The organism is Variovorax sp. YR266 (genome assembly GCF_900107295.1).
GTDB lineage: Bacteria > Pseudomonadota > Gammaproteobacteria > Burkholderiales > Burkholderiaceae_C > Variovorax.
The window spans coordinates 331,464-388,617 of sequence record NZ_FNPM01000003.1 but is presented as its reverse complement, the minus strand read 5'-3'; the positions used below and the strand labels follow the sequence as shown (position 1 = coordinate 388,617).

Genomic DNA, 57,154 nt, shown 5'->3' with positions numbered 1-57,154 from the left:
GCCACCAGAAAAGTCGGCAGCAGCGCAAGCAGGTCGATCACGCCGTAGAAGCTCAGCGCATAGCGCAGCGGCTTGTTCACGCAGCACAGCCGAGCGATGTACTCCAGCGTGAAGAGAATGGTGAACACCCATTCGAGCGCATTGAACAGCGGCCGCCACTGCTCGCGGATCGACTGCACGCTGTCGAGGATCACCACCAGCACGCTGGTCACGATCACCGCGATCAGCGCCAGGTCGAACATCAGGCCCGCGCGCGTGTCGGCCTCGAAGATCACCGTGAACAGCGTACGCCGCCAGCCGTGCGCGGGCTTGTCGAAGCGCGAGTCGGTGGCCGACGAAATGGCGCGCGAGGGGTGCGTGGCCTGCGCTGTGGAAGGAGTTTCGGAGTTCGGAAGGCTCATGACGCCGCATTGTCATGTCCACAGTCGATTTATTCAGTTACGCTTCTTGCGCAATGAAGTGCCGCAGGCCATGAGTGCGTTCTTACGATAGTCCCTTTCTTGAGGAGCTCCCCTTTGGCTACACAGTCCCCCTTCTTCGGCAAGCGTGATCGTGACACCGACTCGTTGACATCCCGCCCCGCGCCGCTCGTCGGTTCGGGCACCAATCTCTCCGGAACCCCCGTCAATCCCTCGTCGCTGACCGCACAGCAAGGCGGACTGAACGCCGCTGCTGCTACAGCATCTGCCGCCGCCAAGGAAGGCGGCAGCAAGCTCACCGTCGGCCCGAACATCAAGCTCAAGGGCGTGGAGATCACCGACTGCGACACGCTCGTGGTCGAAGGCCTCGTCGAGGCCACCATGGACTCGCGCCTGATGCAGATCGCCGAACAGGGCGAGTTCAAGGGCTCGGCCGAAATCGACATCGCCGAAATCCGCGGCGTATTCGACGGCAGCCTCACGGTGCGCGAAAAGCTCGTGATCCACTCGACCGGCAAGGTCACCGGCAAGATCCGCTACGGCAAGATCGTGATCGAGGAAGGCGGCCAGCTTTCCGGCGAAATCAGCTTCGGCGCCAAGCCGTCGCTGCACTCCGCAGCCTGAAGCCCGTCAAGCTTTCGGCGGGGTCCACCCAAAGCGCTCCAGCAAGGCACCGGCCGCGGCCGGTGCCTTTTCTTTGGCGCCATTGATGAAGTAGACAAACACGTCGCGCTTCTTCGGCGACACGGCCCAGCCCTGCGCGCGCTCGGCCCAGGTGTCCAGCGCCTTCGGCGCGTAGCCGGTCTTGAGCTTTGCGTCGGCCATCATGAGCCGCGCATAGGCGAAATCGCCTTCGGGCTCCTCGAAGGACGGAAACTTGTCGGCGTCGGTGAACACCGTCGACACCTTGTGCTTCTTCGCGAGTGCCTTGTAGGCGGGCACCATGAAGCTCTCGTGCCGCACGTCCATCACGTGCCGCAGCGCGCGGCTGCCCTCCTTCTTCGGCAGCAGCGCGAGAAAAGCCTCGAAGTCTTCCGCATCGAACTGCTTGGTCGGCATGAACTGCCACACGATCGGCCCGAGCTTGTCGCCGAGCTCGGCCACGCCGCTGTCGATGAAGCGCTTGATCGAATCGCCCGCGCCTGACAGCAGCTTGCGGTTGGTCGCGAAGCGCGAGGCCTTGAGCGAGAACATGAAGTCGGCCGGCGTGTCGTCGTGCCACTTCCTGAAGGTCTCGGGCTTGAAGGTGCTGTAGTAGGTGCCGTTGATCTCGATGGCGCTGACCTTGCGGCTCGCGTAGTTCAACTCCTTCGCGTGCGCGAGCCCCTTGGGATAGAAGTTGTCGCGCCAGGGTTCGTAGGTCCAGCCGCCTATGCCCACCTTGATGTTTGCCTTGCTCACATGGCCCTCCGGGTTGAGATCGCCCGCACTCTACGCGCGGTCGCCTCAAGGCGCAAAATGCGCCTTTTCGTCACCCGCGGAGAACCCACCGATGAACGCCCCCCTGCACCGCGAAATGCCCGCCGGCACGCTCGACGCCGAGCGCGCCCTGTCCGACGTCACCGCCCAATGGGACGGCGACATCCTCAAGCAACTCACCAACTACATCGGCATCCCGGCCAAGTCGCCCGGCTTCGACAAGGACTGGTCGGCCAACGGCTACCTCGAGACCGTGCTGCGCAACGCCGCCGCCTGGGTCGAGGCACAGAAGGTCGAGGGCCTGAAGCTGGAGATCGTGCGCCTCGAAGGCCGCACGCCGGTGCTGTTCTTCGAAGTGCCGGCCACCGGCACCGACATGGGCGAGACCGTGCTGATGTACGGCCACCTCGACAAGCAGCCCGAGTTCACCGGCTGGCGCAACGACCTCGGCCCGTGGACGCCCAAGTACGAGAACGGCCTGCTCTACGGCCGCGGCGGTGCCGACGACGGCTACGCGGTGTACGCCAGCATCGCCGCGCTGCAGGCGCTCAAGAGCCAGGGCGCGGCGCACCCGCGCATCGTCGGCCTGATCGAGACCTGCGAGGAAAGCGGCTCCTACGACCTGCTGCCCTACGTCGACGCGCTGCGTCCGCGCCTGGGCAATGTCGAACTGGTGATCTGCCTCGACTCCGGCGCCGGCAACTACGACCAGCTGTGGCTCACCACCTCGCTGCGCGGCATGGCCAGCGGCACGCTCAAGGTGGAAGTGCTGACCGAAGGCATCCACTCCGGCGATGCATCGGGCCTCGTGCCCTCGAGCTTCCGCATCATGCGGCAGGTGCTCGACCGCCTCGAAGACAGCGCCACCGGCCGCTTGCTGCCCGCGAGCTTCCACTGCGAAGTGCCGGCCGACCGGCTGACGCAGGCCAGGGCCACCGCCGCGATCCTCGGCGAAGAGGTCTACAAGCGCTTTCCGTGGGCGCACTACGATTGCGGCGGCTCGACCATGTTCGCGCTGCCGACCACCACCGATCCGGTCGAGGCCCTGCTCAACCGCACCTGGAAGCCCACGCTGTCGGTGACCGGCGCCGAAGGCTTTCCGGCACTGAAGGACGCGGGCAACGTGCTGCGCCCGTACACCGCCTTCAAGCTGTCTCTGCGCCTGCCTCCACTGGTCGATGCGGCCGAGGCGGTGCAGAACCTCAAGACGCTGCTCGAAGACAACGCGCCCTACCAGGCCCGCGTGACCTTCGAGAGCAACGGCGGCGCCACCGGCTGGAACGCACCCACCATCACGCCGTGGTTCGAGGACGCGCTCAACAAGGCCTCGCAGGCGCACTTCGGTGCGTCGTGCGGCTACATCGGCCAGGGCGGCACCATTCCGCTGATGAACATGCTCAGCGCCGGTTTCCCGAAGGCGCAGATGATGGTCTGCGGCGTGCTCGGCCCGAAGAGCAACGCGCACGGCCCCAATGAGTTCCTGCACGTGCCCTACGCCAAGAAGCTCACCGCGGCCGTGGCCGAAGTGATCGCCGCATTGCCGGCAGCGCATCGCGCGGCCACATCGGAGCCGGTGGCCGCTTGAGCGAGGCGCTGCCTTTGCCGCAGCGCGTTTCGCTGTCGACCCCGGACGGCGAGACGCTCGCCCTGCGCCGGCTGCCGGCGCCCGGCCCGGCGCGCGCCGTGATCGTGGTGGTCCATGGGCTCGGCGAGCATGCGGGCCGCTATCACGCACTCGCGGAATGCCTGCACGAATGGAACTTCGCCGTGTGGGCGCACGACCACTTCGGGCACGGCGAATCGACCGGTGCGCGCGGCGGCCTGCCGAGCGAACTGCGGTTGGTCGACGACCTCGCGCTGGTCATCGACGATGCGCGCCGCGAGAACCCCGGCCTGCCGCTGGTGCTGCTGGGGCACAGCCTCGGCGGACTGGTCGCCGCGAGCCTGGTGGCGCGTGGCGTGCGGCAGGTCGATGGGCTGGTGCTTTCCTCGCCGGGGCTCGATCCGGGCCTGAGCGGTTTCCAGAAGGCGCTGCTCGCGGTGCTGCCGCGCATTGCGCCGAACCTGCGCGTGGGCAACGGCCTCGACGACAACTACCTCTCGCATGACCCAGCAGTGGTGCAGGCCTACCGCGACGATCCGCTCACGCACGACCGCATCGGCGGCCGGCTCGCGCGCTTCCTGGCGTACGAGGGCGTGACGGTGCAGCAGCGGGCTGCGAACTGGCCCGTGCCGACGCTGCTTCTCTACGCGGGCGACGATCGCCTCGTGGTGCCCGCTGCCAGCCGCGCATTCGCTGCGGCGACGGCATCAAGCGGCAAGGTCGAGGCGCACTGCTTCGACACGCTGTACCACGAGATCTTCAACGAACTCGAAGCCGACGCGGTCTTCGCGGCCCTGCAAAGCTGGCTCAACCGGCGCTTTCCGCCGCTGGCCTGACGGCGCGCACGCGCGCCAGCCAGATCAGCGCCGCGCCAGTCAGCACCACCGGCACCAGCGAACCGAAGTTCAGCAGCCGCCAGCCCTGCGTGGTCACCAGCACGCCCGAGGCGAACGAGGTCAGCGCCAGCGTCGCGAACACGCAGAAGTTGAGCGCGCCCTGCGCGCGGTCGCGCTCCTCGGCGGTGTAGGCCGTGAGCGAGAGCGTGGTGCTGCCGGTGAACAGGAAATTCCAGCCCACGCCCAGCAGGAACAACGCGACGATGAAGTGATGCAGCTCCACGCCCGAGAGCGCGATGGCGATGCAGCCGAGGTTGAGCACCAGCCCCACGCCCATCACTGGCAGCGCCCCGAAGCGGCGGATCAGGTGCCCGGTGAAGAAGCCCGGCGCGAACATGCCGATCACGTGCCATTCGAGCACCAGCGCGGCATCGGAAAACGGCAGGCTGCAGATCTGCATCGCGATGGGCGTCGCGGCCATCAGCAGGTTCATAACGCCGTAGCCAAGCGCGCCCGCGGCGGCGGCCACGATGAACACCGGCTGCCGCATGATCTCGGCCAGCGGGCGCCCGCCTGCGGCCTCCTTGCGCGTGGGCGCGGCCGGGAATTCGATGAAGCGCATCACTGCCATCGACAGCAGCGCCACCAGGGCCAGCGCAACGTAGGCGCCCGCAAACGGCACCGCAAAGGCTTCGCGTGTGGCGGTGGCGAGGTTCGGCCCGGCGACCGCGCCAATCAGCCCGCCCGCCATCACCATCGACACCGCCTTCTCGCGCCAGGCCGGCGCCGCCAGCTCGGCAGCGGCGAAGCGGTAGAGCCCCGCGTTGGCGTTGTAGTAGCCCGCGACCACCGTGGCGAAGCACAGCAGCCAGAAGTTCTTCGTGACCGCCGCGAAGCAGCACAGCAGCGACGATGCCACCGCCACCGCCAGCCCGATCTGGAACGAGCCGCGCCGGCCGAAGCGCTGCTGCGTGCGCGCCACCAGCCCGGTGCTGAGCGCGCCGCCCACCACGTAGCTCATCACCGGCAGCGTCGCCATCCAGCCGTGCGGCGCGATGGCCAGCCCCACCAGCCCGTTGATGGCGATGAAGGTCACGTTGTTCGTCAGGAGCAGGCCCTGGCAGATGGCGAGCAGCCAGAGGTTGCGGTTCATGGCGCCGTCTCCCGGATCGCGCGCTGCAGGTCGCGCTCGATTTCGCTGAAGACGATCGGCGGCAGCTCGCCCAGCGTGCCTTCGGTGCCGTCGAGTGCCACCGCGCGCACGGTCTGCAGCTCCTTGCCGTCGGGGCTGTCCTGCACGAACCAGCCTTCCTCCAGCTGCAGGCAGATGCGGCGTCCGCCGGGCACGGCCTTGTTGAAGCTGTTGACCATGCCGCCGTCACCCACCTCGCGCTGCCAGCCGCGCGTTTCCAGGCCCATGAGGGCGGCGTTCGACACGGCGCGGCCGCTCCAGTGCGGGAGTTCGCGGCGGGTGCGCAGCGCCTCGTCGAGCACGAAGGCCGGGCGCATCAGCTGCTCGAAGGGCTGCACGATTTCGTAGTCGGCCAGCACGGCGGCCCATGCGGTCGCCAGCGACGGGTCGAGTGCCGTGATTTCCAGCGGATGCGGCAGGCCGATGCGCGCGGACTCGGGCAGCTTCACCGCGTCGTCCTGCAGGTTGGCCAGTTCGCCTTCGGCGCTGACGCGGAAGGTGCCTTCGAGCTTGTCCGATGCGTCGAACAAGCCCCAGACCAGCGGCCGGCTGAAGACCCGCAGCACGGGGTGGTTGGCGAAGAAGGGCATGAACTCGTCGGGGCCCCATCGGCGCTGCGTGCACATCGCGGCTTCCAGTCGCTTGATCTGCGTGGTGGCGACGGTCTTTGCCAGCTTGCGCAGCTCCTTCAGCTGCGTGGTCGAGGCGGCGGCCTTGCCGGCGTCGTCGTTCGCGCCCGGCTTGGGCAGCGTCTTGAGGGCCTTGCCCCTGGCGTCGTGCACCACGGGCTGGAAGTTGTCGTCCATGCGCACCTCGAAGCTGCGCGGGCCGAAGTCGAGCGTCAGGCGCGCGCGGGTGTCGAGGCCGAGGTCAGGCACGGTGCGGTCGGCCAGCTGGTCGAGGCTGAGGCCGCGCTGCTCGGCCACTTCGCCGAGCATGCGGTCGGCGCGGGTGCGCAGGTCGTCGTGGCGGGTCTGGCGCGCGAGTTCGGCCAGGTGCATCAGGGCGGCGTCGCTGCCGATCTCGCCGAGCATCACCATCGCGTCGTAGGCCCGCACGCGGTCGAGCGCGGCGCGCCACTGGCGCAGCAGGCCGTAGAGCTGGCGCGCGGTTTCGCCGTCGCCGAGACGGCCCTGCAAAGCGAACATCCAGCGCTCCTTGGCCGGGCGGCCGTTGCCGATCCACCAGGCCAGCAGCGCGCGGCCGAAGCGCGCGAGGGAATCGGGAGTGAGCGCGTCCAGCAGCGGGGCGAGCCCCGGATAGGGCGCGTCGGGCTTGCCGAGCATCATCGCCATCAGCACGTCGGGCACCACGTCTTGCGGCAGCGCGAGCCCGCCTTGCTTGAGGAGCAGGCGGGGCAGTGACGCCAGCGGCAGGGTCTTCGGCACCACGGGCAGGCTGTCGGGCAGCAACTCTTCGGGGGCGATGGCCAGAAGCTGCGCCACCGCATCGGCGGCTTCGGCGCCATAGGCGAGCGCCTGCCGGCGTACCGCATCGGCGTGGCCGGCATCGTGCAGCCAGCGCAGCGCGGCTTGCGCCGCCTCGTGCGCCGGGCCGGGTTCGCCCAGCGCGATGGGAACGAGGCCGCGCGCAGCCGCATCCGGGTAACGCGCAAGCCACTCGCCCGCTTCGCGCCGGACCCAGCGATTAGTGTGGAAGCCCTTGGCGATCCAGCCGGCGAGCGGGTCCCATTCGATGACCGATGCCAGCTCGAACATCGCGCGCGAGCCCTGCTTGAGGAAGCGCGGCAGTCCCGGCAGCGCGGCCGCGCCGAATGCATGGAGGATGGGGCGCATGCGCGAGACATCGCCCATGTAGAGCTCGGGCGCGGGCCCGAGCGTGAACACTGCGATGGCCAGCGGCTCGGGCAGGTGCCAGATGTATTCGGCGACGCTCCAGTGGGTGGCCGGAGGTTCGCCGAAGTCTTCCGGCCCGATCTCACGGCCGTTTGCCGCGACAGCCTCGATGAGCTCGGGGCGCAGGCCCAGCATCCACAGGGCCTTGTGCACCTTGCCGCCCTCGCGGATCTCTGCGGGTGCGTTGGGCTGGTTGCGCGCGAATTCGTCCATCCACTGGTCGGCGCGTTCGCGCGAGACGCGGAGCTCGCGGGTCAGCCAGTCGGACGATTCGCCCGTGGCCTGCAGGTACTGCGGCGGCGGCAGATTGCTCCAGTGCAGCAGCGCCGTTGGCGTCAGTGGCTGCAGCGCCAGCGTCGGGATGACGGGCAGCGCCTGCCGGTTCTTCCAGGGCGGGCGCCGCAGCAGCGCGGGCCAGGCGTCGGGGGTGGCATCGGTCACGCCGGCGGAGCTGTCTTCCTGCAGGCGCGCGAGCGTCTTGCGCTGGCTGTCGTCGCAGGAGGCCTCCAGCGGTTGCTGCCACTCGGGGTTCGCGGCCAGCAACTCCAGGATCAACGCGGCGCCGGCCTGGTGTCGCGCCGGGTTCGCCGACAGCAGCTCGCGCAGCACGAACAGCGGCCAGCGGGCAGCCTGCTTGACGAGGGCGTTCTTGCAGTCGATCTGCTTGACCTGGGCCACGAAGAAGCGCACCACGGCCGGGTCATGGATGGCCAGCAGGTCGGTGACGGCTTCCTTGTGCGGGGACGGCTCGAAGAACAGCTCGGCTGCCGCGGCGCCGTGCATGTCGAGCATGCGCAGCCGTGCGACGCGCGGCGGATAGAAGCTGGAACGGTGGCGGCGAAAGAAGTCGAGGCTGTCGGCCAGGCTGCGTTCGTCCAACAGCGAGCCGCCGCACTGGCCGCAGGGCCGGTCGTTGAACTGTGCGAGCGCTTCGCGCATGCCCTTGGACCACCGCACGGTGCCATCGGGCTGCGCGTCCAGACCTTCTTCTTTCGACTTGCGACTGCCCGCCATGCCATTGCTCTCCATTGATGCCAGCGGGATTGTCGGCCAACACGCACGGACCAAAAAAAAGCGCCCTCGCGGGCGCCGGAATCCTGGAGAACGCAGTCCGTCAGTTCAGGACTGCTTGCCTTGCAGCAGACCGCTGAGCGAACCCAGCAGGTCGTCGTGGTTGCCCAGCCCCTGGTCGGGGACCTTGCCGTGCGGCGTGAGCTGGTCGATGAGCGCCGGCAGCATGGTGGCGAGCATCGGCAGCAGCGTTTGCGCATTGATGCCGAGCTTGGACGCGATGCTGGCGATGGTGTCGCTGCCCAGCGCGTTCTGCAGCTGGTCGCCCGAGACCGGCTGGTTTTCTCCCTTGCCGATCCACGAGCCGATGACGTCGCCCATGCCGGCCTGCTCGAACTTCGAGACCAGACCGCCCAGGCCGCCCTGCCCGCCGTTGTTGGCGAGCAGGCCGCCCAGCGCGCCGGCCAGGCCTCCCAGATCGCCCAATCCGCCGCCTTGCGGTTGCTGCTGTTGCGCAGCGCCTCCGAGCACTTGACCGAGTACCGAATCGAGCAATCCCATGGCTGTTTCCTTGGTGTGTGACAGAACCGTCTGCATTGTTAAATGCCGCGGACCGTAAGCAGAAAGTGGCACGTCCACTTTCGAACTGGCAACGTGACAAATTACTTGGTACGCGCTGTCCGTTTGGGGAGCAATGCGGGGCTGACCCCCTGCACGCCCACCAGGCCCAGCACGGTAACCAGCGAATTCTGCGCGCCTTTCCATGCATCTGTCACGTCAATGGACTCGCTCAACGAATGGAATCCGGAGGCCTTGCCGCCACCGCCGACGATGATCGCGGGAATGCCCAGCGCGATCGGCACGTTGGCGTCGGTGCTGCCGCCGCGCAGCAGCGTCTTGTTGCCGAAGGCGGCGTTCGAACGGATCGCGGCCTCGACGATCACCGAATCGGGCGGCGTGCGGCCGCCGGGGCGGTCGCCGATGAGCCTGGTGCTCACGCTCAGCGTGCTCACGTTCCAGCGCCTGTTTTCCTCGACCACTGCTTCGTCGATGGCTGCGAGGATCTTCTTCTCCGTTTCGAGAAGCGAGGCCATGTCGTCGGAGCGGATGTCGATGGCCATGCGCGCATCTGGCGCGATGGTGTTGACCGAAGTGCCGCCGCCCACGGTGCCGACGGTGAAGGTGGTCTTCGGGAAACTCGGCGTGCGCACGTCGGCGATCTTCGCGATGGCGCGGCCCATGCCGTGGATGGCGCTGGGCACCTGGCCGAACGCGCCGAAGCTGTGGCCGCCCGGGCCCTGGAACGTGACTTCGTAGCGGTGGCTCGCGGTGCCGAGCACCAGCACCGCGCCCGGCGACGACGGCTCCAGTCCCACCATGCCGTCGATGTCGAGGTTGTCGCGAAAGATGGCCTTCATGCCGCGCAGGTTGCCGAGTTCTTCCTCGCCGACGTTGGCGACGATCATCAGGTCGCCCACGGTCTGGATCTTGTTTTCGTTCAGCACCTTGAGCCACGACAGAAGCACCGACAGGCCGCGCGTGTCGTCCGCGATGCCGGGTGCGTGCAGCCGGCCGTCGTGCTCCTTCACCTTCACGTCGGTGCCGGCGGGGAACACGGTGTCGAGGTGGGCCGAGATCAGCAGCTTCGGGCCGCCGCCGATGCCCTTGCGCAGGCCGACCACGTTGCCTTCGGCGTCGATCTTCGCGTGCGTCAGTCCCAGCGCCTTCATGCGCGCGAGAAACGCCTCGGCGCGCTTGTGCTCCTTGAAGGGCGGCGCCTCGATCTCGGTCAGCATCTTCAGGTCATCGACCGAGTGTTCATGGTCGGCCTTGACCGCGTCGAGCAGCTTCTGGATGGCGGGCGAGGCCATCAACTGGGTGTAGGCCTTGTCGACCTCGGGGCTGACTTGCGCGGGCGTGGGGGCGACGGCCTGGCTCTGGGCGAGCGCGCCCTGTGTGGCGCACAGCAGCGCGGCAAGAACGAGAGGTGCAAGGCGCAGAACGCTTGGCAGGCGGGACATCGGCAAAAGTCCTTCTTTTGTCTTAATGAAGTAACGATTGTTTCCCAAGCTTTCCGCGCGCGCGTCGCGGAAAACACCCACCTCGCGGCCCTGCCTAGAGTCCGGCCAGGGACACCAGCGCGGCCAGCGCCGCCGTTTCAGCGCGCAGCACGCGCGCGCCGAGGGTGATGGGAGCGAAGCCGCGGGCGATGGCCTGCTGTTCTTCGGTGCTGCTCAGGCCGCCTTCGGGGCCGCTCAATACAGTCACGCCTTGGTCGTTCGGGGCTTGAAGTGTGTCGGCGAGGCTGCGTGTGCCCTCGGCAAGGCTCAGCACAAGGCGCACGGCCGAGGCTTCATTGGTTTCGAGCCAGCCCGTGAAGGACTGCACCGGATGGATCACCGGCACGCGGTTGCGCCCGCACTGCTCGCAGGCCGCGACCGCGATCGCCTCCCAGTGCGCCCGCTTCTTCTCGGCGCGCTCGCCCGACAGGCGCAGTACGCCATGGGCAGTGGCCAGCGGCTGGATGCTCGCAACGCCGAGCTCGGTGGCTTTCTCGACCAGCCAGTCCATGCGCTCGTTGGCCGGCATGCCGACCGCAAGGTGCACGGCGCGGGGCGCTTCGCGCTCCACCGGCAGGTGGGAGCCGACGGCCACGGCGACGTCGCTGCGGCCCATGCGCTCGACCGTGGCTGCATATTCGCCGCCCGCGCCGTCGAACAGCGTGAGCGCATCGCCGGGCTGCATCCGCAGCACCTGCACGTGGCGCGCGGCACCCGCCGGCAGCGCCAGGCTGACGCCGGCGCTCAGCGGCACGGAACAGTGAAAACGCGGCATGCTATGAAATCGATAGCTGCGAGCGACCGTTGTACGGCCGTCACAGGGTGGTGCTTTTTCAGTTTTCCTTCAGACACGGCCGTAGGCGAAGCCCGTGATGGCCGAAGTGCCCTCGATTTCGTCGATCACGCGCAGCAGCGGCGTCAGCTCCATGTAGCGGCTGGCGGTGGCGCGGATGTAGGCAATGAAGCGCGGCGTGTCGGCCAGGTACTTGGGCTTGCCGTCGCGCAGCGTGAGGCGCGCGAAGATGCCGGCCACCTTCAGGTGGCGCTGCAGGCCCATCCACTCGACCGCGCGGTAGAAGGCGCCGAAGTCTTCGTCGACAGGCAGGCCGGCCTTGCGCGCAGCCGTCCAGTAGCGGATGGTGATGTCGAGCACGAACTCCTCGTCCCAGCTCAGGAAGGCGTCGCGCATCAGGCTGGCGATGTCGTAGGTGACGGGGCCGTACACGGCGTCCTGGAAGTCGAGCACGCCGAGCGCTGCTCCGTTGCCGATCATCAGGTTGCGCGGCATGAAGTCGCGGTGCACGTAGACGGCGGGCGACGCCAGGTTGCTGTCGACGATCAGCTTGAAGCTGCGCTCGAGCCGCTCCTTCAGCTTTCCTTCGACGGCGATGCCGCGGTGGCGGCCGATGTACCACTCGGGGAACAGCGCCAGTTCGCGTTCGAGTAGCGCCCGGTCGTAGGGGGGCAGCACGCCGGGCTTGGAGGCCAGTTGCCAGCGGATCAGCGCGTCGATGGCCTGGTCGTAGAGCGGGCGGCTCGCGTCGGGCTTCGCCGGATCGATCACGTCCAGCATGGTCTGGCGGCCCAGGTCGTCGAGCAGGAGAAAGCCGTTCGGCTTGTCCCATTCGAGCACCGTGGGGGCGAGCACGCCGGCGCCGGCCATCAGCTGCGCCACCTGGACGAAGGGGGCGCTGTTTTCCTTGTCCGGCGGCGCGTCCATCACGATGCGCGTGGGGGCGGCGGGGTCGGCGGTGTCGAGGCGGAAGTAGCGGCGGAAGCTCGCGTCGACCGAGGCGAGCCGCACGGTGTCGGGCAACAACCGGTGGGCAGGCGCGATGGCGGCCAGCCAGCCCCGGAACACTTCGGCCCGCTGCGGATCAGTCCAGAGGATGGTCTCGGCGGGGCTTGGGGCTAATGAGGCCGGAGGCGGGGATGCTGTCATGGATAATCGATTCTACAAATCCGCCTGGCGCGGCAATCCCCCTTGGCCGGCTTCCGGCCGATGCGGGTTGCTGCCGGCCCCTGCAACCCGCCGGCCTGCCGCGCCGTCCCCCGACGATCTTTCGTTCCGAACCGATGCCTACGACCCAAAGCCCTCACGCTTGGCACCTTGTGCGCTCGCTGCCCTTCCCGGGCGAGTCGACCGCTTTCCTCGGAACGGCTGGGCGGGAGGCCTGATGAACCGACGTCGTGTCGCCCCGCGGCGCTCGCGCCCGCCGCTACCGCTGGCTGTTTTGTCGTTGGCCCTGATGCACGCACATGGCGCCTCCGCGCAGACGGCCGGCAACTTCGACGCCCCGCTCACGCTGAAGCGCACGCCGCTGCTGACCGAAACCCTGACACCCGCGGACCGCGGCCAGATGCCCAGCATCGTCACCGGCGACCGCATCTCCGGCCGGCCCGACCTGGAAACCGTGGTCGAGGGCAACGCCACGCTGCGGCGCGGCGCCGTGTCCATCACCGCCGACCGGCTCGAGTACTACCAGCCCGACGACCGCGCCAAGGCCACCGGCAACGTGCGCGTCAACCAGGCCGGCAACGTGTACGAAGGCCCCGAGCTGCAGCTCAAGCTGGAGACCTTCGAGGGCTTCTTCAACAACGTGCGCTACCAGTTCCTAGTGAACGAAGCGCACGGCGAGGCCAAGCGCATCGACTTCGTCGACGCCAACGTGTCGATCGCCCGCGAAGCCACCTACACCACCTGCCGCCGCGAAGACTTCCCGGGCTGGATGCCGGCCTGGTTGCTGACCGCGACCACGATGACCACGGACACCGAGGAAAACGAGGGCGTGGCCAAGAATGCGCGGCTGAGCTTCATGGGCATCACCACACCGCCTATTCCGAGCGTGAGCTTCCCGCTGTCGAACGAGCGCAAGAGCGGCCTGCTGCCGCCCACCATCGGCATCGACAACACCAACGGCATCGAGATCGCGCAGCCGTACTACTGGAACATCGCGCCCAACCGCGACGCCACGATCACGCCGACGATCATGAGCAAGCGCGGCATCAATTTCAGCAACGAGTTCCGCTACCTCGAGAAGGGGTACAACGGAATGATCCGCTTCGACCTGATGGGCAGCGACCGCCTGATGGGCCAGCGTTACCCCGATCTCGGCAGCACCAAGCGCTGGGGCGTGTGGGGCACGCATCACCAGGACTTCGATGCCAAGGCGCTGGGCCTCGACTCGCTGTCGGCCAACATCAGCATCAACCGGGTCAGCGACAACGACTACTGGCGCGACTTCACGCGCACGCCGTCGCTCGCGCAGCGCCAGCTGCCCAACGATGCATCGCTCAACTGGAGCAAGGGCGACTGGAGCGGCATCGTCCGCACGCTGAAGTACCAGAACCTGCAGTACGACTTGTCGCCGATCGTGCCGGCGTACGACAAGATGCCGCAGATCACGGCCAACTACAACAAGTACGACTGGCACGGCTTCGACGTTTCGCTGAACCTGGACTACACGCACTTCCGCGTGAACACGATCCTGCCGTCGCAGCTCGGCTACGACGCCACCCAGCAATCGCAGCCCGACGGCGACCGTGCCATGGCCGTCGCCTCGATCAGCCGCCCGTTCATCACGCCGAGCTCGTTCGTCATCCCCAAGCTGATGCTGAATGCGGCCTCGTACAACTACTACCTGCCGCAGTCGTCCATTCCGACGGTCACGGTCAACGGTACCCAGTACGTCAACGGCCAGGTCTACAACCCGAGTTCGCTGTATTTCTTCCCGACCTCCAGCAACCGGGCGGTGCCGACCTTCAGCCTCGACAGCGGCCTGACTTTCGAGCGCGACGCCAACTACTTCGGACGCGCCTTCCGCCAGACGCTGGAGCCGCGTGCCTACTACGTCTACACGCCGTATCGCAACCAGAGCATGCTGCCGAACTACGATTCGGCGGCCAACGACTTCAGCTTCGCGACCATCTATACCGAGAACGCGTTCTCGGGTGGCGACCGCGTCTCGGACACCAATGCCCTCACGCTCGGCGTGACCTCGCGCCTGATCGATCCGGCCACCGGCGTCGAGGCCGCGCGCTTCGGCATCGCGCAGCGGCTGCGCTTCAGCGACCAGAAGGTCACGCTGCCCGGCGGCACGCCGGTGACCGACCGCGCGAGCGACCTGCTCGTGGGCGCCCAGATCAACTGGACGCCCAAGTGGAGCCTGGACACCCTCGTGCAGTACAACCCCGACACGCGCAAGTCGGAGCGCTCGGCCATCAGCGCGCGCTACAACCCCGAGCCGTATCACAACCTGAGCGCGGCCTTCCGCTACCAGGCGCCCAGCACCCCGACCGCGACCGACGGCAGCAAGTCGATCGACGTGGGCTGGCAATGGCCCATCAACGACCTGTGGGGCGACAAGGGCAAGAACCTCGGCCCCGGCAAGGGCCAGGGCGGCGGACGCTGGTATGCGGTCGGCCGGCTCAACTACAGCCTGCAGGACAAGAAACTCACGGACGGCGTGCTCGGCTTCGAGTACGACGGCTGCTGCTGGATCGGGCGCGTGGTGCTGCAGCGCATCACCACGGGCCAGGTGACGGCGAACACCCGCATCATGTTCCAGCTCGAATTCGTCGGCTTCTCCAGCATCGGCTCCAGCCCCATGCAGGCCCTGCGGCAGAACATCCAGCGCTACGAACCCCTGCGCCAACCGGGCGAAGCGCCGAGCCGCTTCACCAATTACGACTGAGACGACTGACTGAGCGACGCCATGAAATACATCCGTTCCATCATCACCCTGGGCTGCCTCGCGGCAGCGGCTGCAACGTCGGGTGCGCAGGGCTTCCGCTCCGGCACCGGCATCACGGACATCATGCGCGCCGGGCCGCGCCTGGGCCCGCCGGCCGCGCGGCCGTCGACGGCGCCTGCCGCGGCGCCCGTGCAGCGCTCGGCTGAATTCATCGTCGCGCTGGTCAACTCGGAGCCCATCACCAACACCGACGTGCAGACGCGCGTGTCGCGGCTGATCAAGGAGAACCCGGACGCAGAGCGCGTTCCCCGCGGCGAGCTCACCCGGCTCGTGCTGGAGCGGCTGATCACGGAGCGTGCCCAGCTTCAGCTCGCGAAGGAAAACGGCATCAAGGTCGACGACGTAGCCATCGACCAGGCCGAGCAGACCGTGGCGCGTCAGAACGAGATCAGCCTGGTCGAGCTGCGCCGCCGCGTGGCCGCCGAAGGCATCGCGCAGCAGGACTTCCGCAACGACCTGCGCGACCAGCTGCTGCTCACGCGCCTGCGTGACCGCGAGGTCGAGTCGAAGGTCAAGATCAGCGACGCCGAGGCCGACGAATACCTGCGCGACCAGCGCAATCAATCCGTCAAGAACGCGGCGCTGGAAAACCTCAACCTCGCGCAGGTGCTGGTGGCCGTTCCCGAGAACGCCACCGACGCCCAGGTGGCCGCGGCACAGAAGAAGGCACAGGACCTCGCCCAGCGCGCCCGCGCCGGCGAAGACTTCGCCAAGCTCGTGCGCGAGAACTCCGATTCGCCCGACCGCGCCAACGGCGGCGCCATCGGCATGCGCAGCGCCGACCGCTATCCGTCGCTGTTCGTCGAGGCCACACAATCGACCGCGGTGAACGGCATCGCCGGGCCCGTGCGTTCCAGCGCCGGCTTCCACGTGCTCAAGGTCATCGCCAAGGCCCAGATCGGGTCGGGCGACGCCACGGTCACGCAGACCCAAGTGCGCCACATCCTGCTGCTCAACGACCCCAAGCGCACCACGGCGCAGGCGGTTGCGCAACTGGCCGAATTCAAGCGCCGCGTGCAGGCCGGCACTGCCGACTTCGCCGGCCTTGCCCGCGACAACTCGCAGGACGGCAGCGCCAAGGACGGCGGCGACCTCGGCTGGTCGCGTCCGGGCCAGTTCGTGCCCGAATTCGAGGAAGCCATGGACCGGCTCGCACCGGGCCAGATCAGCGACCCCGTGGTGTCGCGCTTCGGCGTGCACCTGATCCAGGTGGTCGGCCGCCGCGATTCCAAGCTCAGCCAGTCGGAGCAGCGCGAAGCTGCGCGCACCGCGCTGCGCGAACAGCGCGTAGAGGAGGCCTTCACCACCTGGGTGCAGGAAGTGCGCGCACGCGCCTACGTCGAATACCGCGACCCACCGCAATCCTGATTCGATGGCACACATCGCCAGGAAGCGGTTCGGGCAGCACTTTCTGTCCGACGGGGGGATCATCGATGCGATCGTGCGCGAGATCGCACCGCAGCCTGGCGACGCCATGGTCGAGATCGGGCCGGGGCTCGCGGCGCTGACGCAGCCGCTGGTCGAGCGGCTGGGCCGCCTCACCGTGATCGAGCTCGACCGCGACCTCGCCAAGCGCCTGCGCGAGCATGCGCAGCTCGACGTGATCGAGTCCGATGTGCTGAAGGTCGACTTCGCGGAACTGGCCGCCAGGTTCCCGGCCAAGCCGCTGCGCGTGGTGGGCAACCTGCCCTACAACATCTCCACGCCTATCCTGTTCCACCTGCTGGGTAGTGCCCATCTGGTCGCCGACCAGCACTTCATGCTGCAGAAAGAAGTGATCGACCGCATGGTGGCCAGGCCCGCCACCTCGGACTACAGCCGCCTGAGCGTGATGCTGCAGTGGCGCTACGAGATGCAGAACGTGCTGTTCGTGCCGCCCGAGAGCTTCGACCCGCCGCCGCGCGTGGACAGCGCCGTGGTGCGGATGGTGCCGCTGGCGACGCCGCCGGCGGTCGATGCGGCCCGTCTGGGGGAGATCGTGCAGGTCGCCTTCAGCCAGCGCCGCAAGCTGCTGCGCCACACGCTGGGCAAGTGGCTGCAGGAGCACGGCTTTGCCGGTGAATTCGATGTCCAGCGACGGGCCGAGGAAGTGCCCGTCGACGAATACGTCGCTCTGGCCCAGGCCATCATCCCGTGAAACCCATGAAAAAAGCCCGTCTGCGACGGGCTTTTTAACGGAGGCTGCAAACGCCTAAGCCTGCTTGCTTACGCGGCGGCGAGCCAATAACCCGCATTGAAGGGGCTGCTCATGCGCAGCGCCAGGGGCGACACGTCGACCAGTTTGTCGGTCGGCATTTTTTCGCCGGCCGGTTCGGTGGAGGCTGCCGCTGCGGTTGCGGTGGTGTTCACTTCGATGCCATCGAGGGTTTCAGCGTTCGGCTGAGCCTCGTTCGCCCGTTCTGCTTGGCTGGTAGATGCAGAACGGGCTACAGAAAAGAATAGAAGCACCGGAACGGGACCTTGCGGTCGCCCCAGTAGTCCGAGGCGTCGCGGAAGATGTCGAGCAGCTGCTCGCGCGCTTCCTTGTCGAACTTGGCGTTGGCCGGGATCTGCTCCAGCACGATGACGAAACCTGGCTGCGGGCCCGATTTATGCAACGGGTCGGTCATGCAGTCGTACAGCGCGTCGAAGTTCTTCCCGAAGTGGGCCGGGAACGTGAACTGCTGCGCGATCAGGTCGAGCACGTCCTGCTTGGTCTGGGCGTTGCCCAGGTTGGCGTACAGGAAGTGCTGGCCGGCCGCGTTGGCCGCGTCCTGCAGGTCGTTCACGCGGAACGCGCGGATCGATTGCACGATGTTCGGGCGTACGGCACGAAGGGATAAGGTCATCTCCGCTGGTCTTTCCATAGTCATCATCATTTCTTCGGGGCGCTTCGGGGCGCCGCTCAGGTCGTTTTCATCGCTCATGGCGCAATCCGTCTGAAACTCGCATAGTGGTCTGCGGTGTACCAACAGGCCTCGGGCGTCGTGCGTTGTTCACCGCCGCAGACGATTCGTTGTGCACCACGGTTGCGCGAACCGGGCGTCGTAACCGTGTACTCGCGGTAGTGGCCGCGGCGTGCGGGTGGCAAAAGACGCTCGCGATTGCCGAACACCGTGCCGTCCTTGTCATACCGGAAGGGACCGCCACTCAGGATGGCCTGGTAGGTTCGTTGGCCCTGTGCCGGCAATTCGGACAGAGCGATCGTTTCCTCGGTGGACGTTTTTCCGGCGCCGAACCATCCGCGGGCCTCGGCCCCCGTCGTCAACGCCACCAGCATCAGACTGGTGAGCGCAAACTTTGTGACAGAGGACGTGATCGAGGCGTAAGCCGCCATGGGGCACCACAAGAAAAGAGCGGGGGGTTCGAATCGGCGATCAACGTCGGGTTAACCCGCAAATTCAAGCCCGCGAGTGTGCACCACGCTGGCGAAAATAGCAAGCGACTGCTCAAAGTTTGAGCAGTCGCGAAGGGATCGAGTGGCGCTTTAAGTTGGCGGCCACTCTCGCCAAATGGCTTATCTCTCGGCGTTTGCGTCAGCCACTGTCAAGGCTGTCATGTTCACGATGCGCCGAACAGTCGCACTCGCCGTGAGAATGTGCACAGGTTTGGCCGCGCCAAGCAGAACCGGGCCGATCGCGATATTGCCGCCTGCCGCCGTCTTGAGCAGGTTGTAGGAAATATTGGCCGCGTCGATGTTCGGGAAAACCAACAGGTTGGCGTCACCCGCCAGCGCGCTGTGCGGCATGACCACCGCGCGCTGCTTGCTGTCCAGCGCCACGTCGCCGTGCATTTCGCCATCCACTTCCAGCCAGGGCGCCTGCACGCGCAGCAGGTCGAGCGTCTTGCGCATCTTGATGGCACTGGGCTCGTTGCTGGTGCCGAAGTTGGAATGCGACAGCAGCGCCGCCTTCGGCTTCAGGCCGAAGCGCATCATTTCCTCGGCCGCCATGGTCGTGATTTCGGCCAGTTCCTCGGGCGAGGGGTCGTAGTTGACGTGCGTGTCCACCAGGAACACCTGGCGGTCGGGCAGCAGCAGGCCGTTCATGCAGGCGTACACCGGCACGTCCTGCGGCGTGCTCTCGCAGCCGCCGGGGCGCTTGCCGATCACCTGGTCGATGTAGTGCAGGTGGATCAGCGTGGTGCCCCAGGTGCCGCAGATCATGCCGTCCACCTCGTCCTTGTGCAGCAGCATCGCGCCGATCAGCGTGAGGCGGCGGCGCATCTCGATCTTGGCGACCTGGGCGGTGATGCCCTTGCGCTCGGTCATGCGGTGGTAGGTTTGCCAGAAGTCGCGGTAGCGGCGGTCCTGCTCGACGTTGACGATGTCGTAGTCGAGCTCTTCCTTCAGCCGCAGGCCGAACTTCTCGATGCGCTGGGCGATGATGGCCGGTCGGCCGATCAGCGTCGGGCGGGCCAGGCCTTCGTCGACCACGATCTGGGCGGCGCGCAGCACGCGTTCTTCCTCGCCTTCGCAGTACGCCACGCGCTTCTTCGCCGCGCGACGGGCGGTTTCGAAGATCGGCTTCATCGTGGTGCCCGAGGCATAGACGAAGCTTTGCAGCTTGTCGCGGTAGGCATCCATGTCCTTGATCGGACGGGTCGCAACGCCGCTTTCCTCTGCCGCCTTGGCCACGGCCGGCGCGATCTTCATCATCAGGCGCGGGTCGAAGGGCTTCGGAATCAGGTATTCGGGGCCGAATGACAGCTTTTCACCGACGTAGGCAGCAGCAACGCGCTCGCTCTGCTCGGCCTGCGCCAGATCGGCAATTGCGTGCACCGCGGCGATTTCCATCTCGTCGGTGATCGTGGTCGCGCCCGAATCGAGCGCGCCGCGGAAGATGTACGGGAAGCACAGGACGTTGTTGACCTGGTTCGGGTAGTCGGTGCGGCCGGTAGCCATGATCACGTCGTCGCGCACCGCATGGGCGTCTTCGGGCGAGATCTCGGGGTTCGGGTTGGCCAGCGCGAAGATCACCGGGCGCTTGGCCATCTTGGCCACCATTGCCGGCTTCAGCACGCCGCCGGCCGACAGGCCCAGGAACACGTCGGCGCCCTCGATGACCTCGGCGAGCGTGCGCGCGTCGGTCTTCTGCATGTATTGGCGCTTGTCGTCGTCCATCAGTTCGGTGCGGCCTTCGTAGACCACGCCGGCCAGGTCGGTCACGAACACGTTCTCGCGCTTCAGGCCGACCTTGAGCAGCAGGTTCAGGCAGGCCAGCGCCGCGGCACCGGCGCCCGAGGCCACCAGCTTGACTTCGGTGATGTCCTTGCCCGCCACCTTCAGGCCGTTGACCATGGCCGCCGCCACAGTGATGGCCGTGCCGTGCTGGTCGTCGTGGAACACCGGGATCTTCATGCGCTTGCGCAGCTCGCGCTCGACATAGAAGCAGTCAGGGGCCTTGATGTCTTCCAGATTGATGGCGCCGAAGGTCGGCTCCAGCGACGCGATGATGTCGACCAGCTTGGCCGGGTCTTTCTCGTCGATTTCGATGTCGAACACGTCGACGCCGGCAAATTTCTTGAAGAGAACGCCCTTGCCTTCCATCACCGGCTTGGACGCCAGCGGGCCGATGTCGCCCAGTCCCAGCACCGCGGTGCCGTTGCTGATGACGGCCACGAGGTTGCCGCGCGAGGTGTACTTGAAGGCGTTGGCCGGGTCCTTGACGATTTCCTCGCAGGGCGCGGCCACGCCGGGCGAGTAGGCCAGCGACAGGTCGCGCTGGTTGACCATCTGCTTGGTCGCCGCGATGGCGATCTTGCCGGGAACGGGAAACTCGTGGTACTCGAGGGCGGCACGTCGCAACTCGGCGCGTTTGTCTTCGGGCGTGGGAGTCGATGAGGTCGAGGGGGTCGAATCTGACATGTGCCGTAGCTCCTGGTGGCGCTTCTTCTGGGGGCGCCGATTGTAGACCTCGGTTCGTAAAGCCATACACCGCATGGCCGGTGCCAACCATGACCAAAAGCACGGGTGCGCTGTCAAGTCGCTGTGGCAATATGCACAGTTCGGATAAAACCTGAAAAAACCTGAAGAGGAGCAACCATGGCCCTGATGGATTTCATCAAGAAACAGTTCATCGACATCATCCAGTGGACCGAGACCGGCGATGGCACGCTGGCCTGGCGCTTCCCGATGGCGGAGATGGAAATCCAGAACGGCGCCTCGCTCACCGTTCGCGAGTCGCAGGTTGCCGTCTTCGTCAACGAAGGCAAGGTGGCCGACGTGTTCGGCCCCGGCATGTACAAGCTCACGACGCAGACGCTGCCCGTGCTCACGTACCTGAAGAACTGGGACAAGCTCTTCGAGTCCCCCTTCAAGAGCGACGTCTATTTCTTCAGCACCCGCCAGCAGGTCGACCAGAAGTGGGGCACGCCCCAGCCGATCACCATCCGCGACAAGGACTTCGGTGCCGTGCGCCTGCGCGCCTTCGGCAACTACTCCTTCCGCATCGGTGACGCCAAGGCCTTCCACACCGAAATCTCCGGCACGCGCGACATCTATTCCGTGGCCGACCTCGACGGCCAGCTGCGCGGCTTGGTGCTGCAGAACATCAGCAACGCCATCGCCTCCAGCGGCGTGCCCTTCCTCGACCTTGCGGCCAACCAGATCCAGTTCGCGCAGGCGCTTGCCGCGCAGCTCGTGCCCGAGTTCGAGAAGATCGGCATCAAGCTCGAAAACATCACGGTCCAGAACGTCTCGCTGCCCGAAGAGCTGCAGAAGATCCTCGACCAGAAGATCGGCATGGGCATGGTCGGCAACGACATGGGCAAGTTCATGCAGTACCAGACGGCGCAGGCCATCCCCAAATTCGCCGAGGGCGCTGCCAATGGCGGCGGCATTGCCGGCGACGCGATGGGCCTGGGCGCTGGCGTGGCGCTCGGCCAGGTGCTCGCGCAGAACCTCGCGCAGGGCCTGAGCCCCAATGCGGCCGCGCAGGCCGCGGCAACGCAGCAGCAACCCGCCGTGGCCGTGGTGAGCCCCACCGACGTGATGACCACGCTCGAGAAGCTCGGCGAACTCAAGACCAAGGGCATCCTCACCCAGGAAGAGTTCGACGCCAAAAAGGCCGAACTGCTGAAAAAGCTCGTCTGACCCGGCGCTATGTTCCCGATAGCGCCTGACGCCCGTTCGACGGGCGTCGGAAGCCTCATTGGCTTGAAAAACTCGTGGCCGTCCACGCCATGGCTGATGTGCCATGGCTGAGGAAACCGGCAACCAACGCTACTACCGCGCGCCCTGCCCCGGCTGCGGCGCGCCGGTCGAATTCCGCTCGGCGCAATCGACGCACGCGGTCTGCCCCTACTGCCAGAGCACCGTCGTGCGCCAGGGCGACACGCTCGCGCGCACCGGCAAGATGGCCGAGCTGTTCGACGACTTCAGCCCGCTGCAGCTGTTCGCCGCCGGCCGCATCCAGGACAAGCCCTTCACGCTGATCGGCCGGCTGCAGTACACCTACCCCGGCGGCCGCTGGACCGAATGGATCGCCGCGCTCGACGGCGACCGCACCGCGATCCTCAGCGAGGACAACGGGGCCTACGTCTTTGCGTTGCCCTTCGACCTGCAGCGCGCCGCGCCGCCATGGAACGAACTGCGCGTGGGCGCCACCACCGCCTTCGCCGGCCAGAGCTACACCGTCACCTCGAACGAGCAGGTGGCGCTGACCTCTGCACAGGGCGAACTGCCGCACCTGCCCGAGCTCGGCCGGCCGTTCGCGATGGTCGAGCTGCGCAACGACAAGGGGCTGGTGCTCAGCATCGACTACGGCACCGCGACGCCCAGCGCCTACCTCGGCCGCTCGGTGCAGCTCGAAGACCTGCAGCTCACCGGCCTGCGCGAGGAATCCGCCAAGGACGAGAAGGGCCGCAGCTTCAACTGCCCCAACTGCGGCTCGCCCGTCACCGTCAACCTGGCCGACAGCAAGAGCATCACCTGCCGTTCGTGCAGCAGCATCATCGACCTGTCGCAGGGCATCGGCGGAGAGCTCAGGCACGCCACGCAGGACGAGCCCGTGCGCCCGCTCATCGCGCTCGGCAGCATGGGCCAGCTGCAGGGCGCGCAATGGCAGGTGGTCGGCTTCCAGCACCGCATGGGCAGCGAGCCCGGCGACGACGAGCAGTTCGGCTGGGACGAATACCTGCTCTACAACAAGAAGCGCGGCTTCAGCTTCCTGGTCGATGCGGAAGACGGCTGGAGCATGGTCAAGCCGACCACCGGCGCGCCGGTGATGGCCGAGAACGGCAGCACCGCCACCTACCTCAGCAAGCGCTACCAGCAGCAGTACGCCTACAACGCCGAGACCACCTACGTGGCGGGCGAGTTCTACTGGCAGGTCGAGCGCGGGCAGAAAACCTTCAACCGCGACTTCGCCAACGGCGGCGCGCTGCTGTCGATGGAGCGCTCTGCCAACGAGCTGACGTGGTCGTCGGGCAGCAAGATCGACAGCGGCGCGGTGGCCACCGCCTTCAAGCTCGACACCAAGAAGGACATGTTCAAGCGCGCCGACGCGCTGCCCGTGAGCGCCGCCTCCGGGCTGGGCTGCGGCACCATCATCCTCATCATCGTCGTGATCATCATCCTGCTGATCATCCTGAGCACCTGCAGCAGCTCGTCGGGAGGCTATCGCAGCTCGGGCGGCTCGTATGGCGGCTATTCGAGTGGCGGCGGCCACAAATGACGGCGAAGATGCACGCGATGTCTGACTCTCACCTCACTACTACGACTGGAGGTCCCCATGGGATTTGAATGGCTGAAACCGGGCGTGGTCCTCGGATCGCTCGTGTACGCGCTGATCGGCGTCGTGATCTTCTGGCTCTGCTTTTTGATCATCGACAAGATCACGCCCTATGACCTGTGGGGCGAGATTGTCGAGAAGCAGAACGTGGCGCTGGGGCTGGTGGTTGCCGCGATGAGCCTGGGCATCTGCATCATCGTCGCCGCAGCAATCCATTGAACGACGCGGCCCTGCCCGCGCGCACCCCGGATGCGCGGGGGCCGCAACCCATAGAGATCGCGCTGCTCGCCAGCGTGTTCGTGGTCGCTGCCTGCGGCCTGGTCTACGAACTGAGCGCGGCCGCGCTCAGCTCTTATCTGCTCGGCGACTCGGTGCTGCAGTTCAGCACCATCATCGGCACCTATCTGTTTGCCATGGGCGTGGGCTCCTGGCTCTCGCGCTATTTCGACCGGCAACTGCCGGCGCATTTCCTTCGCATCGAGTTGATGGTGGCGCTGATCGGCGGCGCGCTGCCGGCGATCCTGTTTCTTGCCAACGCCTACGTGCCGAGCGCCTTCCGGCTGCTGCTGTACGGCCTGGTGATGGTCGTCGGCACGCTGGTGGGGCTCGAGATTCCGCTGGTGATGCGCATCCTGAAGCGCAACATCGTGCTCAAGAACCTGGTGTCGCAGGTTCTCACCTTCGACTACCTCGGCGCGCTGGCCGTGTCGGTGGCGTTTCCGCTCATCCTCGTGCCGCAGCTCGGAATGATCCGCACCGGCCTGCTGTTCGGCTTCATGAACGCGGCCGTGGCGGTGTGGGCGCTGTGGCTGTTCCGTCATGAGTTGCGCCGCGTCGGCGCGCATGCGCTGGCCTGCTTTCTCGCACTGGCCGCGCTGGTGGCGGCCTTCGTCTGGGCCGACCACATCACCACGCTGGCAGAAGACAAGTTCTACCAGGACCGTATCGTCTTCAGCGCCACCTCGCCCTACCAGCGCATCGTGGTCACGCGCGGGCTGCTCGGGCACCGCCTGTTCCTCAACGGCAACCTGCAGTTTGCAGAGCGCGACGAGTACCGCTATCACGAAGCGCTGGTGCACCCGGTCATGGCCGCGCAGGGCGCGCCGAAGAAGGTCGCCGTGCTAGGCGGTGGCGACGGCATGGCGGTGCGCGAGATCCTGAAGTACCCCTCGGTCGAGTCGGTCACGCTCGTGGAACTCGATCCGAACATGACGAAACTCTTCACCGATCACGAGACGCTGGCTGCGCTCAACGGCCATTCGCTTTCGTCGCCCAAGGTGAAGATCGTCAACACCGACGCCTTCCAGTGGCTGCAGCAGCCGGGCGACATGTTCGACGTGATCGTGGTCGACTTTCCGGATCCGACCAACTTCGCCATCGGCAAGCTCTACACCAACAGCTTCTACGCGCTGCTCGAAAAGCGCCTGTCGGCCAGCGGTTACGCGGTGATCCAGACGACTTCGCCGCTGGTGGCGCGCAAGAGCTACTGGACCGTGGCGACCACCATCGAGTCGGTCGGCCTGCGCGCCACGCCGTACCACGCGCACGTGCCGAGCTTCGGCGAATGGGGCTACATCATCGCGAGCCGCCGGCCGTACCGCATGCCCGATGCGCTGCCTTCGGGCCTGCGCTTTCTGTCGCCTTCCACGCTGCCGCTGATGTTCGACTTTCCGCTCGACATGGCGCGCGTGCCGGCCGAAGTGAACCGGCTGTCGAATCAAATCTTGGTCACCACTTACGAGCAGGAGTGGGGCAAGGTGATGGCGCACTAGCCAACCATGCAACGGCGCGAATTCCTCGGCGTGGCGGCAGGTGCGGCGGGCGCCCTCGCGCTCGCGGGCTGCGAGTCGCCGACACCGCCCATCGAAGGCGGCTTCAACGGCATCGATGTCACGCGTGGCCATGCGATGCGCGATGGCGCACTGCACAGCGCGTCGCCCGCCGTCGTGAAGCGCACCCGCGTGGTGATCGCTGGCGGCGGCGTTGCGGGCCTCGCTGCCGCACGCGCCCTGCGGCTCTCGGGCATCGACGACTTCGCGCTGCTCGAACTCGAAGACACCGCCGGCGGCAACGCACGCGGCGGCATCGTCAACGGCATCGCCTGCCCGCTCGGCGCGCACTACCTGCCCGTGCCCGGCGACGACGCGCGCGAGGTGCAGGACCTGCTCGAAGAACTCGGTCTGCGCCGCCGCGTGGCGGGCCGATGGGAATACGACGAGGTCACCCTCTGCCACAGCCCGCAGGAGCGCCTGTTCATCCACGGCGAGTGGCAGGACGGCCTGCTGCCCATGCATGGCGTGGGCGAAGGCACGCTCGCGCAGTACCGCAAGTTCGCGCAGCGCATCGACGCGCTGCAGCACGCCGCGCACTTCGCCATTCCCACGCTGAAGGTTGCCGTTACACCCGAGTTGCTGGCGCTCGACGCCATCACCTTCGCCAGCTGGCTCGATGGCGAAGGCTTCAGCGACGCGCAACTGCGCTGGTACCTCGACTACTGCTGCCGCGACGACTACGGCGCTGGCATCGGGCAGGTGTCGGCCTGGGCCGGCATCCACTACTTCGCGAGCCGGCACGGCTTTCATGCGCCCGGCGATCCGACTGGCAGCGTTAACGACTCGAGCCCCGAGCGCGACGGCATCCTCACCTGGCCCGAAGGCAACGGCTGGCTCACGAAGCAGCTGGCCAGGCCGCTTGGTGAGCGCCTGCGCACTGGCCAGGTCGTCACGCGCATCGCCGAAGTGCGCGGTGGCGTCGAGGTCGATGCGTGGGATGCGGCCACCAAGTCCCTCGTGCGATGGCAGGCCGAGCGCTGCATCGTCGCGCTGCCCGTGTTCATCGCCGCGCGCGTGGTTGAGAACCCGCCCGAGGTGCTGAAGACCGCCGCCGCGCACGTGCGCTACGCGCCCTGGCTCGTGGCCAACGTGCACCTGCGTGGCCCGCTGGCCGACAGGCCCGGCGCCGCGCCGAGCTGGGACAACGTGATCTATGGCACCAAGGGCCTGGGCTACGTCGACGCGCGCCACCAGTCGCTCGACCCGACGCCGCGCGGCACGGTGCTCAGCTGGTACCGGCCGCTGGGCCCGAGCAGCTACGACACCGCCGACGGCCGCAAGCTGCTGCTTGAGCGCCCGTGGACCGGCTGGCGCGACGACCTGCTCGCGGAGCTGTCGGCACCGCATCCTGACCTGCCATCGCTGGCGACGCGCATCGACATCACACGCTACGGGCACGCCATGTCGATCCCCCGGCCCGGCCTGCTGGCGCAGATCGGCCCGCAGCGCACCGCGCCGGATGCCGCGCATCGCGGCAGCATCGTTGCAGGCCGGCTGTCGTTCGCGCATGCCGACTGGTCGGGCTACTCGATCTTCGAAGAGGCGTTCACGCGCGGGCACGTCGCGGGCAGCGACGCGGCGGCGGCATGAAGACGCTGGTGCTCGGCGGCTACGGCAACTTCGGTACGCGCATCTCCCGCGCGCTGGCAGGCGACCCGGGCATTGAGCTGCTGGTGGCGGGGCGCGATGCGCAGCGCGCCACGGCGTTCGCCGAATCGCTGGGCGGCGGCGCGCGAGGGGTTCGCATCGATGTGCAGGCGCCCGATCTTGCGGACGCGCTGCGCAAGCTCGGCATCGCGTTGGTGATCCACACGGCCGGCCCCTTCCAGAACCAGGACTACCGCGTGCCGCAGGCCGTCGCAGCGGCAGGCGCGCACTACATCGACCTGGCCGATGGCCGGCGCTTCGTGTGCGACTTCCCGTCGGCGCAAGACGCTGCCTTTCGCGATGCGGGCCGTACAGCCGTCAGCGGGGCCAGCACAGTGCCGGCGCTTTCCTCGGCGGTGGTCGACCATCTCACGGCAGGCTGGCAAGGCATCCGCAGCATCGACATCTGCATCGCGCCCGCGCAAGGCGCGCCGCGCGGCGAGGCCACGCTGGCCAGCGTGCTCGCCTACTGCGGCGAGCCCATCCGCGTATGGCAAGGGGGCAAGTGGGTCGAGCAGCCTGGCTGGGCCGATCCCGTGAAGGTCGAGTTCGCGCGCATGAAGCCGCGCCGCGGTGCGCTCTGCGACATTCCCGATCTCGAGCTCTTTCCCGCACGCTATGCCGGCGTGCAGTCGGTGATGTTCCGCGCCGCGCTCGAAGTCGGACTGGCGCAGCACGCCTTCGCCTTCATGGCGTTCATGCACCGCATGGGCCTGCTGCCCACGCCGCAGAAGCTGGCGCCGCTGCTGCATTCGGCCGGCGGCGTGTTCGACGCGCTCGGTACCGCGCTGGGCGGCATGGTCGTGCGCGTGGAAGGCACGGATGCGCAGGGCGCGCCGGCACGCCGCGCGTGGCACATAGCAGCCGACGACAACCACGGCCCTGAGATCCCCTGCATGGCCGCCATCCTGCTGGCCCGGCGTCTCGCGCGGGGCGATGCGCTGCCCATCGGCGCGCATGCCTGTGCCGGCCTGCTCGCCCTGTCCGAGTTCGAGCCCGAGTTCGCGCGCTGGGGCATGGTGACCGACGTGGTCGAAGAAGCGGCAATCGCAGTGGCAGGCCATGGCGCACCAGCGCTTTGAGTTCGACATGCCGGCGCCGGCCGACGTTGTCTTCGACGCTTTCCACTACCACGTGTGGCGCGCACGCTGGGACTCGCTGGTCGGCAACGCCCGCGTGGTGGGCGGTGCGCCCTGCCCGTTCGTCGGCGCCGAGACCGAGAACGTGGGCGGCGGCTGGCTGCGCGGCTTGTCGATGCGAACGCGCTTCGTGAGCTTCGACCGACCACACGTGGCGGCCGCCTCGATGATCGGCCGCTCCTTCCCCTTCAACCGCTGGGCTGCGTCCATGCGGCACCGCGACACGCAGCTCGGCCATTCGGTACTGATCTATGTCTACACCATCGAGGCCGGGCCGAAGGCGTTGCGCTGGCTGCTGGAGCCGGTGGTCGCGTGGGTTTTCGCACGGCAGACGCAGCGGCGCTTCGCGCGCATGCGCGCATTCCTGGTCACACATGCGCATGAAGTTGTCGCGTGGCAGCGCACGCACCCCGAACAAGAGCGCCCCTAACGCCGCACCATGAATCACTGAAAAAGGCCTCGCGCGGCCCTGTGCAGTTTTCACCAAGACTTCACACACAGCGCTATTGCTTCACAGATGGTCCGCAAACTCGCGGACGCCAACAAAAACACAGTGGGAGCGTCCATGCTTCAAGTCGCCAATCGAAAACTCGCGTCGTTCAGCGACGTGCTCTTCACCGGACTGGGCCGCGTGCTCGGCTTTCTGCGTCCGGTGGCCCGTGGGCTCATCGGTTCCTGGCGACCACCGGGCTGGCTGCGCATCGCGGGCGCATTCCTGCTCTTCGGACTGCAGTGGCTGCAGCAGCGGCTGGCCTGGCTGGTGTTGCTCCTGCTGCTCGTGCTGGCCGGCTGGATGGCCAGCCCCCATGTGATCAAGTGGTGGCACGGCCTCACGCCCGATCGCGTCGAACCCGTCGTCGCCACCGCGAAGACCGAGCCGCCGCAGCGCACGCAGATCGAGCTCGACAGGGGCCCGAACCCCTTCGTCATCAATTTCTCGGCCTCGGTGGCGCCCATTGCACGCATCGGCCAGGAGGCCACCGGCGTCACCATCGAGCCCGCCATCGCCGGCCGCTGGACGTGGACCAAGCAGAACCGGCTCGAATTCCTGCCCGCGCAAGACTGGCCCATCGGCCAGCCGTACAAGGTGCAGATCGCCGACAGCGCACTCGCACCGCACATCGAGATGGCTCTGCGCAAGTACGAGTTCATCTCGCCCGAATTCACCGCGCAGATCAACGCCGCAGAGTTCTATCAAGACCCGGTGCAGGCCAATGTGCGTCGCGCGCTCTTTCAGGTGCACTTCTCGCACCCCGTGAACACGGCCGAGTTCGAGAAGCGCCTGGTGCTGACCTACGACCAGCCCTGCAGCTCCTCGTTCTTCAGCATGGGCAAGTGCGCGAGCGAGAAGTTCACGGTCAGCTACGACAAGCTGCGCCTCAACGCCACCCTGCAATCAGAGCCGCTGCCGATTCCCGAGAAGACTCGCCCGGCGATTCTCAGCCTCACCTCCGGCACGGTCGCGCAGAAGGGCGGCCCGGCGCTGCGTGCCGACATGTCCCGCGCGGTCGACATCCCCGGCCTCTTCAGCCTGAGCATCGCCAGCATCGAACCCACCATCGTCACCGGCGAGAACGGCGAACCCGAGCACGTGATGCACGTCACCGCCTCCATGCCCGTGCACGAGCGCGAAATGGCGCGCGTGGTGCAAGCCTGGCTGCTGCCCGCGACAGAAGAAGCCAAGGGCGACCCCGACGAGAAGTTCGACTGGTCCGCCGATCCGTCGAAGGTCACCGATGCCGTGCTGCGCCGCGCCAAAAAGATAAACCTCCAGCCCATCGCCAGCGAGCGCGAAGTGACCGAGATGGTCAGCTTCCGCATGCCACAGGCCGAGGGCGGTCGCTACCTGCTGGTGCGCGTGGCCAAGGGCCTGAAGACGCCCGGCGGCTACCAGCTCGGCGCCGCACGGCAAGACGTGCGCTTGCTCAAGACCTTCGCGCCCGAGCTCACCATCATGAGCCAGGGCTCCCTGCTCGCACTCTCGGGCGAGCGCAAGCTGCCGATCCTCGTGCGCGACCTGCCCGGCATCCGCCTCGAAATCGGCCGCTTGTTGCCGCAGCAGTTGCAGCACCTGGTGACGCAGACCAACGGCGACTTCTCGCATCCGCAGTTCTACGGTGGCCTGCAGTCGGACAACCTCGTCGATCGCTTCCAGAAGGAGATTCCGCTCAGCATTCCCGCCGGCAAGGCGCATTACGAAACCGTCGACTTCGCCGAGTACCTGCGCAACGACGTGGCCGACCGCCGCGGCGTGTTCCTGCTCAAGGTGCAGGGCTACGACCCCAAGGCGAAGAAGAAGCCGGAGGGCGATGAGCAGCAAGCCCAGCCCGAAGACGAACAGCAGCAGGAAGAACAGTCGTCCGACGAAGAAGGCAACGGCGAAGGCGGCAGCCCCGAGCAGCAGCTCGACCAGCGCCTCGTGCTTGTCACCGACCTGGGCATCGTCGCCAAGAAGTCGCTCGACGGCACGCGCGACGTGTTCGTGCAGAGCATTGCCAATGGCCAGCCAGTGGCCGGTGCGCTGGTCGAGGTGTGGGGCCGCAACGGCATGATCGTCGCGTCGCAGGCCACGGATGCGACGGGCGCCGCCAAGCTGCCCAATCTCGCCGGCTACCAGCGTGAGAAAGCGCCCGTGGTGCTGGTCGTGCGCAAGGACGGCGACCTGAGCTTCCTGCCCTTCAACCGCAACGACCGCACGCTGGACATCTCTCGCTTCGACGTCGGCGGCCTGCGCGCGGCCGGCGTGCCGAACCAGATGACGGCCTACGTCTTCAGCGACCGCGGCATCTACCGCCCCGGCGACACCATGCACATCGCGATGATGGTCAAGGCCGGCAACTGGGGCACCTCGCTGCGCGACCTGCCGCTCGAAGCCGAGATCATCGATGCGCGCGGCCTCAGCGTGCGCCGCGAAAAACTCAAGCTCGGCCCCGGCGGCGCGGCGGAAATCGCCCACACCACGCAAGACACATCGCCCACCGGCAACTACACCGTCAACCTCTACCTGCCGCGCGAATCGTCGCCCGGCACGCCCGAGGTCGAAGGCCTGCTGATCGGCAGCACCACCGTGAAGGTGCAGGAGTTCCTGCCCGACCGCACCAAGGTCACGGCCAAGCTCAGCAGCGAAATCGCGGAGGGCTGGGTCAAGCCCAAGGACCTGAAGGCGCTCATCGACGTGCAGAACCTCTTCGGCACGCCCGCGCCCGACCGCAAAGTGGAAGGCACGCTCACGCTGAGCCCCGGCTTCCCGGTGTTCCGCGCCTTCACCGACTACGCCTTCTTCGATCCGCAGCGCGCCGCCGACAAGCAGGTCGACGACCTGGGCAGCGTGCAGACCAGCGCCGACGGCAAGGCCGAATTCGACCTGCGCCTGTCGCGCTTCGACGCCGCCACCTACCAGGTGCATGTGCTCGCCAAGGCCTTCGAGCCCGAGGGCGGGCGCAGCGTGTCGGCCGAAGCGCAGACGCTGGTGAGCGACATGCCCTACCTCGTCGGCGTGAAGGTCGACGGCGACGTCGGCTATGTGAGCAAGGGCGCCGCGCGCAACGCCACCGTGATCGCCATCGACCCGCAGGCGAAGAAGACGGCAGTGGCCGACCTGAAGATCGAGCGCGTGGAGCGCAAGGTGCTGTCGGTGCTCATCAAGCAGGACAACGGCCTGTACCGCTACGAGTCGCGCCGCAAGGAAGTCGTGCTCGACGAGAAGCCCTTCGCCATCGCCGCGGCCGGCAACAACGTGGCGCTGGACACAGGCGCGCCCGGCAACTTCGCCTATGTGGTGCGCAACGCGCAGGGGTTGGAGCTCAACCGCGTGGAGTACAGCGTGGCGGGCAATGCCAACGTGTCGCGCTCGCTCGACCGCAATGCAGAGCTGCAGCTCACGCTCGATCGCAAGGACTACGAGCCGGGGCAAGAGATTGCGGTGAGCATCCGCGCGCCGTACGTGGGTGCGGGCCTCATCACCATCGAGCGCGACAAGGTTTACGCGCACGCTTGGTTCAAGACCGACAAGACCGCTTCGGTGCAGAAGATCACCCTGCCCAAGGACTTCGAGGGTACCGGCTACATCAACGTGCACTTCGTGCGCGACCCGGCTTCGGACGAGGTCTACATGAGCCCGCTGTCGTACGGCGTCGTGCCCTTCGCCACCGCGCTGACCAAGCGCACCGCCAACCTGCAGCTCACCAGCAGCGAACTGGTGAAGCCCGGGCAGACCGTGAAGATGAAGCTCACCAGCGACAAGCCCACGCGCGCCGTGGTGTTCGCGGTGGACGAAGGCATCCTGCAGGTGGCGCGCTACAAGACGCCCGACCCGCTGAAGCACTTCTTCCAGAAGCGCGCGCTCGAAGTCGGCACGCTGCAGACGCTCGACCTGATCCTGCCGGAGTTCAAGAAGCTCATGCCGGGCGTCGCACCCGGCGGCGACGGCGAAGGCGAACTCGGCAAGCACCTGAACCCGTTCAAGCGCAAGCGCGACAAGCCGGTGGCGTACTGGTCGGGCCTGGTCGACGTGAACGGCAGCCGCGAGTTCAGCTACACCGTGCCCGAGAGCTTCAACGGCAGCCTGCGCGTGATGGCCGTGGCCGTGAATGACGAGACCACAGCCGCCAAGACCACCCGCACCGTGGTGCGCGGTGACATGGTGATACTGCCGAACGCACCGCTCGCGATGGCGCCCGGCGATACGGTCGAGGTAGGCGTGGGCCTTGCGAACAACATCGTGGGCTCGGGCAAGGAAGCGCCCATTGCACTCACGCTCACCGCCTCCGGCGGGCTCGAAGTGGTGGGCGACGCCACGCAGACGCTCAAGGTCAACGAGCGCGGCGAAGCCAGCACCAAATTCAATGTGCGCGCCAAGCCGGGAGAACAGGCGGTGCTGGGATCTTCTGCGCTGGTGTTCACATCGACGCACAAGACCTTCAGCGCGCGCCTGTCCACCGAAGTGAGTGTGCGGCCCGCGTCGCCCTTCGTCACGCTGGTGCAGGCCGGCAGCTTCCAGCGCGCGGGCGAGCTGTCGAGCCAGGCCGACCTGTACCCGAACTTCCGCCAGAGCGACGTGGCGGTGTCGGCCGCGCCGTGGGCCTTCGCGACCGGGCTCATGCAGTACCTGGAGGTGTATCCACATGGCTGCACCGAGCAGATCACGAGCCAGACCTTTCCGGCCGTGCTGCTCGCGGGCCGCCCCGAGCTGGTGAAGGAAATGGCGCGCGGTCGTACGGCCGAGCAAGGCCCGATGCCCGAGGCACGCAAGACCTTCGAGCGCTATCTCGTGCAGCTGCGCGCGCGGCAGACGGCCGACGGCGGCTTCTCGCTGTGGCCCGGTGCCGGCACCGACGCCTTTGCCACGCTATACGCAGTGCACCTGCTGGTCGAAGCCAAGGACCACAAGCTGCCCGTGCCGCAAGACCTGCTGCAGAAGGCCAACGCGTACCTGCAGGGCTGGCTCGGCAGCGGCGACGCATCGCTCGACGGCTGGCGCCAGCGCACGCAGGCGGCCTACCTGCTGACGCGCCAGGGCATCATCGCGCCGGCCGCGTTGGCCAACCTGCGCGAAGCCTGGCGCAGCAAGCAGACGCAGGGCTGGAGCGATGACCTCGGCGCCGTCTACCTCGCCGCGAGCTACCAGCTCGTGAAGCAGGAGCAGGTGGCCAACGAGCTGCTGAACCCGGTGTGGTCCGACCTGCTCGCGCGCACCGAGAAGAAGCAGCGCCGCAATGTCTGGGGCGCCTACTACGACCCGCTGGTGCACGACAGCATGACGCTGCACCTGGTGGGCCGCCACTTCCCGTCGCGCCTGAAGACGCTGAAGCCCGCGGTGTGGGAAGGCATGGCGGCGATGGTGCGCGACGGCTGGTACAACAGCCTGTCGTCGGCCTCGATGCTGCTCGCGGTCGATTCGTACTTCGAGGCCGTGGGGCAGAACGTCGAGGGCAAGCTCACGGCGAGCACCGTCAACGCGCAAGGCCAGGCCGCAGCGCTCGCGCTGGGTGCGGTGAACCCGATCACGCGAGCCGCGGTGCCGGCCGGCACGGCCAAGCTGAAGCTGTCGAACGACAGCGACTTCAACCTGTACTACAGCTGGGCCGAACAGGGCTTCGAGCGCAACGTGCCCACCACGGCGGTGAACAAGGGCCTCGAAATCTTCCATGAAGTGCTCGATGCCAAGGGCAACCCGATCACCAAGGCGAAGCTCGGCGAAGAGGTCACGGTGCGGGTGCGCGTGCGCAGCCTGGAGCGCGCGCAGCTCAACGACGTGGCGCTGGTCGACGTGCTGCCCGGTGGCCTCGAGCCGGTGCTGCAGGCCGTGGGCGATGACGACGATGCCAACGCCGACGCGCCCATCTGGAAGAAGCGCCTGGGCGGCGGCGGTTCGTGGAAGGTGCAGTACGCCGACATCCGCGAAGACCGCGTCGTGTTCTACGGCAGCGTCAACAAAGACCTGCTCGAAGTGACCTACAAGGCACGCGCCACCAACGTGGGCGACTACGTGGTGCCGGCAGCGTACGGCGAGGCGATGTACGACCGCCGTGTGTTCTCGCGCTCGGCGGGTGCGCGCTTCCAGGTCGTCGGCAACTGAGGCAAGGCAGGCTCGCCATGCGCATCGGCATCGCGTCTGCAGGAAGAAGGCTGCGCAAGCCCGCGCTTTGGGCGCTGGCGGCTGTCTTCGTGCTCGCGCTGCTGCGCCTGTGGCCGCACGCTGCGTTGAGTGAAACGGTTGGCAGCTCGCGCGCCGTGTATGCGCAGGGCGGCGAGCTGCTGCGCCTCACGCTCGCAGGCGACGAGCAGTACCGCCTCTGGGTGCCGCTCGATCGCATCTCGCCCACGCTGGTCGACGCGGTGCTGCTGTACGAAGACCGCCGCTTCTACGCGCACCCCGGCGTCAACCCCGCCGCGCTGGCGCGCAGCGCCTGGCGCATTGCCGGCGGCGAACGCAGGCAGGGCGGCTCGACGCTCACGATGCAGCTCGCGCGCCGCGTCTACGGCATCGACAGCCGCACGCCCACCGGCAAGGTCGCGCAGATCTTCGCGGCGCTGTGGCTGGAGGCGCGTTTCAGCAAGCACGACATCCTGGAGGCGTATCTCAACACCGCGCCCTACGGCGGCAACATCGAAGGCGTGCAGGCCGCGAGCCTCATCTACTTCCGCAAGGACGCCGCGAAGCTCAGCCTGCCCGAAGCGCTGACGCTTGCAGTGATTCCGCAGAACCCCGTCAAGCGCATCGCCGAGCGCGGCCGCAATGCCGAGCTGCAATCGGCGCGCGAACGACTGTGGGCGCTGTGGGCCGAACGCGATCCGACCGCGAAGCAGCACGCGCCCGATGCGCAGCTCGCGTTGTCGGCGCAGTCGCGCGGCAGCCTGCCCTTTCTTGCTCCACACGCCACCGACATGCTGCTCGCGCAGGAGCGCGGCGTGCAGGAGGTGCGCACCACCATCGACCTGCGCATGCAGGCCACGCTCGAACGCGTGATGGGCCAGTACCTGCGCACGCATGCCGACGTGGGCATGACCAACGCGAGCGCGCTGCTGCTCGACGCCTCGACCATGCAGGTGCGCGCGATGATCGGCTCGGCCGACTTTCGCAACGACGCCATCTCGGGGCAAGTCAACGGCGTGCTGGCCAAGCGCTCGCCGGGCTCCACGCTCAAGCCCTTCATCTACGCGCTGGCGCTCGACCAGGGGCTGCTGCATCCGAAGACGATGCTGAAGGACGCGCCGACTTCCTTCGGCCCCTACACGCCCGAGAACTTCGACCATCGATTTGCTGGTCCGCTGCCCGCGCAGGAGGCGCTGATCCGCAGCCGCAACGTGCCCGCAGTCGCCGTGGCCGCCAAGCTCTCGAAGCCGGGGCTCTACGACTTCATGCGGCTCGCTGGCGTGCAGAAGCTGCAGAGCGAATCGCACTACGGCCTTGCACTCGTGCTGGGCGGTGGCGAGGTTACGCCCGAGGAGCTGGCGGGCATGTACGCAACGCTGGCCAACGGCGGCATCTCGCAGCCCATTCGCTACACGCAGCCCGCGCCCGACGAGCGACCCGTGCAGCCGCTGCGCCTGCTGAGCGAGGAGGCTTCCTTCATCACGCTCGACATGCTGCGCCACACGCCGCGCCCCGACACCACACTGCCCGCGCGCCCTGCCATCGCATGGAAGACGGGCACGTCCTGGGGTTTTCGCGACGCATGGACGGCCGGCGTGTTCGGCCGGCACGTGCTGGTGGTGTGGGTGGGCAACTTCGACGGCACCAGCAACCCCGCGCTGGTGGGCGTCGATGCGGCCGCGCCGCTGTTCCTGCGCATGGTCGATGCGCTGCGCGCCGAGCGGCTCGACCCCGGCGAGGTCGCGTCGCGCCAGCCGCCCGACTTGCGGCAGGTCGAAGTCTGCGCTGCGACGGGCGGCCTGCCAGATGCGCTGTGCCCGGTGCGGACCATGACGTGGTTCATCGCCGGCAAGTCGCCCATCCAGGTCAGCAACCTGCACCGCGCGGCGTGGGTCGACGAGACGACCGGCAAGGTGGTCTGCGGCCCGCAGCCCAACGCGCGCCAACAGGTGGTGGAGCAATGGGGCAGCGACATGCGCCGCCTGTTCCGCCAGGCCGGCCTGCCGCGCGCGAGCGCACCGGCCGATGGCTGCGAGAAAGATGGCGACGCACCGGAAAGCGCGCCACTCATCACCTCGCCCCTGCGTGGCGTGCGCCACACACTGCGCGTGAAGAAGCCCGAACCTCTGGTGCTGCGCGCCGAAGCCGCTGCGGGCACGCAGGCGATCTACTGGTTTGCCGACGACGCGCTCATCGGCCGCGCCGCGCCCGGCGAAGGCATCACGTGGATGCCCGACCTCGCGGCGTCGGGCCGGCGCTATGTGCTGCGCGCGGTCGACGACCAGGGTCGCGCAGAGTCGCGCGAGGTGACGGTCGACATCGCACCTTGAAGGGATGTCATGGCGGCGTCACGCCTCCTCGGCATGGTCACGCGTTTTCGACTTGAACACTTTCCTGCTCATGACACGTCTTGCCTCCTTGTCCTTCGTTGCCCTTGCCGCTGCGCTCGCATGCGGCGCCGCGGCCGCACAGACCGCGTTCCCCGCCACGCTCTCCGGCCACGCCGTGCTGCCCGCGCAAAGCTTTGTGGCCGCGCCCAAAGATGCGCCGGCCGACCTGCAGGTCAGCGGCAAGTTCACGACCGGCAAGCGCGTCGAGGCGGTCGGCACGGTCGAAGGCCTGTCGGGTGGCCGCGGCACGGGCGTGTCGGTGCCCTTCAAGGGTCAGCCCCTGCAGGGCCACTCGGGCATCAAGAAGATGGACGACGGCAGCTTCTGGATCCTCACCGACAACGGCGCGGGCGCCAAGGCCAACTCGCCCGACTTCATGCTCTACCTGAATCACTACAAGGTGGACTTCAAGGGCGGCAAGCTCAATCGCATCAGCACCATCTTCCTGCACGACCCCGACAAGAAGGTGCCCTTCCGAATCGTCCACGAAGGCACCAAGCAGCGCTACCTGACCGGTTCCGACTTCGACCCCGAGAGCTTTCAGTTCGCCGGTGGCGCGCTGTGGATCGGCGAAGAATTCGGCCCCTTCCTCATCAAGGCCGACCTGAAGGGCAAGGTGCTCGCGGTGTTCGACACGCAGGTCGACGGCAAGGCCGTGCGCTCGCCCGACCATCCGGCCGTGACCACGCCGGGCGCACCGGGTGGCGCGGTCGACTTCCAGATCAAGCGCTCCAAGGGTTTTGAAGGCATGGCCTCGTCGAAGGACGGCAGCAAGCTCTATGCGCTGCTCGAAGGCCCGGTGTGGAACGCCGAGGCCAAGGACTACGAAAAGGTCGAAGGCAAGGAAGCGCTGCGCGTGCTGGAGTTCGACGTGGCCACCGAGAAGTGGACCGGCCGTCACTGGAAGTACGTGCTCGAAGCCAATGGCAACGCCATCGGCGACTTCAACATGATCGACGGCACCACGGGCCTCATCATCGAGCGCGACAACGGCGAAGGCACGAGCGACAAGGCCTGCCCCGAAGGCCAGAAGCGCACCGACTGCTTCCACGACATCGCCAAGTTCAAGCGCGTCTACAAGGTCGAGCTGAACGACGCGAACGTGGGCGGCCCGGTGCGCAAGATCGGCTACATCGACCTGCTGAACATCGCCGACCCCGACAAGCTCGCGCGCAAGCCGCTGAACGACGGCGTGCTCAAGTTCCCGTTCTTCACGATCGAGAACGTCGACGTGGTCGATGCCACGCACATCGTGGTCGGCAACGACAACAACCTGCCCTTCTCGAGCAGCCGCGAGCCGAACAAGGCGGATGACAACGAGCTGGTGCTGCTGGAAGTCGGGGCGTTGCTGCAGGCGAAGTAAGTTGCCATAGCCGGAGCGAAAGCCCCGGCTCGCAGGTTGGGTGGCAGGGGAAAGTTTTCTTCAGATGAGTATCATTCTCATCTTCGCCAGTCCTTTTCCCTCTTCATGAATCTCCGAACGACCCCGCCCGCCGTCCGGCGCGCGCCGTGACCATCGGCGTTCGTTATCGCCTAGGCGTGGCCTCACGTGCAGTAGCAGCCATCTTCGGCGGCTATGGCATCGCCGCCCTGTCCGCCGCCGTGCTCGCGCTCTGCCTGCCCGCCGCCTTCGGCATGGCCCGCAGCGAAGCCGCGATGACCGGCACACTCGCTTCCTTCGCCATCTTCGCGTTCGCAGTGATGTGGGTTTTTGCCGCGCGCACTGCGCTGCGGGCCTGGTCCGGCCTGGTCATCGTCGCGGTGCCGCTGGCCCTGCTGTTGCTGCTGCTCATGCGCGCCACCGGAGGCGCCGCATGAAGGAGGGCTTCCGCCAGTCGATGGCATGGCTGCACACCTGGTCGGGCCTGCTGGTCGGCTGGGTGCTGTTCATGGTGTTTGCGGCCGGCACGGCTTCGTATTTCAAGGACGAGATCACGTTCTGGATGAAGCCGGAGCTGCATGCAGTCGCGCAGAACGCCGTGCCGCCGGTCAAGGCCGTCGAGAGTGCCATGGCCTACCTGCAGCAACGCGCCGCGGACAGCCCGCGCTGGTTCATCAACCTGCCGAATGAGCGCCAGCCGTCGACGGACGTGCTGTACCTCGCGCCGCCCGCACCGGCCGGCGCAGCAGCAGCTACTGGTGCCAAGCCCGGCGAGAAGCCCCGCCGACGCTTCGACCGCGCCTCGCTCGACCCCGCCACCGGCGAAGCCGTCAGCGCACCGCGCGTCACGCGCGGCGGCGAATTCTTCTACCGGCTGCACTTCGACCTGCACTACATGCCCGCGCTGTGGGCACGCTGGATCGTCGGCTTCTGCGCGATGTTCATGCTGGTGGCGATCTTCAGCGGCATCGTCACGCACAAGCGCATCTTCAAGGACTTCTTCACCTTCCGCCCGAAGAAGGGCCAGCGCTCGTGGCTCGATGCGCACAACGTGACGGCCGTGCTCGCACTGCCCTATCACCTGATGATCACGTACACGGGCCTCGTCACGTTGATGTTCATGTACATGCCTTGGGGCCCGCAGGTGGCCTACAAGGACCGCGGCGGCGAGCAGGCCTTTTTCTCCGAGGCCTTCCCAGGTGGTGGCCGCGACCAGATCAAGGCCTCGGGCAACAGGGTGCTGCTCGCGCCCATTGCGCCGATGATGGCGCAGGCCTCCGCGCACTGGGGCGGCGCGGCGGTGGGCCGTGTCACGGTGCATCAGCCCAACGATGCCAACGCGGTGGTCTCGCTCACGCGCGCCGAGGGGCCGCAGCTGTCGTACGACCAGCCTTCGATGCAGTTCAACGGCGCGACCGGCGCATTGATCGGCGCGTTCGGCGACGTGCCCAAGCCGGCGGCCGAGACGCGCGGCGTGCTCTACGGCCTGCACATCGGCCGCTTCGGCGATCCGCTGCTGCGCGCGCTGTTCTTCCTCTCGGGGCTCGCGGGCTGCCTGATGGTTGCGACGGGGCTTCTGATGTGGGCCGTGAAGGAGCGGCAGAAGTTCGCGAAGACGCTCAAGCGGGGCGGGCGCGTCAGCTTCGGGCTGCGGCTGGTCGACGGACTGAATCTCGGCGCCATCGCCGGCCTGCCCGTCGCGATGGCCGCCTTCTTCTGGGCCAACCGCCTGCTGCCGGTCGACGTGGCCGAGCGTGGCGAGGCGGAGATCCGTTGGTTCTTCATCGTCTGGGGCGCGACTGCCGTGCTGGGCCTGCTGCGTCCCACCTTGCGCATGTGGCAGGCGCAGCTTGCGCTGGGCGCGCTGCTGTTCGCGGGGCTGCCGGTGCTCAATGCGTTCACCGGCCCCGCGCCGCTGACCGTGAGCCTGCGCACCGGCCCGACCTCGGTGGCGGGCTTCGACCTGGTCGTGATCGCGCTGGGCCTGGCGCTCGCGGGCGCGGCATGGATCGTGGAGCGCAAGCGACGCAAGTCGATTGCGAAGCAGGCGGCAGCGAAGACGCAACCACCACCATCGACGCTCGCCACTTCGGGCCAAGGCTCATGACGACGGACTCGCTGCTCCTCGGCCTCGTGTTCGCCGCATCGCTCGCGGGCTTCTGCGCGCTGAGCCTCGCGATGGACCGCCACAGCGAAGACGTCTTCGGCCGCGGCAGCACGCCGGGCCCGTGGCGGCGCTGGCTGCAACTGGGTGGCGCCGCGCTGCTGTGCCTGTCGCTGGTCGCAAGCCTGCGGGCGGCGGGCAGCACGATCGGCTGGGTGCTCTGGCTGGGCGCGCTCACGGCAGCCGCGCTGGCCACGGTGGGGTTGCTCAGCTATGCGCCGCGGCGCTTTCACTGGATCGCATTTGCCGCTGCGTCGGTCACGCTGTGCAGCTTGCTGCTGGCGGCGTCGGTCACGTGATGCGCAGCGCGCCGTGGCGCGAGGCCGGGATCACCTCATGCCGATCTCCCAGCGTCGCCACCACCGCGACCTTCAGCCGCTGCTTCATGCTGCGCGCCGCACCGAGCTGCCGCCCGAGAGCACGCCCTGCGTCATCGGCAACGCCATGAAGTCGTGCGGGAAACCCATCGCCACGGCGCTGGCCGCATCGAGGCGCTGCAGCACGGAGCCGTCGAACTTCACATCGAGTGCGCCGAGATTGTCCTCGAACTGCGCGAAAGTGCGCGCGCCGATGATCGGCATCACCGTCGGCGCACTACGGTGCAGCAGCCAGGCCAGCGCGATCTGCGCGGGCGAGCGGCCCTGCTCCTTCGCAACCTGCGCGACCACGCCGGCTATGTCGAGCGAGCGGGCGGTCAGCACGCCGTTGCCTGCGGCCACGTCCTTGCGCGAACCCGTCACGCCTGAATCGGGGTCCTTGCGATAGTCCAGGTCGGCGCGCGTGTACTTGCCCGACAGTACACCGCTGCCCAGCGGCGACCACGCCATCACGCCCAGCCCGAGTTCGTGTGCCATCGGCAGCAGTTCGCGCTCCACGGTGCGCTCGATCAGGCTGTATTCGATCTGCAGCGCCACCAGCGGCGCCCAGCCGCGCAGCTCGGCCAGCGTCTGCATGCGCGCGACCTGCCAGGCCGGCGTGTCGGAGATGCCCGCGTACAGCACCTTGCCCGAGCGCACGAGGTCGTCGAAGGCGCGCATCACTTCGTCGAAGGGCGTCAGGTTGTCCCAGATGTGCAGGTACAGCAGGTCGATGTAATCGGTGCCCAGTCGCTTCAGGCTGGCCTCCACCGAGCGGACCATGTTGCGGCGGTGGTTGCCGCCCGCGTTCGGGTTGCCCGGCTGCATGTTGAGCGAGTATTTGGTGGCCACGACCACCGACTCGCGCCTGTCGGCGATGAACTGGCCCAGCAGCCGTTCAGAACTGCCGTTGGTATAGAAGTTGGCGGTGTCGATGAAGTTGCCGCCGCGGTCCACGTACGCATCGAACATGCGGCGCGATTCGCCCGCGTCCGCGCCCCAGCCCCATTCCTGGCCGAAGGTCATCGTGCCCAGCGACACGGGGCTGACGCGCAGGCCGGAGCGGCCGAGGGTGAGGTAGTTGTCGAGCTTCATGGTGAATGTCCTTTCGAGGTGAGATGCCAGCGTTGGCCTGGCGACAAAGTTACCTGCCGGACGCCATGGAACAAAGCCGTGCCACCTTCAAGCTTTATGAAGCGCCGCTTCAAGAATGGCCGCACTGAGGCGCAATCTGCCCTTTGCCCTGCTCGGCGTCATGCTCACAGTGGCGCTGGTCATCGCAGCGCTGTACCGCGTTGTGCCGCATGCGCAGCTGGCCACTCGGGCCGCAGCCAACGCAGTGCTGACTGCCGCTCGTGGCTGGGGTGCGTGGCGCTACCGCGTTGCAGAAGACGGCGCGGCCCTGCATCGCTGGCGCCGCTGCACGCTGGCAGGCACGGCGCTGCTCGACCGCATCCTGCGCAACCTGGTCGACAACGCCATCCGTCACACGAAGCACGGTGGCGTGCTGGTCGGCTGCCGGCGCGCGGGCAATGCCCTTCGCGTCGAGGTGTGGGACACCGGCCCCGGCATTCCTCCCGAGGCCTGATCAGCGGACCCAGGGCCGCGGTGGCACCGGTGGCGGGATGCGCGGCGGCTGCCCGCCGATGGGCGCCACGGCATTGCCGAGTGAACGGCCGACAGGCACGGCGGGATTGGAAGAAGACACCAGCGTGGGCGTCGAAATTTCGAAGGCGTCGTAGTTGCCCAGCGCCAGCGCGTAGGCGACCAGGTTGGCCAGCTGCGTGGCGCCGCCCTCGTTCGCCGACGGCGGCTTGAGCACCGGCTTGCTGACGGGCTGGTACGGCTTGCCCTTGGGGTTCATGCCTGTCAACACCTGTCGGGCATCCGCGCGGGCCGTGTGATACGCATTGAACACCACGTCCTTGGCGATATCGACCATGCGTTCCGAGATCTGGTCGGTGTCCTTGTGCATCAGCTCGGCAACGCGCTCGGCACGCACCTGCATGCCTTCCACGTAGGCGTTGATCTTGATGAGCTGCTGGCGCAGGTCGGACGCGGCCATGCGCACCTTGGCCGCCACGCCCGGATAGAGCACGGCGTCGTTCAGGCCGGTGATCTGGTCCGGCATGGAATTGATCAGATTGGCGATGTGCTTGTACTGCGACATGGCCGCTTCCGCGGCGGCCATCGCATCGCGGTCGTCGCGAAAGAGCGCTGCGGCGTCCTCGTTGCCGCGCTTGGCGATCACGCCGTCGGCCTCACGGATGCTCTTGCCGTGCAGGTAGCGGTCGAGGCCGCCTTCGGCCTCGCCGACGATCAGGCCACCGAGCTTGACGGTGCCAGTCACCACCTGCTTGAGGTACTTGGCGCCGGGCACCGGAATGGCGCCCAGCCCCGCCTTGGCCACGGCGGCAACGCCCTTGAGCACCAGCTTCTGCATGTCGGCGGTGTTGCCGCAGTACTCGCCCAGCAGCATGGTGAGCTTCTTCTTGAACGGCACGCTGAAGCTGTCGTTCGACTTGGCGCGGAAGGCATCCCAGGTCCGCTCGACCAGGTCGGTCTTCTGGACGACGGCCGCGCTCACCACGCCCCAGTCCTTGGTGCGCATCCGGTCAAGGAGCATGCGCACACCTGCCGACATTTCTTTCTCGTAGTACTCGGAGAGGCTCTTTCCGAGTTCGTCGAATCTGGTTTGCGGAATATCAAGCATGTAGAAATCTGGGTGTGTGTTGTGGTGGCGGAACAATCGGCCTCGATGCTAGGCCGGGCTCTTGTGCGGCGCATTGGACCAAAGGCAAATGGCAAGCGCCATAACACAAACTAGCGAGGGCGGCGGCCCAGGAGCCCGGCACGGCGGGCCACGATCACGGCCTGGATGCGGCTGCTCACCTCGAGCCCGGCGAAGATGGCCGAGATATGCGCCTTCACGGTTCGCTCGGTGGTGCTCAGCCGCTGCGCGATGTCGGCGTTGCGCAGGCCCTCGCGGAACATGGCGTGATGTCGATCAGCAGGATGGTGGGCATGGGCTGGGAAATGACCCGGGCGGGCTCTTGTTAACTGGCTCAGGACCCTACCTGTGCCCTCGGCCAGATGATTATTAATAAAAACGACTTGTTGCGTGGATAGATTGCGCGGGCTGCATCGGACGACTGGTCCGGTTCGCTTGCGTTTTCAATCTTTCCATCCATTTCGCCATGTCGCCCCTTTCGTCTTTCAGCCGCCCCTTCGCCATCACTCTTGTCGCGGCCCTGTGCCTCTCGGCATGCGGAGGAGGCAGCGACGGCGGCGCCTCGTTTCCCATCACTGGCACGCCGCCGGCAACCACGAATCCGCCCGCCGTCGTGGTGGCTGGCCCGCCAAAGGACCTGGGCTTCACCGACACCGCGCCCGTGCCCGATGCGGTCGCCATCCCACCCTTCGTCGACAACGTCGCGACCAACCAGCGCGGCGATGCGCGCTACGCGACCAAGGAAACCAATGCCGGCGTGCGCGTGGTGGCCGGCTTCCTCGACTTCTGGCAGCCCAGCACGCTGCTGGTCGATGCAGGCGTGTCGGCCCCTGCACAGGGCAGCTTTCCGGCAGTCGTTGCATCCACGTGGAGCGGCATTCCGGGCGACGCGACCGACGGCAAGATCCTCAACAGCGGGGTGTTGAACAGCAATATCCAGTACGTCGTCGACGTCACCAATGCGCGCACCAGCGCGCAGGAGCTGGCCGCCTACCTGGACGACCGCCGCGGCAAGGGCTACAGCATCAGCGACGGCATGGGTCCACTCACCAACGCCTGGCGCACAGCCACGCAGCAGGTCACCACCATCAACGGCATCGCACCGGACGCCACCACGGTGCTCTATAACGACGGCGGCAACGATGTGGGCGTGGCCGGTGCCGCGAACCCGGCCTTCGGCACGGTGGTCGACCTGCTCAAGAACATCGGCGAGAACGGCTCCACCGAGCCCGCCAAGCGCTTCTACAAATACGCGCGTCCCTGGCGCTGGAGCAGCAGCGTGAAGGTGGTGCCCGCGCTGGAGCCCGCCAAGAGCGGCACGCCCGCCACCGACGGCGGCTTCGTGAGCGGCCACACGGCCGAGGCGGTGCGCGATGCCATCGCCTCCGCCTACGTCGTGCCGCAGCGCTTCCAGGAAATGGTGGCGCGCGGCCTCGAACTCGGAGAGAACCGGATTCTTGCGGGCATGCATTCGCCGCTGGACGTGGTCGGTGGGCGACTGCACGGGCAGGCCGTGGCGACAGCGAGTCTTTCCACCGGCGCCAACGCCGCGCGCAAGAGCGCGGCCTACACGCAGGCGCAGTCCGTGCTGATGGCCGCCGTGGGCGCGAGCGATGCAACCGCCTTCAACAGCTTTGCCCATTCGCAAGGCACCGCGGCCGACCGCTTTGCCGACCATGCCGCGAGCAAGGCCGATTACCTGCGCCGCCTGACCTTCGGTTTCAAGCAGGTGGCCGATGCGACCAAGCCGGCCGTGGTGCCCAAGGGCGCCGAAGTGCTGCTCGAAACGCGCCTGCCCTACCTCGACGCCACCCAGCGCCGCGTAGTGCTCAAGACCACGGCGGTGGCTTCGGGCTACCCGGTGATGGACGACCCCGAAGGCTGGGGCCGCCTCAACCTGTTCGACGCAGCCGACGGCTATGGCGTCTTCAACGGCGACGTGGTCGTGACCATGGACGCCAGCCTCGGCGGCTTCAATGCGCTGGACAGCTGGCGCAACAACATCTCCGGCGCCGGCAAGCTCACCAAGAAGGGCAGCGGCACGCTCGCGCTCGGCGGCAGCAACAGCTACGCAGGCGGCACGCAGCTCGCAGAAGGCACGCTGCAGGCGGACGCTGCCGCGGCCTTCGGCAAGGGCAATGTCTACGTCGGTGGCGGCACGCTGGTCTGCAATGCGCCTTCGGCGGTCACGATGGCGGGCGCCTACACGCAGCTGGCAGGCACGACGCTGCAGCTGAATCTCGGCGGCAATGGTGCCGGCCGCCTGAGCGTGGCCGGCGTGGCCGCGCTGGACGGAACGCTGACCCTGAGCTTCAAGCCCGGCTTTGCGCCCAGCGCAGGCGACACGCTCACGGTCATCAGCAGCGGCGCGCTGACCGGCCGCTTTTCAGCCATCAACGCGCCGGGCTTCAAGGTCACGCCGACCTATACGGGAACGCAGCTCATCGTGCGCTTCGACGCATGAGCTAGCAGCGCGGCGGCCATGGCTTCTTTGTGAAGCCCGTCTTCATAATGGCCGCCATGTCCCCCGAGCTCCTGCCCGCCATTGCCGCCTTCGCCCGCGTGGCGCACCACGCCAGCTTCACGCGCGCCGCGCAGGAGCTGGGCGTGTCGCCCTCGGCCCTCTCGCAGACCATGCGCACGCTCGAACAGAAGCTCGGCGTGCGCCTGCTCGACCGCACCACGCGCCGCGTCGGCGTGACGGAGCTGGGCCAGCAGTTTCTCGAGGGTGCGCAGCCCGCGCTGGCCGCGCTCGCGCAGGCGGTCGAAGGCATCGACGAGGCGCGCGACAAGCCGGCAGGCCTGCTGCGCCTGAATGTCTCGCGCGTGGCGGCCGAGCTGCTCTTCTTTCCGCACTTCGGCGCGTTCGCCGCCGCCTACCCGGACATCACGCTCGAGTTCGTCTGCGACAACCGCATGGTCGATCTCGTGGAAGGTGGCTTCGATGCCGGCATCCGCCTCGGCGAAAGCCTGGCGCAGGACGTGATCGCTGTGCCGGTGGGCGGGCCGGTGCGCATGGTGACCTACGCGGCGCCCAGCTACCTGAAGGGACGCAAGCTGCCACGCACACCCGAAGACCTGCGCGAGCACCAGTGCCTGAACTACCGCCTGACCACGGGCGGCATCTATCGCTGGGAATACGCGCAGGACGGGCGCGTGCTGGACGTCGAACTCGCCGGCCCGCTGGTCAGCAACGACAGCGACCTGCTGCTGGCCGCCGCGCGCTCGGGCGCGGGCATTGCAACGTCTTTCGAGGGCGCGGTGCGCGACGACTTTGCAAGCGGCAAGCTGGTGCCGCTGCTGGAGCCCTGGTGGCCGACCTTTCCGGGCTTCTACCTGTACTACCCCAGCCGTGCGCAGATGCCGCGCAAGCTGCGGGTGTTCATCGACTTCCTGCAGGCGCGGCATGCGCCGCCGCCGGTGTCGCAGCGGGCCGTCAGGAACGCGTCGGCACCGCGATCGCGCCAGCCCGCTACAGCTCGCGCACAGCGCGCGGCAACCGCTCGGCCAAAATCGTGACCAGTGAACGGGCTTCGGCCTCGTCGAGCGAAGGCGCGATCCTGAAGGTGCGCTGCCCGTAGTCGAACGCAATCGGTCCCATGCCCGCGCCGAACAGCGGCGGCATCGCGGCGCGTTGATTGCGGAAGATATCGAACGAGAACTCGACGACCCGCAGGCGCGAAATCGCATGGACCGCATAGGCGCGCGTGCGCCCCAGGCCCCAGATTTCGACGCGATGAACCAGCGACCCTTCTTCGACCGAAATGAGTTCGCGGCCGAAGACCTGCCACAGCACGCAGAAGAATGCCCACGCACCACCGAGGGTCCAACCCGTGAGCCAGAGCGTGAGGAACCACCGGTCGGTGTCGTGGCGGGTCGGGTGCAGCAGCTGGTTCGCGGCCGTGAACTCGCCGAAGCACCAGCCAGTCAGCCACACGCACATGAAGAGCAGAAGCAGCCAGTGCTTGCGCGCGGGCACCACGGCCCGAAGCCCGCCGCCGGGCGTCGTTTCGATGGCGTAGCGGGCGGCCAGCGGCTGGACGTTCATGGCGTCCGGGCGTCAGGCCCGCATCAGCGCCTCGATCTCGTCCGCCTTCACGGGCACGCCGCGAGAAATGAGCTCGCAGCCGGTGGCCGTGACGATCGCGTCGTCCTCGATGCGGATGCCGATGTTGTGGAACTGCTCCGGCACGCCGTCGGCGGGCCGCACGTAGATGCCGGGTTCCAGCGTCAGCACCATGCCGGGATGCAGGATGCGGCTGGGCCGGTTCTTGATGACCTCGTTCGACAGCGGATCTTTCCGTTCGCTCACCTCGCCGACCTGGGTGGGCTCGACGTAGCTGCCGCAGTCGTGCACGTCCATGCCGAGCCAGTGGCCGGTGCGGTGCATGTAGAACTGGAAGTAGGCGCGCGAGTCGATCACGTCCTGCACGCCGCCGACCTTGTTGGCATCGAGCAGGCCGAAGTCGAGCATGCCCTGCGCCAGCACCTTCACCGCGGCGTCGTGCGGGTCGGTGAAGCGGTTGCCGGCTTTGGTGGCGGCGGCCGCGGCGTCCTGGCTGGCCAGCACCAGGTCGTACAGCGCGCGCTGCGGGCCGCTGAACTTGCCGTCGCCCGGAAAGGTGCGCGTGATGTCGCTGGCATAGCCGTCGAGTTCGCAGCCCGCGTCGATCAGCACCAGTTCGCCCTTGCGCACCGGCGCCGCATCGGCGCGGTAGTGCAGCACGCAGGCATTGGCGCCGGCTGCGACGATGGAGTAGTAGGCCGGGTACTGCGAGCCTCCGAGGCGGAATTCATGCAGCAGCTCGGCGTCGAGGTGGTACTCGCGCGCATCCTTGCCCTCGCGCAGCATGCGGGCCGACAGCTGCATCGCGCGGATGTGCGCACGGGCGCTGATCTGCGCGGCGCGGCGCATGATGTCCTGCTCGTGCGCGTCCTTGATCAGGCGCATTTCGTCGAGCGGGCCGCACAGGTCGCGCTGTTCCTCGGGGCACAGCGCGCCGTAGCGCACGCGGGCGCGCACCGACTGCAGCCAGCCGTCGATGCGGGTCTCCAGGCCCTTGTGGATGGCGAACGGGAACCACACGGTCGAGCGGTTCTCGAGCAGCTTGGGCAGCTTCGCGTCGAGGTCGGTAACAGAAAAGGCCTCGTCGACGCCGAGTGCCGCGGGCGCCGCGTCGGGGCCGAGGCGGTAGCCGTCCCAGATCTCGCGCTCCAGGTCTTTCGGCGCGCAGAACAGCGTGGCGCGGCCGTCGCCCGCCAGCACCAGCCAGGCGTTGGGCTCGGTGAAGCCGGTCAGGTAATAGAAGTAGCTGTCGTGGCGGTACAGGAAGTCGGTGTCGCGGTTACGCGGGCGCTCGGGCGCGGTCGGGATGATCGCGATGCCATCCTTGCCCAGTTGCGAGGCGAGGCGCGCGCGGCGCTCGGCGTAGATCGTCGTCGTGGAGGCTGCTGCTGAAGTCATCTTGGCGTGGTGTTCAGTTGGGCGAGTCGTTCGGGGGTGCCCACATCGGTCCAGGGGCCGGTGTAGAGCTCGGCGCTCACGAGTTCATTGTCCATCGCGGCGCGCAGGATCGGCGCCAATGGGGCTTTGCGGCCGGCCGGGTTGCCGGGGGGGATGTCGCAGTACGGCGGTGCGAAGAGCGCGGCGCGGTAGAGGCCGATGGTCGAGAAGGTGAACTTCTCGGGCGCGGTGTTGAGCGCGAGGCCGTCCGCCGAGAGGCCGAAATCGCCCTTCAGGTTGTGCACCGGGTTCGGCACCAGCCACAGGTGCGCGAGCTTGCCGCTGGCGATGAAACGGTCGACCGAGGCCTGCGAGAAGGCGAAATCCGGCGCGAACACGTCGCCGGCCGCGACCCAGAACACGTCGCCGAGCAGGGGCAGCGCACGGACGATGCCGCCGGCCGTTTCGAGTGCGCCGCCGAAGTCGCGGCCCTCGTCGGAGTATGAAATTGATAGCGCAATACGCCCATCCAGCAAGGGAGTCAGGCCGAATCTGTCAGAAATCTGCGCGCCGAGCCAGTCGGTGTTGACCACCAGCTCGGTGAACCCGCCGGCGGCCAGCGCCTCCATCGGCCACTGCATCAGGGGCTTGCCGCGCACTTCGAGCAGGGGCTTGGGCGTGGCGTCGGTCAGCGGCCGCATGCGCTCGCCGCGCCCGGCGGCCAGGATCATCGCCCGCACCGAGGTCACCGCACTCACGCCGAGACCCGGCCGCGCTGCAGCTCGTTGCGTTCGCTATGAAGGGGCTGGAACAGCGACACCAGGCACTCCATCAGCGCATGTGCCTTGGCCGAATGGTCGCCGCCGAAGTTGCAGACGTACACGTCGAGCGTCACGCCGCGCTGCTCGGGCCAGGTGTGGATGCACAGGTGCGATTCGGCCAGCAGCACCGTGGCCGTGACGCCGCCCGGCCCCTGCGGCGTGGCGGGAAAGGAGTGAACTATCTTGCCCACCGCCTGCAGTCCCGCGGCCGACACCGCCTTGATGCAGACCGCCCCCAAGGCGGGGCCGTCGGTGAGCCATTGAAGGCCGCATTGGCAGTCGTGAAGGTCGGCGGTGAGGTGCAGCCCATGCATGGGTGGCAACTCTAGCAGTCCGCCCGCCGCACAAGAACATCGGAAGGGTGTTCAGGCCGTATCGGGGCCGGTCTGGGCTCGCCCGGTAAAATCGCGGGTTCTCCCGACCCCAATCCTCCCTTTTCCCTCCGAAAGTCCACCGCACATGGCAAACCACGCCCTGATGGCCAACGCAATCCGCGCTCTGGCTATGGATGCCGTCCAACAAGCAAATTCCGGACATCCGGGCGCACCGATGGGCATGGCCGACATGGCCGTCGCACTCTGGGGCGAACACCTGCGCTACAACCCCGCGAACCCGCATTGGTTCGACCGCGACCGCTTCGTGCTGTCGAACGGCCACGCCTCGATGCTGCTGTACTCGGTGCTGCACCTCACCGGCTACGACCTGCCCATCGGCGAGCTCAAGAACTTCCGCCAGCTGCACAGCAAGACCGCCGGCCACCCTGAAGTCGACGTGACCCCGGGCGTGGAAACCACCACCGGCCCGCTGGGCCAGGGCATCACCAATGCCGTGGGCTTCGCGCTGGCCGAGAAGCTGCTCGCCGCCGAGTTCAACCGCAAGGACCACGACGTGGTCGACCATCACACCTACGCCTTCCTGGGCGACGGCTGCATGATGGAAGGCATCAGCCACGAAGCCTGCGCGCTCGCCGGCGCCTGGCACCTGAACAAGCTGATCGCGCTGTACGACGACAACGGCATCAGCATCGACGGCCAGGTCAAGCCCTGGTACATCGACAACGTCGCCGAACGCTTCCACGCCTATGGCTGGCACGTGATCGGCCCGATCGACGGCAACGACGCCGCCGAAGTGTCCAAGGCCATCGCCAAGGCCAAGCAGTCGACCGACAAGCCCACGCTGATCAACTGCAAGACCGTCATCGGCAAGGGCAGCCCGAACCGCGCCGGTACCGCCAAGGCGCACGGCGAGGCGCTCGGCGCCGAAGAAATCAAGCTCACGCGCGACGCCATCGACTGGCACTACCCGGCCTTCGAGATCCCGGCCGAGGTGTACGCCGACTGGGACCACAAGGAAGCCGGCGCCAAGACCGAAGCTGCGTGGAACGACAAGATCGCCGCTTACGGCGCCGCGTTCCCCGAACTCGCCGCCGAGTTCACCCGCCGCATGAAGGGCGAGCTGCCCAAGGACTTCCACCAGGTCGCCTTCGACACCGTGGTCGCCGCCCACACCAAGGCAGAGACCGTGGCCAGCCGCAAGGCCAGCCAGCTCGCGCTCGAAGCCTTCACGGCCGCGCTGCCCGAAATGCTCGGCGGCAGCGCCGACCTGACCGGCTCGAACCTCACCAACACCAAGAGCACCGCCGCTCTGCGCTTCGATTCGAAGACCGGCGCCGTGGTCCGCACCGAGCCCACCGAACAGCACCCCGAAGGCCAGATCGGCCGCCACATCAACTACGGCGTGCGCGAATTCGGCATGGCCGCCATCATGAACGGCGTGTCGCTGCACGGCGGCTACATCCCCTACGGCGGCACCTTCCTCACCTTCAGCGACTACAGCCGCAACGCCATCCGCATGGCCGCGCTGATGAAGCGCCGCGTGGTGCACGTGTTCACGCACGACTCCATCGGCCTGGGCGAAGACGGCCCGACGCACCAGTCGATCGAGCACGCCGCCTCGCTGCGCCTCATTCCGAACCTCGACGTCTGGCGTCCGGGCGACACGGCGGAAACTGCCGTGGCCTGGGCCGTGGCGCTGCAGAACCAGTCGCGCCCCACGGCGCTGCTGCTGAGCCGCCAGAACATCGCCTACGCGGCGAAGTCGGAGCTGGGCGACATCAGCCGTGGCGCCTACGTGCTGTCCGAGCCGGAAGCCGTCGGCCTGAAGAACAAGAAGACCGTGGCCGTGATCATCGCCACCGGTTCGGAAGTGCAGCTCGCGATTGCCGCGCAGAAGCTGCTGGCCGACAAGAAGATCGCCGTGCGCGTGGTGTCGATGCCCTCGACCACCACCTTCGACCGCCAGGACCTCGCCTACAAGAAGGCCGTGCTGCCGAAGAAGCTGCCGCGCATCGCCGTCGAAATGGGCTGCACCGGCGGCTGGTGGAAGTACGGCTGCGCCGCCGTCGTCGGCATCGACACGTACGGCGAATCGGCGCCCGCGCCGGAGCTGTTCAAGTACTTCGGATTCACGGCGGAGAACGTGGCCGCTACGGTGGAAGCCGCATTGCGCGACTGATCGCGCCGGTTCACGACAAACAAGTTTTTCAACCTTAGGAGCAAGTCAGATGGCTATCAAACTCGGTATCAACGGCTTCGGCCGCATCGGTCGCAACGTGCTGCGCGCAGCAGTGCAGAACTTCAAGAACGACATCGAGATCGTTGCCATCAACGACTTGCTCGAGCCCGACTACCTCGCCTACATGCTCCAGTACGACTCGGTGCATGGCCGCTTCAAGGGCGAAGTCACGGTTGAAGGCAACACGCTGATCGTGAACGGCAAGAAGATCCGCCTGACGCAGGAGCGCGACCCTGCGCAACTGAAGTGGAACGAAGTCGGCGCCGACGTCGTGCTCGAATCGACCGGCCTCTTCCTCACCAAGGAAACGGCGCAGAAGCACATCGACGCGGGCGCGAAGAAGGTCATTCTGTCGGCACCGTCGAAGGACGACACCCCCATGTTCGTCTACGGCGTGAACGACAAGAAGTACGCCGGCGAAGCCATCGTCAGCAACGCAAGCTGCACCACCAACTGCCTGGCCCCGCTGGCCAAGGTGCTGAACGACAAGTGGGGCATCAAGCGCGGCCTGATGACCACCGTGCACGCTGCCACCGCCACGCAGAAGACCGTGGACGGCCCGAGCAACAAGGACTGGCGCGGCGGCCGCGGCATCCTGGAAAACATCATTCCCTCGAGCACCGGCGCTGCCAAGGCCGTGGGCGTGGTGATCCCCGAGCTCAACAAGAAGCTCACGGGCATGAGCTTCCGCGTGCCGACCTCCGACGTGTCGGTGGTCGACCTGACGGTCGAGCTGGTGAAGGAAGCCACGTACAAGGAAATCTGCGCCGAAATGAAGGCACAGAGCGAAGGCGCGCTCAAGGGCGTGCTGGGCTACACCGAAGACAAGGTGGTGGCCACCGATTTCCGCGGCGACCCGCGCACCTCGATCTTCGACGCCGAAGCCGGCATCGCGCTCGACGGCACCTTCGTGAAGCTCGTGAGCTGGTACGACAACGAATGGGGCTACTCGAACAAGTGCCTGGAGATGGTGAAGGTCGTTTCGAAGTAAGGCTTCGCGGCTTCAGCAAAAAACGCGCCTTCGGGCGCGTTTTTTATTGGGCTCTTGCCCACCGTTATCGCAGCTTCTCGTTCCTGCGAATTTCGCTGCTCAGCTGCGAGGTCAATCGCGTTGCAGCCCTTCGAGCCGCCAATCCGAAGTCGCCCTTGAACTCGCCGAACTCCGCAGTGCCGTTGCCCGTCGCACGCACGTGCGTGACCTCGGCGCCGGCAGCATCGGTCACCACGCACGACACCTCGGCCGTGAACGAGGTCGGCGGCCAGCTGATGAGGGACGACGAGCTGGAGTCGGTCTTGATGCGCGGCGCGAACACCAGCGACACGCCGGCCGCCTCGTTCGCCTTCGCGTCACCGGCGGTGCGCAGCACCACCACGTCGCGGTACACCGCGCGCAGCGCATCGCGGATCGACTTCTCCAGGTCGCGGTACGGGTAGTAGCTCACGCGGTCGCCGCTGCCGCCGGGGGTGATGACTTCCAGGTCGCGATCGGCATCGGTCATCACGTAGGCGACCTTCTTCTGAATCAGGTGCGCCTGCGAACGCTGCGGCGCGGTCTCGGTGATCATCGTGATCGGATGCACGCAGCCAGCGAGCATGGATGACATCAGTGCCACGAGTGCCGCGCCCGCAACACGTCGAATCGCGGTCATCGGAAGTAAGAAGAACATCATCATCGAAGCGCCTCCAGGCCTGTGACGTCAGCGGCCGATGGCGGCCACGAACTGCGGATCGGCATACACCTGCCGCAGCAAGGCGCGCACGAGGCGCGGGTACGCGGCCTGTCCGGCCGGCACGGCGACGATGCTCGCGTAGCTCGAATCGAAGGCGGTCTCCGCGCGGTAGGTCTTGCGCAGGCGTTGCGCGCCCTCGCGCGTGACGGTGACTTCGACGTCCATGCGGCCGGTGCCGTTGATCACGCCGAGGTCGATCTCGTTGACCAGGATGCGCGCCGCGATGCGCGTGGGCGCCTTCGGGTCGTAGACGGAGATTTCGCTGAGGTCGCGCATCAGCGCGTCCTGCAGGTATTGCGCGAAGCTGCCGCTGGGTGACAGCAGCCTGGCGCTGCGAAGGTGCACGGTGTTGACCTTGTCTTCCGGCTCGGTCGGTTGCGCTTTCACGAGCGCCACGGGGCCGGGGCGCGTGGCCTCGAGGCGGTCGAGCGTCTCGTAGTCGGCCGCGTAGGGCGGCGCCAGCAACGGCGCGCAGCCGGTGGTCAGAACAAGGGCGGCCAGTAGTGCGCCGGGCGCGAGCCGGGCGCGCAAGCGGAAACCTCGCGAACGAAAGATCGCCATGCCTGCAGTCCCTCTCTCCATGCGGCCGTGCGATGCATACATGGTGCATCCGCGATGCCTGCTCCCCGGCGCGACGGTAGCACGCATCGCGCGGCGCGCGAAGGCGGGAAACTCAGGCCAGCTTCAGACCGGTTCGAGCACGTGGATCAGCTTGCTCTCGGTGAACTCTTTCGTCTTCTCGCTGTGGGCCTTCATGTGCGGTGCGACCGCATGCGCCTGCAGATGTGCCAGCGTTTGCCATTTCTCGACGACCACGAAAGTGTCTGGGCCGAAGCTGGCCTTCGAAGTCGGGATGCCCTGCGCATCGACCGTGGCGCCGTATTCGATGCAGCCCTCCTCGGCCAGCACGGCCGCGCGATTGGCGGCAAAGGCTTCGAGCAATTTGGCGCGCTGGCCCGGCTTGGCGGTGATGACGGCGACGACGTGAATCATTGAAAGAGTCTCCAGTAGCTAAGGTAGTAGGACGGTCGAATCTAAGAGATTCGGCGCCGTCGCGCTGGTCCGGTCCGCGACAACACCACGGCCTTGTCCCTATCATCGCCCGCATGTTCTTCCCGCTGCCCCGCACGGCCACTGCGCCCTTCTGCCCTTCCGAAGTGAAAGGCAGCGTGGCCGTCCCGCAAGACCTGCCTTTCTTCAAGAAGCTGATGCGCTACGCGGGCCCCGGCCTGCTGGTGTCGGTCGGCTACATGGACCCGGGCAACTGGGCGACCGACATCGAGGCCGGCTCTCGCTTCGGCTACGGCCTGCTGTTCGTGGTGCTGCTCGCGAGCCTCGCGGCGATGCTGCTGCAGACGCTGTGCGTGCGGCTGGGGCTCGTGGCGCAGAAGGACCTGGCGCGTGCCTGCCGCGAACACTACTCGCCGCGTGTCAATCGCCTGCTGTGGCTCGGCGCCGAGCTGGCCATCGTGGCCTGCGACCTCGCCGAGGTGCTGGGCAGTGCGCTCGCGCTGCATCTGCTGTTCGGCGTATCGATTCCGGTGGGCATCGCCATCACGGCCTTCGACACGCTGCTGGTGCTGGGCCTGCAGGGCGCGGGCTTCCGCCGTGTCGAGGCCATCGTGCTCGGGCTGGTCGGCACCATCGCGGGCTGCTTCGTCGTCGAGCTGGCGATGGCGCCGCCCAACTGGTTCGGCGTGGCGATGGGCTTCGGCCCGAGCCTGGAGCGGCTGCACCAGCCGGGCGCGCTGTACCTGGCCATCGGCGTCGTCGGCGCAACGGTGATGCCGCACAACCTGTACCTGCATTCGTCCATCGTGCAGACCCGGCTGATTGCCGACACCGACTCGGCGCGCCGCGAGGCGGTGCGCTTCTGCACGCTCGACGCGGTGGTGTCGCTGTCGCTCGCGCTGCTGGTCAACGCGGCCATCATGGTGCTCGCGGCCAGCGCCTTCCATGCCACGGGACACCGCGAAGTGACCGAGATCGACGACGCCTACCGGCTGCTCGAACCCATCGTCGGCAGTGCTTTCGCGGCCACGCTGTTCGGCATTGCGCTGCTGGCGTCGGGGCAAAGCTCGACCTTCACCGGCACCATCGCGGGCCAGATCATCATGGAAGGTTTTCTCGACCTGAAGATCCCGTGCTGGCAGCGCCGGCTGATCACGCGCGGGCTGGCGTTGGGCCCGGCCTGGCTTGGCGTCTGGTGGTTCGGCGATGGTGGCGTGGGCAAGATGCTGGTGCTCAGCCAGGTGGTGCTGAGCTTCCAGCTGCCCTTTGCGATGTGGCCGCTGATCCGCTTCACGAGCAGCCGCGCGATGATGGGCGGCTTTGCCAACGGCCCGGTGGTGAAGTCGCTGGCCTGGCTCTTGTTCGGCGTGATCAGCGCGGCCAACGTGTGGCTGGTCGCCACGGTGGTCTCGGGCAACTAGCGCTTGCCCGCGTCCTTCCACAGGTGCACCAGCGCCTCGGGCGCCTCGGCTTCCGGCA

At 67.3% G+C, this 57,154-nt stretch carries 48 protein-coding genes (2 of these 48 only partly in view); 25 read left to right on the top strand and 23 right to left on the bottom strand.

Annotated features, from left to right (window positions below; all coding sequences use genetic code 11):
* Positions 1–401, bottom strand: partial view of an ion transporter gene (locus BLW48_RS10945; RefSeq protein WP_093174615.1) — the 5' end (the start) only. Its footprint begins 538 nt before the window's first position; 401 of the gene's 939 nt are visible here — the first part of the coding sequence; its start codon is at positions 399–401; the stop codon falls past the left edge of the window.
* Positions 402–515: 114 nt separating this feature from the next.
* Here BLW48_RS10945 and BLW48_RS10940 point away from each other — a divergent pair, with 114 nt between their 5' ends.
* Complete coding sequence (locus BLW48_RS10940) at positions 516–1,043, top strand: bactofilin family protein (protein WP_093055006.1); 528 nt, start codon at positions 516–518, stop codon at positions 1,041–1,043.
* Positions 1,044–1,049: 6 nt separating this feature from the next.
* On the opposite strand, the gene BLW48_RS10935 is transcribed toward BLW48_RS10940, so the two are convergent.
* Positions 1,050–1,820, bottom strand: coding sequence for a DUF72 domain-containing protein (locus tag BLW48_RS10935; protein WP_093076426.1), 771 nt, complete (start codon positions 1,818–1,820; stop codon positions 1,050–1,052).
* Positions 1,821–1,911: 91 nt separating this feature from the next.
* On the opposite strand from BLW48_RS10935, the gene BLW48_RS10930 reads away from it, so the two are divergent.
* Both BLW48_RS10930 and BLW48_RS10925 read left to right on the top strand, forming a co-directional pair.
* Positions 1,912–3,423 (top strand): M20 family metallopeptidase, encoded by a 1,512-nt coding sequence (locus BLW48_RS10930; RefSeq protein ID WP_093174613.1) that lies wholly within the window; start codon positions 1,912–1,914, stop codon positions 3,421–3,423.
* The gene (locus tag BLW48_RS10925) at positions 3,420–4,277 is read left to right on the top strand and encodes an alpha/beta hydrolase (RefSeq protein WP_093174611.1); all 858 of its coding nucleotides are present in this window, start codon (positions 3,420–3,422) and stop codon (positions 4,275–4,277) included. The genes BLW48_RS10930 and BLW48_RS10925 overlap by 4 nt, the downstream gene beginning before the upstream one ends.
* Here the strand turns inward: BLW48_RS10925 and BLW48_RS10920 are convergent.
* The 6 genes from BLW48_RS10920 to BLW48_RS10895 form a co-directional block, all read right to left on the bottom strand.
* Positions 4,249–5,430 (bottom strand): MFS transporter, encoded by a 1,182-nt coding sequence (locus tag BLW48_RS10920; RefSeq protein ID WP_093174609.1) that lies wholly within the window; start codon positions 5,428–5,430, stop codon positions 4,249–4,251. The two genes, BLW48_RS10925 and BLW48_RS10920, sit on opposite strands and share 29 nt — an antisense overlap.
* Positions 5,427–8,339, bottom strand: coding sequence for a DUF4132 domain-containing protein (locus BLW48_RS10915; RefSeq protein ID WP_093174607.1), 2,913 nt, complete (start codon positions 8,337–8,339; stop codon positions 5,427–5,429). Before BLW48_RS10915 ends, BLW48_RS10920 begins: the two co-directional genes overlap by 4 nt.
* Positions 8,340–8,444: 105 nt before the next feature.
* On the bottom strand, positions 8,445–8,897 hold the full coding sequence (locus BLW48_RS10910; RefSeq protein WP_218132223.1) for a YidB family protein: 453 nt from the start codon (positions 8,895–8,897) through the stop codon (positions 8,445–8,447).
* Positions 8,898–8,998: 101 nt separating this feature from the next.
* Positions 8,999–10,357 (bottom strand): M20/M25/M40 family metallo-hydrolase, encoded by a 1,359-nt coding sequence (locus BLW48_RS10905; RefSeq protein WP_093174605.1) that lies wholly within the window; start codon positions 10,355–10,357, stop codon positions 8,999–9,001.
* A 94-nt stretch (positions 10,358–10,451) separates the two neighbouring features.
* Positions 10,452–11,171: a 16S rRNA (uracil(1498)-N(3))-methyltransferase gene (locus tag BLW48_RS10900; protein WP_093174603.1), complete on the bottom strand. Its 720-nt coding sequence runs from the start codon at positions 11,169–11,171 to the stop codon at positions 10,452–10,454.
* A 69-nt stretch (positions 11,172–11,240) separates the two neighbouring features.
* A complete protein-coding gene (locus BLW48_RS10895) occupies positions 11,241–12,338 on the bottom strand; it encodes an aminoglycoside phosphotransferase family protein (RefSeq protein ID WP_093174601.1) in 1,098 nt (365 codons plus the stop codon).
* Positions 12,339–12,573: 235 nt separating this feature from the next.
* Here BLW48_RS10895 and BLW48_RS10890 point away from each other — a divergent pair, with 235 nt between their 5' ends.
* Genes BLW48_RS10890 through rsmA form a run of 3 tightly spaced genes read left to right on the top strand, consistent with a single transcriptional unit; the run spans position 12,574 to position 17,287 of the window.
* Positions 12,574–15,090 (top strand): LPS-assembly protein LptD, encoded by a 2,517-nt coding sequence (locus BLW48_RS10890; RefSeq protein WP_093174599.1) that lies wholly within the window; start codon positions 12,574–12,576, stop codon positions 15,088–15,090.
* A gap of 21 nt (positions 15,091–15,111) precedes the next feature.
* A complete protein-coding gene (locus tag BLW48_RS10885; RefSeq protein WP_093174597.1) occupies positions 15,112–16,518 on the top strand; it encodes a peptidylprolyl isomerase in 1,407 nt (468 codons plus the stop codon).
* 4 nt (positions 16,519–16,522) lie between these two features.
* Positions 16,523–17,287 carry a 16S rRNA (adenine(1518)-N(6)/adenine(1519)-N(6))-dimethyltransferase RsmA gene (rsmA, locus tag BLW48_RS10880; RefSeq protein ID WP_093174595.1) on the top strand — a complete coding sequence of 255 codons (765 nt, stop codon included), beginning with the start codon at positions 16,523–16,525 and terminating at the stop codon, positions 17,285–17,287.
* Positions 17,288–17,355: 68 nt separating this feature from the next.
* Here the strand turns inward: rsmA and BLW48_RS35815 are convergent, their stop codons facing one another.
* The 4 genes from BLW48_RS35815 to BLW48_RS10865 form a co-directional block, all read right to left on the bottom strand.
* Complete coding sequence (locus BLW48_RS35815; RefSeq protein ID WP_176928788.1) at positions 17,356–17,499, bottom strand: hypothetical protein; 144 nt, start codon at positions 17,497–17,499, stop codon at positions 17,356–17,358.
* Positions 17,500–17,576: 77 nt separating this feature from the next.
* The gene (locus BLW48_RS10875; protein WP_086011111.1) at positions 17,577–18,002 is read right to left on the bottom strand and encodes a barstar family protein; all 426 of its coding nucleotides are present in this window, start codon (positions 18,000–18,002) and stop codon (positions 17,577–17,579) included.
* A gap of 50 nt (positions 18,003–18,052) precedes the next feature.
* Positions 18,053–18,466: a guanyl-specific ribonuclease gene (locus BLW48_RS10870; RefSeq protein ID WP_093055030.1), complete on the bottom strand. Its 414-nt coding sequence runs from the start codon at positions 18,464–18,466 to the stop codon at positions 18,053–18,055.
* Positions 18,467–18,646: 180 nt separating this feature from the next.
* The gene (locus tag BLW48_RS10865) at positions 18,647–20,995 is read right to left on the bottom strand and encodes an NADP-dependent malic enzyme (protein ID WP_093055032.1); all 2,349 of its coding nucleotides are present in this window, start codon (positions 20,993–20,995) and stop codon (positions 18,647–18,649) included.
* Positions 20,996–21,172: 177 nt separating this feature from the next.
* On the opposite strand from BLW48_RS10865, the gene BLW48_RS10860 reads away from it, so the two are divergent.
* The 13 genes from BLW48_RS10860 (at position 21,173) to BLW48_RS10800 (ending at position 41,308) form a co-directional block, all read left to right on the top strand.
* Positions 21,173–22,222 (top strand): SPFH domain-containing protein, encoded by a 1,050-nt coding sequence (locus BLW48_RS10860; protein WP_093174593.1) that lies wholly within the window; start codon positions 21,173–21,175, stop codon positions 22,220–22,222.
* A gap of 103 nt (positions 22,223–22,325) precedes the next feature.
* A complete protein-coding gene (locus BLW48_RS10855; protein ID WP_093174591.1) occupies positions 22,326–23,804 on the top strand; it encodes a DUF4178 domain-containing protein in 1,479 nt (492 codons plus the stop codon).
* A 57-nt stretch (positions 23,805–23,861) separates the two neighbouring features.
* Complete coding sequence (locus BLW48_RS10850) at positions 23,862–24,080, top strand: DUF350 domain-containing protein (RefSeq protein ID WP_093055038.1); 219 nt, start codon at positions 23,862–23,864, stop codon at positions 24,078–24,080.
* Positions 24,077–25,633, top strand: a complete 1,557-nt coding sequence (locus tag BLW48_RS10845) for a polyamine aminopropyltransferase (RefSeq protein ID WP_256330752.1) — start codon at positions 24,077–24,079, stop codon at positions 25,631–25,633. Before BLW48_RS10850 ends, BLW48_RS10845 begins: the two co-directional genes overlap by 4 nt.
* Positions 25,634–25,639: 6 nt before the next feature.
* Positions 25,640–27,283, top strand: a complete 1,644-nt coding sequence (locus BLW48_RS10840; RefSeq protein WP_093174589.1) for an FAD-dependent oxidoreductase — start codon at positions 25,640–25,642, stop codon at positions 27,281–27,283.
* Complete coding sequence (locus tag BLW48_RS10835) at positions 27,280–28,422, top strand: saccharopine dehydrogenase family protein (protein WP_093174587.1); 1,143 nt, start codon at positions 27,280–27,282, stop codon at positions 28,420–28,422. The genes BLW48_RS10840 and BLW48_RS10835 overlap by 4 nt, the downstream gene beginning before the upstream one ends.
* The gene (locus BLW48_RS10830) at positions 28,403–28,909 is read left to right on the top strand and encodes an SRPBCC family protein (protein ID WP_093174585.1); all 507 of its coding nucleotides are present in this window, start codon (positions 28,403–28,405) and stop codon (positions 28,907–28,909) included. Before BLW48_RS10835 ends, BLW48_RS10830 begins: the two co-directional genes overlap by 20 nt.
* Positions 28,910–29,044: 135 nt before the next feature.
* Positions 29,045–35,056 (top strand): alpha-2-macroglobulin family protein, encoded by a 6,012-nt coding sequence (locus BLW48_RS10825; RefSeq protein ID WP_093174583.1) that lies wholly within the window; start codon positions 29,045–29,047, stop codon positions 35,054–35,056.
* A gap of 17 nt (positions 35,057–35,073) precedes the next feature.
* Entirely contained in the window at positions 35,074–37,404 is a 2,331-nt protein-coding gene (gene pbpC / locus BLW48_RS10820; RefSeq protein ID WP_177142315.1) for a penicillin-binding protein 1C, read from the top strand.
* A 70-nt stretch (positions 37,405–37,474) separates the two neighbouring features.
* Positions 37,475–38,827, top strand: coding sequence for an esterase-like activity of phytase family protein (locus BLW48_RS10815; RefSeq protein ID WP_093174581.1), 1,353 nt, complete (start codon positions 37,475–37,477; stop codon positions 38,825–38,827).
* 146 nt (positions 38,828–38,973) lie between these two features.
* Positions 38,974–39,282: a DUF3649 domain-containing protein gene (locus BLW48_RS35390; RefSeq protein WP_177142314.1), complete on the top strand. Its 309-nt coding sequence runs from the start codon at positions 38,974–38,976 to the stop codon at positions 39,280–39,282.
* Positions 39,279–40,952: a PepSY-associated TM helix domain-containing protein gene (locus tag BLW48_RS10805; RefSeq protein ID WP_093174579.1), complete on the top strand. Its 1,674-nt coding sequence runs from the start codon at positions 39,279–39,281 to the stop codon at positions 40,950–40,952. The genes BLW48_RS35390 and BLW48_RS10805 overlap by 4 nt, the downstream gene beginning before the upstream one ends.
* Entirely contained in the window at positions 40,949–41,308 is a 360-nt protein-coding gene (locus BLW48_RS10800; RefSeq protein WP_093076403.1) for a DUF3325 domain-containing protein, read from the top strand. Before BLW48_RS10805 ends, BLW48_RS10800 begins: the two co-directional genes overlap by 4 nt.
* An 84-nt stretch (positions 41,309–41,392) precedes the next feature.
* Here the strand turns inward: BLW48_RS10800 and BLW48_RS10795 are convergent, their stop codons facing one another.
* Positions 41,393–42,460, bottom strand: a complete 1,068-nt coding sequence (locus BLW48_RS10795) for an aldo/keto reductase (RefSeq protein ID WP_093174577.1) — start codon at positions 42,458–42,460, stop codon at positions 41,393–41,395.
* 115 nt (positions 42,461–42,575) lie between these two features.
* Here BLW48_RS10795 and BLW48_RS36060 point away from each other — a divergent pair, with 115 nt between their 5' ends.
* A complete protein-coding gene (locus BLW48_RS36060; RefSeq protein ID WP_177142313.1) occupies positions 42,576–42,953 on the top strand; it encodes an ATP-binding protein in 378 nt (125 codons plus the stop codon).
* Here the strand turns inward: BLW48_RS36060 and BLW48_RS10785 are convergent, their stop codons facing one another.
* A complete protein-coding gene (locus tag BLW48_RS10785; RefSeq protein WP_143062575.1) occupies positions 42,954–43,991 on the bottom strand; it encodes a hypothetical protein in 1,038 nt (345 codons plus the stop codon).
* 197 nt (positions 43,992–44,188) lie between these two features.
* Positions 44,189–44,359: a response regulator transcription factor gene (locus BLW48_RS10780; protein WP_093174573.1), complete on the bottom strand. Its 171-nt coding sequence runs from the start codon at positions 44,357–44,359 to the stop codon at positions 44,189–44,191.
* Between the two features lie 203 nt (positions 44,360–44,562).
* Here BLW48_RS10780 and BLW48_RS10775 point away from each other — a divergent pair, with 203 nt between their 5' ends.
* Together BLW48_RS10775 and BLW48_RS10770 are read left to right on the top strand one after the other, a co-directional pair.
* A complete protein-coding gene (locus BLW48_RS10775; RefSeq protein WP_093174571.1) occupies positions 44,563–46,560 on the top strand; it encodes a phosphatase PAP2 family protein in 1,998 nt (665 codons plus the stop codon).
* 56 nt (positions 46,561–46,616) lie between these two features.
* The gene (locus BLW48_RS10770) at positions 46,617–47,615 is read left to right on the top strand and encodes a LysR family transcriptional regulator (RefSeq protein WP_093174925.1); all 999 of its coding nucleotides are present in this window, start codon (positions 46,617–46,619) and stop codon (positions 47,613–47,615) included.
* On the opposite strand, the gene BLW48_RS10765 is transcribed toward BLW48_RS10770, so the two are convergent.
* The 4 genes from BLW48_RS10765 to speD are packed head-to-tail and all read right to left on the bottom strand — an operon-like array spanning position 47,569 to position 50,674.
* Positions 47,569–48,144, bottom strand: a complete 576-nt coding sequence (locus tag BLW48_RS10765) for a hypothetical protein (protein ID WP_093174569.1) — start codon at positions 48,142–48,144, stop codon at positions 47,569–47,571. The genes BLW48_RS10770 and BLW48_RS10765 overlap by 47 nt on opposite strands.
* Positions 48,145–48,156: 12 nt before the next feature.
* The gene (locus tag BLW48_RS10760; protein ID WP_093174567.1) at positions 48,157–49,560 is read right to left on the bottom strand and encodes an aminopeptidase P N-terminal domain-containing protein; all 1,404 of its coding nucleotides are present in this window, start codon (positions 49,558–49,560) and stop codon (positions 48,157–48,159) included.
* On the bottom strand, positions 49,557–50,270 hold the full coding sequence (locus BLW48_RS10755; RefSeq protein WP_093174923.1) for a nucleotidyltransferase family protein: 714 nt from the start codon (positions 50,268–50,270) through the stop codon (positions 49,557–49,559). Before BLW48_RS10755 ends, BLW48_RS10760 begins: the two co-directional genes overlap by 4 nt.
* A gap of 23 nt (positions 50,271–50,293) precedes the next feature.
* Positions 50,294–50,674 carry an adenosylmethionine decarboxylase gene (gene speD / locus BLW48_RS10750; RefSeq protein WP_093174565.1) on the bottom strand — a complete coding sequence of 127 codons (381 nt, stop codon included), beginning with the start codon at positions 50,672–50,674 and terminating at the stop codon, positions 50,294–50,296.
* Between the two features lie 145 nt (positions 50,675–50,819).
* Between speD and tkt the strand changes: the two genes are divergently transcribed.
* Together tkt and gap are read left to right on the top strand one after the other, a co-directional pair.
* A complete protein-coding gene (gene tkt / locus BLW48_RS10745; protein ID WP_093174563.1) occupies positions 50,820–52,874 on the top strand; it encodes a transketolase in 2,055 nt (684 codons plus the stop codon).
* Positions 52,875–52,923: 49 nt separating this feature from the next.
* Entirely contained in the window at positions 52,924–53,925 is a 1,002-nt protein-coding gene (gap, locus tag BLW48_RS10740) for a type I glyceraldehyde-3-phosphate dehydrogenase (protein ID WP_093076388.1), read from the top strand.
* A 64-nt stretch (positions 53,926–53,989) separates the two neighbouring features.
* On the opposite strand, the gene BLW48_RS10735 is transcribed toward gap, so the two are convergent.
* The 3 genes from BLW48_RS10735 to BLW48_RS10725 all read right to left on the bottom strand — a co-directional run bounded on the left by BLW48_RS10735 (position 53,990) and on the right by BLW48_RS10725 (position 55,657).
* Entirely contained in the window at positions 53,990–54,538 is a 549-nt protein-coding gene (locus BLW48_RS10735; protein ID WP_256330751.1) for a hypothetical protein, read from the bottom strand.
* A gap of 93 nt (positions 54,539–54,631) precedes the next feature.
* Positions 54,632–55,225 carry a YajG family lipoprotein gene (locus tag BLW48_RS10730; RefSeq protein ID WP_093174561.1) on the bottom strand — a complete coding sequence of 198 codons (594 nt, stop codon included), beginning with the start codon at positions 55,223–55,225 and terminating at the stop codon, positions 54,632–54,634.
* A gap of 123 nt (positions 55,226–55,348) precedes the next feature.
* Positions 55,349–55,657: a putative quinol monooxygenase gene (locus BLW48_RS10725; protein WP_093055072.1), complete on the bottom strand. Its 309-nt coding sequence runs from the start codon at positions 55,655–55,657 to the stop codon at positions 55,349–55,351.
* 113 nt (positions 55,658–55,770) lie between these two features.
* Between BLW48_RS10725 and BLW48_RS10720 the strand changes: the two genes are divergently transcribed.
* A complete protein-coding gene (locus BLW48_RS10720; protein WP_093174559.1) occupies positions 55,771–57,096 on the top strand; it encodes an Nramp family divalent metal transporter in 1,326 nt (441 codons plus the stop codon).
* Here the strand turns inward: BLW48_RS10720 and BLW48_RS10715 are convergent.
* Positions 57,093–57,154, bottom strand: partial view of a protealysin inhibitor emfourin gene (locus BLW48_RS10715; protein WP_093174557.1) — the final stretch only. 277 nt of this gene lie beyond the right edge of the window; only the last 62 of its 339 coding nucleotides appear in the window; the start codon falls outside the window, past its right edge — the gene reads right to left on this strand; its stop codon occupies positions 57,093–57,095. The two genes, BLW48_RS10720 and BLW48_RS10715, sit on opposite strands and share 4 nt — an antisense overlap.

What these genes read in the sequence shown, in the direction of transcription:
- BLW48_RS10930 (WP_093174613.1), top strand. Translation starts at nt 1,912, where the DNA reads ATGAACGCCCCCCTGCACCGCGAAATGCCCGCCGGCACGCTCGACGCC.
- BLW48_RS10920 (WP_093174609.1), bottom strand. Translation starts at nt 5,430, where the DNA reads ATGAACCGCAACCTCTGGCTGCTCGCCATCTGCCAGGGCCTGCTCCTG.
- BLW48_RS10915 (WP_093174607.1), bottom strand. Translation starts at nt 8,339, where the DNA reads ATGGCGGGCAGTCGCAAGTCGAAAGAAGAAGGTCTGGACGCGCAGCCC.
- BLW48_RS10910 (WP_218132223.1), bottom strand. Translation starts at nt 8,897, where the DNA reads ATGGGATTGCTCGATTCGGTACTCGGTCAAGTGCTCGGAGGCGCTGCG.
- BLW48_RS10905 (WP_093174605.1), bottom strand. Translation starts at nt 10,357, where the DNA reads ATGTCCCGCCTGCCAAGCGTTCTGCGCCTTGCACCTCTCGTTCTTGCC.
- BLW48_RS10900 (WP_093174603.1), bottom strand. Translation starts at nt 11,171, where the DNA reads ATGCCGCGTTTTCACTGTTCCGTGCCGCTGAGCGCCGGCGTCAGCCTG.
- BLW48_RS10895 (WP_093174601.1), bottom strand. Translation starts at nt 12,338, where the DNA reads ATGACAGCATCCCCGCCTCCGGCCTCATTAGCCCCAAGCCCCGCCGAG.
- BLW48_RS10890 (WP_093174599.1), top strand. Translation starts at nt 12,574, where the DNA reads ATGAACCGACGTCGTGTCGCCCCGCGGCGCTCGCGCCCGCCGCTACCG.
- BLW48_RS10885 (WP_093174597.1), top strand. Translation starts at nt 15,112, where the DNA reads ATGAAATACATCCGTTCCATCATCACCCTGGGCTGCCTCGCGGCAGCG.
- rsmA (WP_093174595.1), top strand. Translation starts at nt 16,523, where the DNA reads ATGGCACACATCGCCAGGAAGCGGTTCGGGCAGCACTTTCTGTCCGAC.
- BLW48_RS10875 (WP_086011111.1), bottom strand. Translation starts at nt 18,002, where the DNA reads ATGACTATGGAAAGACCAGCGGAGATGACCTTATCCCTTCGTGCCGTA.
- BLW48_RS10870 (WP_093055030.1), bottom strand. Translation starts at nt 18,466, where the DNA reads ATGGCGGCTTACGCCTCGATCACGTCCTCTGTCACAAAGTTTGCGCTC.
- BLW48_RS10865 (WP_093055032.1), bottom strand. Translation starts at nt 20,995, where the DNA reads ATGTCAGATTCGACCCCCTCGACCTCATCGACTCCCACGCCCGAAGAC.
- BLW48_RS10860 (WP_093174593.1), top strand. Translation starts at nt 21,173, where the DNA reads ATGGCCCTGATGGATTTCATCAAGAAACAGTTCATCGACATCATCCAG.
- BLW48_RS10855 (WP_093174591.1), top strand. Translation starts at nt 22,326, where the DNA reads ATGGCTGAGGAAACCGGCAACCAACGCTACTACCGCGCGCCCTGCCCC.
- BLW48_RS10850 (WP_093055038.1), top strand. Translation starts at nt 23,862, where the DNA reads ATGGGATTTGAATGGCTGAAACCGGGCGTGGTCCTCGGATCGCTCGTG.
- BLW48_RS10840 (WP_093174589.1), top strand. Translation starts at nt 25,640, where the DNA reads ATGCAACGGCGCGAATTCCTCGGCGTGGCGGCAGGTGCGGCGGGCGCC.
- BLW48_RS10835 (WP_093174587.1), top strand. Translation starts at nt 27,280, where the DNA reads ATGAAGACGCTGGTGCTCGGCGGCTACGGCAACTTCGGTACGCGCATC.
- BLW48_RS10830 (WP_093174585.1), top strand. Translation starts at nt 28,403, where the DNA reads ATGGCGCACCAGCGCTTTGAGTTCGACATGCCGGCGCCGGCCGACGTT.
- BLW48_RS10825 (WP_093174583.1), top strand. Translation starts at nt 29,045, where the DNA reads ATGCTTCAAGTCGCCAATCGAAAACTCGCGTCGTTCAGCGACGTGCTC.
- pbpC (WP_177142315.1), top strand. Translation starts at nt 35,074, where the DNA reads ATGCGCATCGGCATCGCGTCTGCAGGAAGAAGGCTGCGCAAGCCCGCG.
- BLW48_RS10815 (WP_093174581.1), top strand. Translation starts at nt 37,475, where the DNA reads ATGACACGTCTTGCCTCCTTGTCCTTCGTTGCCCTTGCCGCTGCGCTC.
- BLW48_RS10805 (WP_093174579.1), top strand. Translation starts at nt 39,279, where the DNA reads ATGAAGGAGGGCTTCCGCCAGTCGATGGCATGGCTGCACACCTGGTCG.
- BLW48_RS10800 (WP_093076403.1), top strand. Translation starts at nt 40,949, where the DNA reads ATGACGACGGACTCGCTGCTCCTCGGCCTCGTGTTCGCCGCATCGCTC.
- BLW48_RS10795 (WP_093174577.1), bottom strand. Translation starts at nt 42,460, where the DNA reads ATGAAGCTCGACAACTACCTCACCCTCGGCCGCTCCGGCCTGCGCGTC.
- BLW48_RS36060 (WP_177142313.1), top strand. Translation starts at nt 42,576, where the DNA reads ATGGCCGCACTGAGGCGCAATCTGCCCTTTGCCCTGCTCGGCGTCATG.
- BLW48_RS10785 (WP_143062575.1), bottom strand. Translation starts at nt 43,991, where the DNA reads ATGCTCCTTGACCGGATGCGCACCAAGGACTGGGGCGTGGTGAGCGCG.
- BLW48_RS10780 (WP_093174573.1), bottom strand. Translation starts at nt 44,359, where the DNA reads ATGTTCCGCGAGGGCCTGCGCAACGCCGACATCGCGCAGCGGCTGAGC.
- BLW48_RS10775 (WP_093174571.1), top strand. Translation starts at nt 44,563, where the DNA reads ATGTCGCCCCTTTCGTCTTTCAGCCGCCCCTTCGCCATCACTCTTGTC.
- BLW48_RS10770 (WP_093174925.1), top strand. Translation starts at nt 46,617, where the DNA reads ATGTCCCCCGAGCTCCTGCCCGCCATTGCCGCCTTCGCCCGCGTGGCG.
- BLW48_RS10765 (WP_093174569.1), bottom strand. Translation starts at nt 48,144, where the DNA reads ATGAACGTCCAGCCGCTGGCCGCCCGCTACGCCATCGAAACGACGCCC.
- BLW48_RS10760 (WP_093174567.1), bottom strand. Translation starts at nt 49,560, where the DNA reads ATGACTTCAGCAGCAGCCTCCACGACGACGATCTACGCCGAGCGCCGC.
- BLW48_RS10755 (WP_093174923.1), bottom strand. Translation starts at nt 50,270, where the DNA reads ATGATCCTGGCCGCCGGGCGCGGCGAGCGCATGCGGCCGCTGACCGAC.
- speD (WP_093174565.1), bottom strand. Translation starts at nt 50,674, where the DNA reads ATGCATGGGCTGCACCTCACCGCCGACCTTCACGACTGCCAATGCGGC.
- tkt (WP_093174563.1), top strand. Translation starts at nt 50,820, where the DNA reads ATGGCAAACCACGCCCTGATGGCCAACGCAATCCGCGCTCTGGCTATG.
- gap (WP_093076388.1), top strand. Translation starts at nt 52,924, where the DNA reads ATGGCTATCAAACTCGGTATCAACGGCTTCGGCCGCATCGGTCGCAAC.
- BLW48_RS10735 (WP_256330751.1), bottom strand. Translation starts at nt 54,538, where the DNA reads ATGTCATCCATGCTCGCTGGCTGCGTGCATCCGATCACGATGATCACC.
- BLW48_RS10730 (WP_093174561.1), bottom strand. Translation starts at nt 55,225, where the DNA reads ATGGCGATCTTTCGTTCGCGAGGTTTCCGCTTGCGCGCCCGGCTCGCG.
- BLW48_RS10725 (WP_093055072.1), bottom strand. Translation starts at nt 55,657, where the DNA reads ATGATTCACGTCGTCGCCGTCATCACCGCCAAGCCGGGCCAGCGCGCC.
- BLW48_RS10720 (WP_093174559.1), top strand. Translation starts at nt 55,771, where the DNA reads ATGTTCTTCCCGCTGCCCCGCACGGCCACTGCGCCCTTCTGCCCTTCC.